Raw genomic sequence first — 56,517 nt, 5'->3', positions numbered from 1 at the left:
CAGTTCGGTGCCGAGCGTGCGGTACTTGTAGAAGCGGTGCACCCAGACGGTGTAGTTGCCCGCGCCGTTGGTGATGATCGCGTCGTCGGGCAGCACCTGGTTGAGGTGGGCCACCACGCCCGACATCTCGACGCCCTGCTGGCCTTCCGCGCGACCCACCGGCGTGCTGTGGCGAACATAGGCGGCGCGGGCGTCTTCGGTCCAGCGGGTCCATTCGCAACCCGAGGGCGCGGGCAGCGCAGCGAGCCGCCGCGCCATCGGCGTCACCGCGGCGTTGATCGGCAGGTCGGCCTGGTAGACGCGGCCCAGCTCCATCGGGTCGGCGTGCACATGGACCAGGCGCTGCACCGGCCGCGGGCTGGCGATGAGCTCGTAGCCGCCGGACGTCACTTCCGACAGCCGGCTGCCGATGACGAGCAGCAGGTCCGACTGGCGCAGACCCTCGCTCAGCGCCGGCGACACGCCCAGGCCCAGCTGGCCGACGTAGTGCGGGTCGCGGTTGTCGAGCACGTCCTGGCGGCGGAACGAGGCCGCCACCGGCAGGTTGAAGCGCGTGACGAAGGTCTGGAGGTCTTGCTGCGCGGCCTCGGTCCAGCCGGTGCCCCCGACGATCACGAGCGGGTGGCGCGCGGCCTGCAGCATCTGCGCGAGTTCGGGCAGGGCGCCGTCGTCGGGCGCCGCTTCCGAGACGCGCACGGGCGGCGCATCGGCCACATCGGCCAGGCCGAACAGCACGTCCTCGGGCAGCGCCACCACCACCGGCCCCTTGCGGCCGGACATGGCGCAGGCGAAGGCATGGCTGACGACTTCGGGGATGCGCTCGATCGAATCGATCTCGGTCGCCCACTTGGCCAGACCGCCGAAGACGCGCCGGTAGTCCACCTCCTGGAAGCCCTCGCGCTCCATCGTGTTCGTCGCCACCTGGCCGACGAACAGGATCATCGGCGTGGAGTCCTGCCGGGCCGTGTGCACGCCGTTGGCCGCGTGCGTGGCCCCCGGCCCGCGCGTGACGAAGGCGATGCCCGGTCGGCCGGAGAGCTTGCCGTGGGCGTCGGCCATGTTCGAGGCGGCACCTTCGTGCCGCGTGACGATGGTGCGGATGTCGGTGCGGCCCTGCAGCGCATCGAGCACCGGCAGGTAGCTTTCGCCGGGGACGCAGTACACGGTGTCAACGGCGTTGCGCAGCAGCGCCTCCACCAGGATCTGGCCGCCGTTTCGCAGGGATTTCTCGGTCATTTTCTAAAGGCTTGAACGCGTGGACGGGACGGGTGCATCGGTCGATCTGCACTTGAAGGGCGCCAGTATTGCGGTGGCGCGGTGCTTTCCGATGTGCGGCCCACGCACAGCTGATTTGTCGAAAGGGCAAACGCCGGCCTGCTGATCCATCGCGACGACGGGGTGGTCCCTGACAGGGGCGCCGATGGATGCCTTGCAGAATCGGCGCATGAAAAAGACCGCCGCCGCTGCCATGGCCTTGTTCGCCGCTGCGCTGCATGCGCAGGACGCTGCCCCCACGATCGAGAACCCGCCGGCCGGCGGCACGCCCAGCCTGCGTGCAGTCACCGTCTCCACGCCGCGCGGCGCCACCGTGCCCTTCGACCTGCCGGGCTCGGTCGACCTGGTCGACCGACAGCAGCTGCGCGACGGCAAGCTACAGGTCAACCTGTCGGAAAGCCTCGGTGGCGTGCCGGGCCTGCAGGTGCAGAACCGCCAGAACTACGCGCAGGACCTGCAGATCTCCGTCCGCGGCTTCGGCGCGCGCTCGACCTTCGGGCTGCGCGGCGTGCGGCTGTATGTCGACGGCATCCCCGCCACCTTGCCCGACGGGCAGGGCCAGAGCACCAACATCGACCTTGGCTCGGCCGACCGCGTCGAGGTGCTGCGCGGCCCGTTCTCGGCGCTGTACGGCAACTCGTCGGGCGGCGTGATCCAGGTCTTCACCGAAGACGGCGAGGCACCGCCGCGGCTCGGCTTCTCGGTGGCGGGCGGCAGCTTCGGTAGCACGCGCCTCGGCGCGAAGGCTTCGGGTGCGAGCGGCGGCATCGACTACGTGCTGAGCGCGAGCCGCTTTCGCACCGACGGTTATCGCGACCACAGCGCCGCCACGCGCGACATCGCCAACGGCAAGCTCGGCGTGCAGCTCGACGACGGCAGCCGGCTCACGCTCATCGCCAACAGCGTGCGCATCGATGCGCAGGACCCGCTGGGCCTCACGCAGGCGCAGCTGGAGGCCGACCCGCGCGCCGCGCCGCTCGCCACGCAGTACGACACGCGCAAGACGGTCGAGCAGACGCAGGTCGGCCTGCTCTACGAACGTCGCATCGACGCCGACCAGGACCTGCGGCTGATGCTGTACGCCGGCGACCGGCGGACCACGCAGTTCCAGTCGATCCCGCCCTCGGCGCAGGCGAGTGCCTTGAGCGCCGGCGGCGTGATCGACCTGCAGCGCCGCTACGCCGGCTTCGACGCGCGCTGGACGGTGCGCACCGCGCTGGCCGGCCGGCCCTTCGAACTGTCGACCGGCCTGGCCTACGACTCGCTGCACGAGCAGCGCCGCGGCTACGAGAACTTCATCGGCACCGGTGCGGCGCAGCAGCTGGGCGTGCAGGGCGCGCTGCGCCGCGATGAGCGCAACGAGGTCGGCAACGTCGACCCGTATGTGCAGGCGCGCTGGGACATCGCCGAGCGCTGGTCGCTCGAGGCCGGCCTGCGCCAGAGCACGGTGCGCTTCGACTCGGACGACCGCTACCAGCGCGGCATCAATGGGGACGACAGCGGCGACGCGCGCTACCGCCAGCTGCTGCCGGCGGCCGCGCTGCGCTTCGCGGCCACGCGCGACCTCAATCTTTATGTGACGGGCGGCCGCGGCTTCGAGACGCCGACGCTCAACGAACTCTCGTACCGGCCGGGCAACGTGGGCGGGCTCAATTTCGCGCTGCAACCCTCAGTGAATCGCAGTCTGGAAATCGGCGCGAAGGCGCGCGTGGCCGACGGCCTGTTCACCGCCGCGGTGTTCCAGACGCGCACCGACCACGAGATCGTGACCGCCACCAACAGCGGCGGCCGCGCCACTTTCCAGAATGCCGGCCGCACGCAGCGCGACGGCGTCGAGCTGTCGTGGCTGCACGAGACGCGCAACCACTGGCGCACGCAACTGGCCTACACCTGGCTCGACGCGCGCTACCGCGACGGCTTCTGCTCGCCGGCACCCTGCGCGGGCGGCAATGCGGTGGCGCCGGACAACCGCATCCCCGGCATCGCGAAGCAGTCCTTCTTCGCGTCCTTCGGCTACGCGCCGCCGCTCGGGTGGCGTGCCGGTGCCGAGCTGCGCGCGCTCAGTCGCATCGCGGCCAACGACACCAACACCGCGAGCGCGCCGGGCTACGTGGTGGCCGCTTTGCAGGCGGGCTATGTGCAGCGCTGGGCCGGCTGGGAATGGAACGCCTTCGCCCGCGTCGACAACCTGTTCGACCGCCGCACCGTCGGCTCGGTCATCGTCAACGAAAGCAACGCCCGCTACTTCGAGTCGGCCCCCGGCCGCAACTGGACGGTGGGGGCGGGGGCGACCTACGTTTTTTGAGGGCGGCGCGGCGCGATCAGAAGTCGATCTGCGCCGACAGCATGAGCGTGCGCGGGGCGCCCACGGTCACGTACGTGCTGGTCACCCAATAGGCCTTGTCGGCGACATTTTCCAGGTTGGCGCGAAGCACCACCGGCTTGCCCGCGATCTTGGTCGCGTAGCGAGCGCCCAGGTCCACGCGCGTCCAGCTCGGCATGCGCAGGAGGTTGGCCGCGTCGTAGTACGTCGACGACGTATTGATCACGCGGCCGTTCAGACTCAGGCCCGGCACCCAGGGCATGTCCCAGTCTAGGCCGACATTGAAGGTGCGGTCCGGCACACCGTTGGCGTCGTTGCCCTGGTTCACGCCGCCCGCCGTCCGGGTGAGCTTGGCGTCATTGAACGATGCGCTCGCCATGGCGCGCAGCCCGCGTTGGAGCTCGCCGTACATCGTCAGCTCCAGGCCGCGGTTGCGCTGCTCGCCGCCGAAGCTGTAGACCTGCGTGACGGGATCGGTCATCGAATTCGGCCGGGTGATCTGGTAGAGCGCTGCCTGGGTGGTCAGCGTGCCCCAGTCGGCCTTGACGCCGACTTCGTACTGCTTGGACTTCTGCGGCGCGAAGATCTCGCCCCGATTGGCCGCCGTCGCGCCAGCGATGCCGCCGGCCATCAGGCCCGCGGTGTAGTTGCCATACACCGAGATGTTCTGCACGGGCTTGAACACCAAACCGACCAGCGGCGTGATGGCGCTGGCGTCGTAAGCCGTGGACCCGTTCACGCTCTTCTGGTTGATGGTCTGATCGCGTAGGCCCAGCGTCACCAGGAAGCGATCGTTGAAGAACGACATCGTGTCGGCGACCGCGATGCTGTGCATCGCCAGATCACCCGTCTTGCTGGGCTCGCCGCGTGCGAAGTTGATCGCCGGCAGGGCCGAAGGGTTGTAGAGATTCGACGCGACGGGCGTCGTGGTCAGTTGGTAGAAGTAGCCGGTCTCCCGCTGCAGCGTGTTCGCCGCCAGGACCACCGAGTGGCCGATGCTGCCGGTCTTGAAGCGCGTGCGCACGCCGACCTCGGCAGACGTCGTCTTGTTGTACTCGTCGTAGTAGCCGTTGTTGACCGAGAAGTTTCCTTGCGTGTTGGGGCGCAGGTCGACGGGCCGCGTGACGGCCGTCGGGAAGTTCTGGTCGGTGGACACGTCGCTGTAGCCGACGCCGGCAAAGACCGTGGTGTTGTCGTTGACGTCGAATTCGAGGCGTGACATCACGGTCTTCGCCTTGTCCGTCATGTCCGCGCCGGGATAGAAGCTGGAGCGGTTGTCCGGCACGGCCGGGGCCTGCGTGATGCCGCTGCGGAAGGCGATCTGCGGACGGAACTCCGTCGTCTTGCCGCTGGTGGTGAGTGCATCCAGCGACCAGCGCAGGCGGCTGCCGGCGTAGTCGACCCCCAGCGACCCCAGGCCGAGGCGCTGGCGGCCGCCGTCGACGTTGCCTTCGCCGTTGCGCCACACCCCGTTGGCGCGCACGCCCCACTGGTTGTCCTCGCCGAAGCGGCGGCCCACGTCCAGGTGCGTGCCGAACTGGGCCTTGCCCATGTAGGTGGTGGTCAGGCGGGTCAGCGGCACATCGGCGGCGCGCTTGGTCACCACGTTGATGCTGCCGCCGATGCTGTTGTTGGGGCCCGTGCCGCTGGTGAAAGAGCCGGGGCCTTTGAGCACTTCCACGCGCTCGATCATTTCGAGCGGAATGCGGGTCGCAGGCGCCAGGCCGACCAGGCCGTTCATGCCGACGTCCCGTGAGTTGACGGTGAAGCCGCGGACTTGGAAGTCGTCGCCGTAGCCGCCCCGTGCCGCCAGGGTGCGCACGGAGGCATCGTTCATGACCACGTCGGCGATCGTCAGCGCCTGCTGGTTCTCGATCAACTCCGAGGTGTAGTTGGTGGTGCTGAACGGCACGTTCATCAGGTCGGTGATGCCCAGGATGCCCAGGCTCCCGCCGCGCGCGAACTGGCCGCCCGAGTAGGTCTTCTGCAAGCCGCCGATGGCTTCGGTCTGGTCGGAGACGACGACTTCCTGCAGGGTGGTGCTGGTGGTGGTCTGCGCTGTGGCACCCGCGGCGAGCAACGCGAGCGAGGCGCCGAGGCATTGGCGCATGCGCTGCGCGAGCGGCTTGGGCGCGAAGCGCGGGTGGGGTTGGGACGAACAGGCAGGCGAAGAATTCATTGTGGCGTGCGACAGAGGGAACGAAAAGGAAACCGGCGGTGCTGCCGGTCGGGGCGGAGAACCTATCGCCGGGCGGTCCGGCGGGGCCTCGTCCGCTCGATGACGACCAGCACCCCGAAGACGAGGCCGGCGCCCAGGCTGGTGTGGCCGCTGAAGCTCACCAGGCCCACGCCCCAGCCCTGGGCCCTGACGGTGACCCCGAGCGCCAGCAGCAGTGCGGCCACGCCGGCCAGGCGCAGCCAGCGGGTCGTCGTCGCCGCCAGCGCATGGCCGAACAGGTCTTCCTGATGGCGTTCCATGGCGAGCGCGAGCGCTGCGAAGCCCAGCGTGCTGAGCAGGAAGACGGCCAGATGCGTCATGCGCGTTCGCCGGCCGATGATGGCGTTGGGCGCAGCGGCGTGGCCCGGCGGGCGGGCCGCACCTTGGCGCTGTGCCGCGCCGTGCGGATCGCCAGCATCGCGTGCAGTGCAGCCAGGGCCCACAGCATCCCGTCGACACCGGCGAAGACCCAGTCGCCTTCGGCCAGGCTGCGCCACAGCGGACGCTGGGTCGTGAACACGTTGACGAGCGGCAGCAGCGCGAGCGCCGCGGTCGCCAGCCACAGCTGTTCCAGCCAGGCCCTCTTCGCGGGGCGCAGCACCGCGTGCACGCACATCAGGCCCCAGACGATGAAGAAGGTGTGGATCTCCCAGGCAGCGCGGTCGGGCAGGTCGGTCGGCAGCAGGCGGTTGGCCCAGAGCATGCCGGCCATGGCGATCGACAGGCCCGCGATGGCGGCGATGTTCAGGCGCTCCACCACGCGGAAGCCGAAGTAGGGTTTGTCGGGGTTTGGCAGTTTCTGCCGGCGCTTGACGGTCCACATGACGAGGCCGGTGCCGACCATCGCCGTGCCCGCGAGGCTGACGATGAAGTAGAGCCAGCGCGTCACGGTGTCGCCGAAGCGGCCCAGGTGCAGCGCGTACATCACGCCGCGCGTTTCGGCCGCGGGGCCGACGTGGTCCTTGGTCTCCAGCAGCTGGCCGGTGCTGCCCTCGAAGAGCATGTACTGCGGACTCACCGATGCGCGGCCCTGGTCGCCGCGCGACACGCTCACGCGTGCCGCGGCATCGCCGCCATGGGTGATCGTCACGCGGTTGATGTTGTCGTGGCCCCAGCGTGCCTGCGCCTGCCGCACCATGTCTTCCACCGGGGCCAGCGCGGCCTTCTGCCCGCTCGGTTTGCCCGGCTGGATGAAAGCGCTGAGTTCGGCTATGAGCTGCTGTCGCTCGGCCGGTGTCTTGAAGGCCGTCTGACTGCCCCAGGGCATGTACAGGGCCATCAGCGTGACCAGGCCGGTGTACGTGATCATGGCGTGGAAGGGCAGGCCGAACACCGACAGGGCGTTGTGCGCGTCGAGCCAGGAGCGCTGTCCCTTCCCCCACCGGAAGGTGAAGAAGTCGACGAAGATCTTCTTGTGCGTGATGACGCCGCTGACGATCGCGACCAGCATGAACATCGCGCAGAAGCCGGCCAGCCAGCGGCCCCACAGCACCGGCATGTAGTGGAACTGGAAGTGGAAGCGGTAGAAGAAGTCGCCGCCCGCCGTCTCGCGCGAACTCACCTTGTGGCCGGTGGTGGGGTCGAAGGTCGCGCTCTGGAAGGCACGCCGGCCCTCGGCGCCGGGCACGCGCCAGAAAGCGTTCGCGACGTTGTTGCGAGCGTCGGGCACGCCCACGCTCCACTGCGTGCTGCCGGGCGCGATCACCTGCAGCTCGTCGACGATGCGCCGGGCCACCCCGGCGGGGTCGGGCACCTCGGCCTGATGCTGCAGCTCGGGCCGCATCCACTGCGAGAGTTCGTCCTTGAAGTAGCTCACCGTGCCGGTGAGGAACATGGCATAGAGGAACCAGCCTGTCAGCAGACCCGCCCAGATGTGCAGGTCGGACATGGTCTGGCGGATGCCGCGGGGATGGGGTTCGGCGCCGATGCTCATGCGGCGGCGCCTCCGGACCACACGGACCAGGCCGCGAGCCCCAGCGGCACGGCCGCGATCAGCAGCCCGGCCCAGGCACGCCGCGCGCTGCGCACCGCGAAGACCCAGACCACCGCACCGGCGTAGATCGCGAAGCTCGCCAGTGCGCCGGTGATCACCGCCTGGGTCTTGTCCATCGGCAGCGCGAGCGCGGCGACGCTGCCCAGGGCGGCCAGCCCATAGCCGCCGAACACGGCGGCGGCGATGCGCGAGAGGAGCGGGCCCACGCTGCGGGCCCGGTCGAGCACGGCGGTCACTTGTTGGGCGTGGCGGCCGGTCCTGCGGGGATCGGGACCACCCCGTCGGCCTTGACGTAGGTGAGGGTGGTGACGTAGCTCACGCCGTCGTACTTGTCGGTGCCACGCTCGCCAGGCGTGCGGTCGGTGTGGCTGGCCTCGGCCACGTAGGTGCCCTGCCAGGGCATGTCGAACTTGACAACGCCTTGCGCGTCGGTGCGACCTTCCTTGGCCCAGCCCGATTGCGTGACCAGCGAGACCTTGGTCTTGGGCAGCGCCTGGCCCTTGAGGAAGAGCTTGAACTCGCCGGGCGTGCCGGTCGGCACGATGTCGAAAGCCAGTTTCGGCGCCTGCGCCGCGAAGCCGGTGATCAGCCGTGCGCCCGGGCGGTACCAGTTCTTCACTTCCTTCTCGCCCTGCTTCATGGAAAAGAGCGGATAGCTCGCGTCTTCGGCCACGATGGTCTCGCCCTGGCCGGCCTGGAAGGGCAGCGTGAAGCCGTCACCGGTCTTGGTGGCGTCGCCGACGGTTTCGCCCTTGGCCGACACCAGCGTGCCGGTCGGCTTGACGAACTTGTCCAGCAGGCCCGGCGATGCCTCGCGCAGGTTCTCGCCGAATTCACCAAAGCGGATCACGGCGCGCTGGCCGGCGGGCTGCTCGAGCCAGATCTGGTGGGCCTGCGCGGCGGTGGCGAAGCCTAGCAGGACGAGGGCGGCGGTGAGTGTGTGCTTCATGAAAGTGTGTTGTTCAGAGGTCGGTCGCTGCCGACGGCGCCTGCGTGCACCATGCGCCGGTGAGGCGTTCAGCGCCCTGGCTCAAAAAGAATGCGAACGGTTCGCATTCTAATTCCACAAAAAGTCACAGTCCGACAATGTCCGGCGAGCTGACCGGTCATTGCGCAGGCGACAGAGCCCGTGAAAGCGCCTTGTCAGGCGGCGCGTGCGCACCAGCGGGCGTAGAGCCGCTGCAGGTGACCGGTCATGCGCACAGTGCGCGCGGGCACGTCGCGTTGCGTCTCGACCATCGACGCGACCGCGGGGTTGCCGGCGGCGTGCTGGCGCAGCAACTGGGCGCCGTTGCGTTCGAGCGAGAGCGCCACGAGCGCCGGCGTCATCTCCAGGTGCGACTGCACCAGCAGGTGCCGGTCGTCCGCCACGTAGGCCTGCGCAGCGCAGTGCACGCCGGTGGCGATGCACACCGCGCCCGGCGGCGGCGTGAACGTGTCGCCATGCCACTGAAAGGTCTCAATGGCCTGGCCGGCCGCGTCGCCCCACCAGTCGCGGGCCAGCGCGTGGTCGTCGGTGACGATGTCGTTCCAGCCGATTTCCGGGCGCGCGTGCGTGTGCACGCTGCCGCCGAGGGCGCGCGCCACCAGCTGGCTGCCCAGGCAGTGGCCGGCGACGGGAATGCCCTGTGCGGCGGCGGCGCGGATGAGGGCGAGCTCCTGCGCGATCCACGGCAGCGGGTCGTTCGCGCTCATGTAGCCGCCCATGAACACCAGCCCGCCGAACGCCGACGCATCGTCGGGCACGGGTTCGCCGTCGACGATGCGCACCACCTGCACCTCACGGCCGAGCGATTGCAGGATCGGCACCACCGTGCCGGGCGCGCCGACCTCGGTGTGCTGGAAGACGGCGATGGGTTTCACCGTCACGCGGCGATGCCGACGCCCAGCAAGCCGTCGAGCAACACCGCATCGGCCGCCAGCGCGGCACTGGTGCCCGCGTGCACGACGGTGCCGCGTTCGAGCACGATGGCCTGGTGCGTCATCTCGAGCGCCAGCACCGGGTGTTGCTCGACCACGATCGACGCCAGGCCTTCGCCGTCGCACAGGCGGCGGATCGACGCGGCCAGCTCTTCCACGATGATCGGCGCGAGGCCTTCCATCGGCTCGTCGAGCAGCAGCAGCTTGGGGTTGGTCATGAGGGCGCGGCCGATGGCCAGCATCTGCTGCTCGCCGCCGGACAGCTGGTTGCCGTAGTTGCCGCGGCGTTCGCGCAGCCGCGGAAAGAAGCCGTAGACGCGCCGCAGGTCCCAGGGGCCGGGGCGGGCGACCACGGTGAGGTTTTCTTCCACCGTGAGCGACGGGAACACCTCGCGCTCCTGTGGCACCCAGCCCAAGCCGGTGCGCACGCGCCGGTGCGCGGGCCAGCGCGTGATGTCCTCGCCGCACCAGCGGATGGCGCCCTGCGTGACGCGGGTGTTGCCCATCAGCGTCTCGAGCAGCGTGGTCTTGCCCACGCCGTTGCGTCCGAGCACGGCCAGGCTCTGGCCCTCGGCCAGCGTGAAGCCCAGGCGATGCAGCACCACCGCGTTGCCGTAGCCGGCGACGATGTTGTCGAAGGCGAGCAGTTCAGCCATGGGCCACTCCCGCATGTATGCCTGCATGGGCGTGACCCAGGTACACCTCGCGCACGCGCGGGTCGGCGCCGATCTCGGCGGGGGTGCCCTCGGTCAGGATCTGCCCGGCCACCAGCACCGAGATGCGGCGCGAAAAACGGAAGACGAGTTTCATGTCGTGTTCGATGAACAGCACGCTGATGTCCTGCGGCAGTTCGGCAATCGCTTCGAAGAGTTCGCCGCTCTCGTCCTCGGGCACGCCGGCCGCGGGTTCGTCGAGCAGCAGGATGCGCGGTCGGGCCGCCATGGCGAGCGCGATCTCCAGCAGCCGCTGCTTGCCGTAGGCCAGCTCGCCCACCGGCACGTCGGCCAGCGCGTCGAGCTTCAGGCGGCCGAGCAGCGCGTGCGCTTCGTCGAACAGCGCCGTGTGCCGCGTGAGCGGCCGCCACCACACCGCGCCCAGGCCTTCGCGCTCGCTGATGGCGAGTACCACCGACAGCAGCGGCGTGAGGCTGGGGAACAGCGTGTTGATCTGGAAGGTGCGCGCCAGCCCCATGCGGGCGCGGCGGTCGGCGGTGAAGGCGGTGATGTCCTGGCCGTCCATCTCGATGCGGCCCGCGGTCGGCTTGATCACGCCGGTCAGCAGGTTGATGAGCGTGGTCTTGCCGGCGCCGTTGGGGCCGATCAACGCCTGGCGCGCGCCGGGCTCGAGCGACAGGTGCACGTCGTTCACCGCCTGGAAGGCGCCGAAGCGTACGCCCAGCCCGTGGGTCTGCAGTGCTGGCTTCATGACGCGCTCCGCTTCGCAAGACGCGACAGCGCGCCCATGATGCCGCCGCGGCCGACCATGACGGCCGCGATCAGGAAGATGCCGAGCCAGAACATCCAGTACTCCGGGTTGAGGTCGGCGAAGGCGTCGTGCACGAGCATGTAGACCAGCGCGCCGATCATCCCGCCGTAGAGCCGGCCGGTGCCGCCCAGCACCAGGATGATCAGCACCTCGGCCGAGCGGTTGAAGCCGATCGACTCGATGCCGACGAACTGCGTGGCCTGCGCCAGCAGCGCACCGGCCACGCCGGCCACCGCGGCCGACAGCGCGTAGGCCATGCGCAGGCGCGACTCGACCGGCGAGCCGATGGCCAGCATGCGCTTGCGGCTGTCGTGGATGCCGCGCAGCGCCAGGCCGAAGGGCGAACGCAGGATCAGCCGCACGCCGAGGAACATGAGCAACACCACGCCGAAGGCATAGAGAAAAGCGGTCTTGCCGTAGAGGTCGAACTCGAAGAGCCCCAGCACAGGCCACATCGCCATGCCCTGCAGGCCATCGGTGCCGCCGGTGATGCCCGACAGGCGGTTGGCCAGCTCGGCCAGCAGGACGCACACGCCGATGGTGATCATCAGCCGCGTGAGGTCGGCACCGCGCACCACCAGATAGCTCAGCAGGTAGCCCAGCGCGGCGCAGACGACCAGCGCCACCAGCAGGCCGGTGAAGGGTTCGCCCCAGCCGTGCTTGGCGAGCAGGCCCGCCGCATAGGCGCCCGCGCCGAAGAAGGCCGCGTGGCCGACGGTGAGGATGCCGGCGTAGCCCAGCGCCATGTCGAGCGAGACCGCGAACAGGCCGAAGATCAGGATCTGGCTCATCAGCGTGAGCTTGTCGGGCAGCAGGAAGAAGCAGGAGGCCAGCGCGAGCCAGAACACGATTTCCGCGCCGCGCAGGCGCGCGGGCGTCAGGGTGAAGGTCTTCATGCGATGCCTTTGCGCGGGACGATGCCGTTGGGCCGCAGCAGCAGCATCACGATCATCACGACGTAGATGAGGAAGGCGCCCGCTTCGGGCCAGTAGTACTTGCCGGCCATGTCGACGATGCCGACCAGCAGCGCGGCGATGAAGGGGCCGGTGACGGTGCCGGCACCGCCGACGCACACCACGATGAGGAAGTACACGAGGTACTTGAGCGGGAACGACGGCTCCAGCCCGAGCATGCCCAGGCTCAGCGCGCCGCCCAGGCCCGCCAGGCCGCAGCCCAGCGAGAAGGTCAGGAAGAACAGGCGCTGCACGTGGATGCCGGTGCCGGCGGCCACGCGCTGGTTGTCGACCGCCGCGCGAACCATGGCGCCGTAGCGCGTCTTGCCGATGCCCAGCAGCAGCACGGCCAGCACGAGCACACCGCAGACGATGAGGAAGAGCCGGTAGCGGCCCACTTCGAGCCCGCCCAGCGACACCCGCCCGTCGAGCAGCGGCGGCAGCTGGAAGGGCTGCATCGTCGGGCCGAAGAAGTAGGTGAAAACCGCGATCGAGACGAACACGATGCCGATCGACAGCAGCACCTGGTCGAGCGGATGCGCCTTGTAGAGCCGCCGGTAGAACACGAATTCCAGCACCGCGCCGATCAGCGCCGCGGCGACGAAGGCCGCGGCCAGCGCCGGGAAGAAGCCCACGCCGTAGCGGCTCATCAGCACGCTCGCGGCATAGCCGCCGACCATCGCGAAGCTGCCATGGGCGAGGTTGACGAAGTTCATCAGGCCCATCGTGATGGACAGGCCCACCGCGATGAGGAAGAGGAGCATGCCGTAGGCCACCCCGTCGAAAATCACAATGCCCATGGCGTGGTCCGGTTACTTCGCTGCTTCCTTGGCCGGGTCCTTGACCTTGTCGAACTTGTCGAACTCGACGTTCACCAGCTTGCCGTCGACCTTCTCGGTCTTGCGGATGTAGACGGTCTGCACGATGTCGCGCGTGACCGGGTCGATTTCGATCGGGCCGCGCGGGCTCTCGAAGCTCAGGCCCTTGAGCGCATCCATCACCTTGTCGCCCGACACGTCGCCCTTGGTCTTGGCGAGCGCCAGGTCGATGGCGGCCATGGCGTCGTAGGCGGTCACGGCGAAATAGCTCGGGCGCATCGAGGTGCCGAACTGCGCGACGAAGTCCTTCACGAACTTCTGGTTCTTCGGCGACGGGTGGGCGTACGAGTAGTGGTGGGCGGTGACCAGGCCCAGCGCCACGTCGCCGGTCGCGTCCAGGTAGCTATCGTCGGTAGCTTCGCCGGTCGCGAAGAGCTTGATGCCGGCTTCGTCCATGCCGCGTTCCTTCCAGACCTTCAGGAAGGCCGGCGGCATCACGCCCGAGGGGAAGAAGAAGAACACCGATTGCGGCTTCGCGTCCTTCAGGCGCTGCACGTAGGCCGAGAAGTCGGGGTTGTTCATCGGCGTGCGCAGCTCGCCGAGGATCTTGCCGCCGCCTTCTTCGAAGGCCTTTTTGAAGGCGGTGAACGAGTCAGTGCCCGACGCGTAGTCGGCCACGACCACGTACGACTCCTTGATGCCGTTCCTGATCATCCAGCGCGCCATCGGGTCGGACACCTGCTGCACGGTGAACGACAGGCGCGCCACGTACGGCGAGCTGCTCGTGATGGCCGACGACGAGGCGTTCATCACGATGGTCGGGATCTTCGCCTGCGTGGCGATGGCGCTCACCGCATAGGCGTTGGGGCTGAAGTCGAGGCCGGTGAGGATGTTCACCTTGTCGCGCACGACGAGTTCCTGCGCGATGCGCTTGGCGGCGTCGGGTGCGGGGCCCGCCGTGTCCTTCTTGATGACTTCGACGGTGCGGCCCGCGATCTTGCCGCCGTGTTCCTTCAGGTACAGCGCGACGCCGGCGTCGAACTGGCGGCCGTAGTCGGCGTACGGACCGGAGTAGGTGCCGATCAGGCCGATGCGCAGCGGCTCGTCGGCCGCGTGCGCGCCGAACGCGCCCAGGGTCGTGAGTGCGGCAAGCGCGAGGGTGGCGAGGGTGGTTCGCTTGGTCATCTTCATCGTGGAACTCCGAGGGTTGCGGAAAGGATCAGGGTGTCGCGGTGGGCACGGTCTTCAGGTCGAAGGAGGTGTCGGCCAGTTGCGCGGCCGTGGGCCGTGCGCGGGCGGCGATCAGCTTGCGGCTCTGCATGTGCTCGGCCGGCTTGTTGACCGAGTGCGCGCCGACCAGCACGCCGTCGCGCAGGTAGAACAGGCTGAACTTGTCGCTGGCGATGTCGCCGCGGGTGACGACCTCGTCGCCGTGCACCGGCAGGCCGGCCATCTGGAACTTGAGGTCGAACTGGTCGCTCCAGAACCACGGCACCGCGGTGTTGGGCTGTTCGCGCCCGACCACCACCGAGGCTGCGGCACGTGCACCGTCGTTGGCCGCTTGAATGGATTCGAGCCGCACCCGTGCCGGGCCCCCGGGCACCGGCGCGAGCGCCATCGACGCCACGTCGCCGGCCGACAGCACGCGCGGTGCCGAAGTGCGGCCGAACGCGTCGACCACGATGCCGTTGTCGACCGCCAGGCGCGCGGCCTGCGCCAGTTCGACGTTCGGCAGCACGCCGACGCCGAGCACCACCAGGTCGCAGTCCACGCGGTGGCCGTCCGTCAGTTCGACCGCGTAGACCTGCCCGTGGGTGCCGTGCAGGGCGCGCACGCCGCGGCCCGTCAGCAGTTCGATGCCGCGGCGCCGGTGGGCGTTCTCGACATAGGCCGACATGATCGGCGGGAAGCTGCGCGTCAACAGGTGCGGCTGGGCCTCGACTACCGTGACCTCGACGCCGCGCGTGCGCAGCGCCGATGCCACTTCGAGGCCGATGAAGCCGCCGCCGATCACGCAGGCGCGCTTCGTGCGGCCGGCCGCGTCGGCTACGCGCAGGGCGTCGTCGAGCGTGCGCAGTTCGACGACGCCGTCGAGTTCGGCGCCCGGCACCGTGAAGGGCCGGCAGCGCGCACCGGTCGTCAGCGCGAGCCAGCCGTAGTCGAGCGTGCGGCCATCGGCGAGCGTGACCGTGCGCGCACCGGCGTCGACCGCGGCGGCGCGCTGGCCGAGCTGCAGGTCGATGCGGTTCTGCGTGAAGAAGTCGGGGCCGCGCAGTTGCAGCTGGTCGACCGTCGTCTTGCCGGTGAGCAGCCCCTTCGACAGCGGCGGCCGCTGGTAGGGCAGGTGGCGTTCGTCGCCGAGGATCGTGATCGGCTCCTCGAAGCCGAGCTCCCGCGCGGTGGCGGCGAGCTGCACGCCGGCGTACGACGCGCCGACGATGACGAGGGTCTTGGTGCCGGGCATCAGATCTGCGTCTCGGGCACGCGCACGGTCAGGCCGTCGAGGTCGGCCGTCATCGTGATCTGGCAGCTCAGGCGGCTGCCGGGCTGGCGCTCGGAGGCGACGCCGTCGAGCAAGTCGTTCTCCATGTCGTCGGCCGGTGGCAGCAGGGCGACGAAGGCGTCGTCGACATAGACGTGACAGGTGGCGCAGGAGCAGGAGCCGCCGCATTCGGCGTCGATGCCGCGCACGTTGTTGCGCACGGCGTTCTCCATCACGCTGCTGCCGGGCTTGGCGTCGATGCTGCGGGTGCTGCCGTCTTTGAGGATGTAGTGGATCGTGGGCATCGTGGTCTGCTTAAAACATGTCGAAGTACTCGCGATGTTCCCATTCGCTGACGTCGAGGTTGAAGCGGGCGATCTCCGCTTCCTTGATGTGGCAGAGGTAGTCGACGAAGGTCTTGCCCATCTGCGCGTTGAGCATCTCGTCGGCGCGCAGGCAGGCCAGCGCGTCACCGAGCGAACGCGGCAGCTGCTGGGCAGGCGTTTCGTAGGGCGCATCGGCCGAGGGGCCGGGGTCGGTCTGGTGGCGGATGCCGTCGAGCCCCGAGAAGAGCTGCGACGCGAGGTAGAGGTAGGGATTGGCAGTCGGCTCGCCCACGCGGTTCTCGATGCGCGTCGCCTTCTGGCCCGGGCCGCCGAGCACGCGCAGCATCGCGCCGCGGTTGTCACGCGCCCAGATGGCGCGGTCGGGTGCCAGCGAGAAGGGGCGGTAGCGGCGGTAGCCGTTGATGGTCGGGCTCGCGAGTGCCGCGGCGCCGCAGGCGTGTTCCTTCAGGCCGCCGAGGTAGTGCAGGCCGAGGGGGCTCAGGTCCTGGCCGTCGGCCTCTGGCATGAAGGCGTTGACGCCGTCGCTCTTGCGGCGCAGCGACTGGTGCAGGTGCCAGCCGCTGGACATCACGTTCGGGATCTTCGGCCGGCACATGAAGGTGGCGTGGTAGCCGGCGCGCTGGCAGATCTGCTTGATGGCGCTGCGCAGCAGCACCATGGTGTCGGCGGGCAGAACGCCCGCGGTCGGGCCGAAGGTCAGCTCGAACTGGCTCGGGCCGTATTCGATTTCCAGCGAGCGCAGCGGCAGGCCGAGCGCGATCAGGTTGGATCGCAGCAGCTCCATCACCGGGTCGAGCCGGTCGTAGCGCAACTCCGTGAGGTACTGGTGGCCGTGCGACAGCAGCGACACGCGCGGCGGTTCGCCCGGCTGGCCCGAGTCGCCCAGGCCCAGGCGCGGGTCGTCGAGCTTGAAGACATGGAACTCGACCTCGAGCCCGGCGATGAAGTCCAGGCCGAGTTCGTCGAGCTGCTTGACCGCGCGCTGCAGGATCTGACGCGTGGCGAAGGGGCAGGGCTTGCCGTCGGCCATGTAGGCATCGCACAGGACCCAGCCGGTGCGCGGCGACCACGGCAGCACCTTGAAGGTGGCGGGGTCGGCCACCACGGTGAAGTCGGCGCCGCCCTGGAAGCCTTCCATGGCGAAGCCGCCGCCGGCGCTGAACACCGGGAACACGGTCTTGTGCGAGGTGTCCTTGGCGAGCAGGGTCGACGTGAGGTTCACGCCGTCCCACAGCGCGTCGCGCGCCTCGCTGGCCACCAGCGTCTTGCCGCGCAGGATGCCGTGCTGGTCGGGGAACGCGAAGCGCACCACGTCGACCTCGCCGCTGTCCAGCCGGCGCACCAGTTCCTTCGCCTGCTTCTCCTGGTCGCCGGACCACAGGCCGAAGCGATTCACGAAATTGCTCATGACGTGCAGTGCCTCAAGCGCCGAGCCGCGCGGCGGCCCAGGTGGAGTTCAGGCGGCGCTCGCGGTCGGCCTGCTGCCAGTACGCTTCCGGGCCCACGCCTTCGCCGGCCTTCTCGTTCACGCCGTCGATCGAGGGCGGGCCCGACATGGCGCTCGCCTGTTCCTGGCCGATAACCATCGGCGCGCCTTCGCCGGCCTGCGTGCTTTCGATGGCCTTCACCAGCATGCGGCGGTAGGCAATGATCCCCTTGTCGGTCGTGCCCAGGTGCTCGCGCGTGCGGTCCTGGATCGGGCCTTGCGACTCGACGGCCCACTGGTCGTGCACGTTGATGTCCTCGCCCATGCCGGTGTAGGTCTTGGTGAGCTGTTCGTTGACGTCGTAGCCGTAGTCGTTGCGCTTGTTCTTGCGCGAGGTGTAGTTCGGCAGTTCGTACAGTTCCAGGCGCTGGTCGCGCATCTGCTGCTTGTTCACCGGGCCGGTGAAGCTGGTGAAGATGGCATACCAGTAGCAGTGCGTGTCGTCGACCGGCACATGCCATTGCGAGATGGTCATCTCGGTGCTCATCGGGATCACGAAGGCCTGCGGGAACACGACGTTGGTGACGCGCACGTGCGTGTCGGTGTCCGACACCTTGCGCAGCGTGGTCAGGCGCATGCCGTAGTCGGTGCCGTCGACGTTGATCTCGGGCAGGTCGAATTCGCGCAGCACCTTGGTGATGGGCAGGTCGGAGTCCGCCGACGCGCCGCGGAACTGCTTGCCATAGCTCTCCGACGTGTCCTCGTCCTCGAAGAAGCGGTGCAGGTACGACGCGTGCGCCGGGTCGATGCCCACCTCGAGCGCCTGCAGCCAGTTGCATTCGAACAGGCCCTTGAAGGCGAAGGTGTGGGTGTCGGGCGCGACGAAGCAGTCGAAGTCGGGGAATGCGGGCGGCTCGCCTTCGCCGATGTACGCGAAGATGGTTCCGCTCTTCTCGACGACCGGGTAGGCCGCCTGCTTGATGCGCGTGCACAGCTTGCTGCCCACCGGCTCGGCGGGGGTTTCGAGGCAGGTGCCCTTGACGTCGAACAACCAGCCGTGGAACGGGCAACGCAGGCCGCCGCCCTCGAGCCGGCCGAAGGCCAGGTCGGCGCCGCGGTGGGGGCAGTCGCGGTCGAGCATGCCCAGTTGGCCGTTCTCGTCGCGGAACAGGACGAAGTGCTGGCCCATCAATTTCACAGGCTTCACAGGGCGCGGCCCGGCGAGCTCGTCCGAAATCGCCACCGGCTGCCAGTAGCGGCGCAGCAGCTGGCCGGCAGGCGTCCCGGGGCCGACCCGGGTGATGAGATCGTTCTGTTCGGCGCTGATCATGCGTGGAGCTCCATCGAGGGTTTGACGAACATGCATTGCATGCAATTGCATACATTGTCGAAGCTGTCTTTGTCGAAGGTCAACGTCTTTCGATGAATTTGGTGGGTTATTCGGTCGATATCGAGGGTTAACGCGGAGTTCTAGGTGCACCTTTGACGTGCGTCAACATCCCGATTTGGATCGCTTTCAACAATGTATGCAACAACCGGACCAATGTCTGTCCCTTGTGTGCATGTGGGGTGTCTCTCCTAGAATGGGCCTCCTTTGCTGCGCCTTGCGAATCCCATGGACTCCCAACAATCCCGCGTGCTGGTCCAGCTGCGCGACATGATCCTCAAGGGCGAATTCGTGCCCGGGGAGCGGCTCGCCGAGATCCCGCTGGCCGAAAAACTCGGTGCCTCGCGCACGCCGGTGCGGCTTGCGCTCACGAGCCTGGAGCACGAAGGGCTGATCGAGCAGTCACCCTCGGGCGGCTACCAGATGCGCCGCTTCACCTCGCGCGAAATCGCCGATGCGATCCGCGTGCGCGGGCTGATCGAAGGCTTCGCGGCGCGTTTGCTGGCCGAGGACGGTGCGCCGCGCCAGCTGATGCGCGAGCTGCACGAATGCCTCGACGACGGCGACAAGGCGGTCAACAAGCCGACGATGGAACTGGACGACTACGCCGCTTACGTCGAGATGAACGACCGCTTCCACAAACTCATCATGGACGGCTGCGGCAACTCGGCCTTGCGCCGTGTGATGGACATGCTCGACGGCCAGCCCTTCGCATCGCCGAGCGCGATGCTGCCGATGCAGTCGTCGATGGAAGAGGGCCAGCAGTGGATGCGGCAGGCGCACCGCACGCACCACGCGCTGGTGCAGGCGATCGAGCGGGGGCAGGGGTCGCGCGCGCAGGCGCTGGGCGAGGAGCATGTCGAGATTGCGCGGATGAACCTGGACTATGCGTTGGAGCGGCCGGAGCTGGCTGCGGAGCTGATGCCTGGGATGCGGCTGGTGGCTGGGAAGGTGCGGGGCTGACGCTTCTTCGTTGGCTTCGGTGAGAGCGCCCGGCCCGCACCGCCTGCCGGGCTTCGGGGTGGCGCAATCTCTGCGCTCGCCGGACAGAGATGCACAACGATCGCGTCCACGTCGGTGGGCGGTAGGGCTGTGGGCGGCTGTCCGGCTGCGGCGAGCACCGCAGCGAAAGGCGGATCAGGGCCGCGCGTGTTTGAGCGTAGCGAGTTTGCGCGGACCCCGCCTTTCGTGAGGAGCAGCAGCGAAGTCCGAAGGACCGCAGTCGTCTGCCGCCCACAGCCCTACCGCCCGTCGACGCCACTCGGACATCAACCAATCAAGCCTTCCCCGCACTCCGCCCCGCGTGCCGCTGCATCATTGCCACGAACGCTTCCGCAGCCGGTGACAGCGCCATCCCCCGCCGTTGGTAGACATAGAACTGCCGCCTGATCTCCGGCCCGCGCAAGGGCACGAAACGCACCTTGAAGTTGTCCGCGAACATGCGCGCGTAGTCGGGCACCGCGGCCAGCCCAGAGCCCACGCCAACCATGGCGAGCGCGGTCGTCAGGTAGCCGACCTCGACGGCCGTCTGCATCGACAGCGAGGCGTCGTGCGACTGCAGGATGCGTTCGAGTTGCCGGTTGAACTCGCTCGAATAGATGACCCAGCGCTCGTCGCGCAGCTCGTCCCACGAGACGCCGCGTCGCTGGGCCAGCGGGTGCTTCGCGGGGCACACCATGCGGATGGGCACGTCCATCAGGAAGGTTCGCGTGACGTCTTCGCCCACGGTGCGTTCGGGGCCGACGCCGATCTCGGCCTCACCGCGTCGCACCACGCCCACCACGTCGTCGGTCGTCGCGTCGGTCACGCGCAGGCCGATGTCCGGGTGCAGTGCCGCGAACTCGCCCAGCACCGTCGAGATCCAGGTGCAGCTCAGCATCTGTGGTGCGACCACGCGCAACAGGCCGGTGCGCAGCGAGCGCAGGTCCGATGCGCCCTCGACCACCTGGTTGACGTCATCAAGGATGCGGCGCGCCAGGGGCAGTAGTTGCCGGCCGGCTTCGGTCAGCGTGACGGCCGCGCCGCGGTCGAACAGCGTCACACCCAGCGCCTCTTCCAGCTGCTGCACCAGCATGCTGACGGCGGACTGCGTGAGGTTCACCTGCTTCGCCGCCGCAGTGAAGCTGCCGGCGCGCGCCACGGCGGAAAAGGCGCGCATCTGGCGCAAGCTGATGTTCATGGCTGCACCACGGTGGGACGGTCGAGGACGGGCATGGCGGTGGATTATCAGAAAGTCTGATGCACACATCAAAAGAATTGGCTTGATTGATGAGGATGGCGGTTCCCAGAATGCGCCGCATGCACATCGCCGTCATCGGAACCGGCATCGTGGGCGTCTGCACCGCAGCATGGTTGCAGCGCGACGGTCACCAGGTCACCTTCATCGATCCCCTTGAACCGGGCGAGGCCTGCTCGTTCGGCAATGCGGGCTCGCTGTCGCCCAGCGCCTGCCTGCCCGTCGGCATGCCCGGCATGTGGAGGCGCGTGCCGCGCTGGCTGCTCGACCCGCTGGGGCCGCTCACCGTGCGCTGGCGCTATGCGCCGGTCGTGCTGCCCTGGCTGGTGCGCATGCTGCAGCACTCGAACCGCGAGGAGGTCACGCGCATCGCCACCGCGTTGCGCACGCTGCTCGAACCCATCTTCGACTGCTACGACCCGCTGCTGGAACACGCCGAGGCGCAATCGCTGGTACGCCGCAGCGGTTGTCTCTACGTCTATTCGTCGCGGGAAGCGGCCGCGCAGTGGCAGTGGGGCATGAACCTGCGTCGCTCGCTCGGCGTGAAGCTGGTCGATGTCGAGCGCGACGAGCTCGAGGCGCTGGAGCCCGACCTGAAAGGCCGCTTCCGGTTCGGCCTGCTGGCACCCGACAACGGCTCGACATCCGATCCCTCCGCTCTGGTGAAAGCGCTGCACGCGCGCTGCGTCGCCGATGGCGCCCGGCGCAACGGGCACAGCGTCGTGGGCTTCGAGCGCCAGGGCGGCCGGGTGACCGGCGTGAAGCTCGATTCAGGCAACACGCTGGCGGTCGACGGCGTCGTCGTTGCCGCCGGGGCCTGGTCGGCACCGCTGGCGGCGGCGCTGGGCGAGCGCGTGCCGCTCGAAACCCAGCGCGGTTACCACGTCACCGTGCGCAGCTCGAACCTCGCCTTGCGCCACACGGTGATGGCGGTCGAACACAACCTGATGGTCAACCCGATGGCGATGGGTCTGCGCCTCGCCGGCACGGTGGAATTCGCCGGCTTGCAGGCGCCGCCGAATTACGAGCGCGCCGACGCGCTGCTGCAGCAAGGCCGCCACCTGTTCCCGCACCTCGACACCTCCGAGATCACGCGCTGGATGGGTCACCGCCCCTGCATGCCCGACAGCCTGCCTGTGGTCGGTCGCGCGCGCGGTGCGGACAACGCGTGGTTGGCCTTCGGCCACGGCCACATGGGCATGTGCATGGGCGCCAGCACCGGCCGCGAGATCGCGCACCTGGTGGCCGGCCGTGCGCCGCAGGTCGACCTGACGCCGTTCCGGCCCGATCGCTTCTGATGGTCGGGCCCGACACGTTACGCTGGGCCATCGGTGTCGACATGGGCGGCACCTTCATCGATGCCGTCGCGGTCGCCGACGACGGCCGGATGGCGAGCCTGAAGCATCCGCGCGAGGCGGGAAAATTGGCCGAGCCCGTGCTCGCGGCCATCGATCGCATCCGTGCCGAGAACGGCATCGCACCCCAGCAGGTGGCCCGCATCGTGCACGGGTCCACCGTGGTCACGAATCTGCTGCTCGAACAAAATGCCCCGCCGGTCGCGGTGCTGACGACCGCCGGCATGGGCGACGTGCTGGCGCTCGGCCGCCAGGAGCGGCGCGAGCTGTACCTGCCGGTCATCGCGAAGCCGACGCCGGACGAGCGCCTCTTCCCCGCGCACCTGCGCTTCGAGGTCGCGGGACGCATCGACGCGCAGGGCCGCGAGACAGCACCGCTCACGCTCGACGGCTTCGACTGCATCGCCGATGCCATCGCACAGTCGGGCGTGCGCGCCGTGGCCGTGTGCCTGCTGTTCGCGCACCGCAACCCAGCGCACGAGCAGCAACTGCGCGATGTACTGGCCGCGCGGCTGCCGCACCTGACGGTGTCGCTGTCGAGCGAGGTCGACCCGAAACCGCGCGAGTTCGAACGCTTTCTGACCACCGCGCTCGACGCCTATGCCAAGCCGATGGTCGCCGACTACCTGCGCGAACTGGCCAGCGCGCTCACCGCGCGTGGTTTGCCCGAACCGTTCCTGATGCGCTCCGAAGGCGGCACCGGTGCCTGGCGCGACGTGGCCGCGCGGCCTGTCGGCCTGGCGATGTCGGGGCCGTGCGCTGCGCTCGAAGGGGTCGCCGCGAGCCTGCGCGGACGCGCTGATGCGCCGGCCGTGGTCATGGCCATCGACGTCGGCGGCACCAGCACCGACATCGGCATCGTCGAGCACGGCCGCCCGGCCTTCGGCGAGGCGCTGCAGGTCGGCGATCTGAGCCTGCGACTGCGTTGCGCCAATGTCGAATCGCTCTCGGTCGGCGGTGGCAGCGTGGTGCGTGCGCTGCCGGGCGGCGCGCTGCGGCTGGGTCCGCGCTCGCAGGGCGCATGGCCCGGCCCGGCGGCCTACGGCCTGGGCGGCGACCGCGCGACGTTGACCGATGCGCTGTGCGTGCTGGGCCGTCTGCCGGCGCAGCTCGCGGGCGGCGTGTCGCTCGACCTCACGGCGGCCGAGGTGGCATTGCAGCGCGACGCCGCGTCGCCACTGGGCATCGATGTGCGCGACGCGGCCCAGGCCGTCGTCCGCACGGCCGCGTCGGCGATGGCCGAGGCGTTGAAGATGCGCAGCTTCCAGCGCGGGCTCGACCCGGCCGACAGCCTGCTCGTGGCCGCCGGTGGCGGTGGCGCGCAACATGCTGCCGAGGTTGCCGACCTGGCCGGCATGACGCAGGTGCGCGTGCTGCCTCAGGCCGGCGTGATCGCCGCGCTCGGCATGTTGTGCGCCGCACCGACGCGGACCGTCGAACAGGCCATGGACGTGCTGTTGGACGACAACCAGCTGCAGGCGCTGCACGCGCTCGCTGATGCACAGGGCCAGGCCACGCACTGGCACCTTGCGCTGTGCCACGCCGGCCAGGAATTCGCCATCGACGTGCCGTGGTCGCCCGACACCGACACGGTCGATGCGCTTGCCGAACGCTTCGAGCAACGCCACGCGCAACTGCGCGGCAACGTGCCAGCGCGACAGGCGCTGCAAGTGCGCCAGATGCGCACCGTGTTCGAAGCGGCGCTGCCGCAGCCCACGCCGTTCACCGTGCCCGCACCGGAAGCGGCCACAAGCGCGTGGACCGGCTTGCCGCCCTCGGGCAGCGGCCCGGCCTCGCTCTTCGCCGCGCTCACCACCGTGTGGGTGCCCGAAGGCTGGCGCTGGCAGCGCCTTCCCGATGACTCGTTGCTGCTCGAACGCAGCGAGGGGGCATCCGAATGACGGACGCGACCATCACCGCGCGCATGGAGCCGCTGCGCCTCGCGCTGCAGGGCGCCGTCGATCGGATGCAGACCGGCATGATGCGCGCCGCCTATTCGTCCATCGCCCGCGAGGGCGGCGATTGTGCGGCCGCGCTGTTCCTGCCCGACGGCCGGCTGCTGGCGCAGGCGCGCTCGCTGCCGCTGCTGCTGGGCTCGCTGATCCCCGCGGTCGGCGGCGTGCTCGCGCGCTTCCCCGCCGCGTCGATGCGCGACGGCGAGGGCTACCTGATGAACGACCCGTGGTCCGGCGGCACGCATTTGCCCGACCTCGTGGTGGTGCGCCCCGTGCTGCTCGGCGGCGAGGTGATCGCTGTGGCCGCGACCTGCATGCACCACCAGGACGTGGGCGGCATGACACCGGGCTCCATCCCGCCGAACGCCACCGAGATCTACCAAGAGGGACTGCGCCTGCCGCCGCTGCGCTGGCGCACGGTGGAGGGCATCGATGCCAACGTGCAGACCATCCTCGACGCCAACAGCCGCACGCCGGTCAACCTGCGCGGCGACCTGGCGGCGCAGTGGTCGGCGGTGAGCCTGGGTGCACGCGAACTGGCGGCGCTGGCCGAACGCACCGGTGATGTGTTCGGGCCGGTATGCAACGCGCTCATCGCGCAGGCCGAGCAGATGACGCGCGCCGCGCTGCGCGACGCACCCGACGGCGACTGGGCCTGGCACGACCAGCTCGACGGTGACGGCATCAGCGACCACCCGGTGCACATCGCGGTGCGCATCCGCAAGACCGGCGACGCCATCGACATCGACTTCGCCGGCAGCTCGCCGCAGGTGCGCGGACCGGTCAACGCCTCGCCTGGCAGCGTGCTGTCGGCGGCGCTCTTCTTCATGCGCACGCTGGCGCCCGACGCGCCGAACAACGCGGGCTGCCTGGCGCCGTTGACGTTGCACCTGCCGCCCGGCAGCGTGCTGAACCCCGACTTGCCCGCCGCGGTGAACGCGCGCACGGCCACCGTGAAGATGGCCTGCAACGCGATGCTCGGCGCCTGGTCGCAGGCGGCGGCCGGCGTGTCGGTGGCGCCGCACGCCGGCGTCGCGACCGTGATGTCGCTCAGCGGCACGCGCGACGACGGCCGGCGCTGGATGCTCACCGAGATCATCGCCAGCGGCGCCGGCGCGAGTGCGCAAGGCGCCGGCACGCCGGGCGTGTCGACCGACATCGGCAACGCGCGCAACACGCCGGTCGAGGTGATCGAGAGCGAGGCACCGCTGCAGGTCGAGTGCTACGCGATCCGCCACGGCTCGGGCGGCGCGGGCCTGCACGCGGGTGGCGACGGGGTGCGCCGCGTGTACCGGCTGCTCGAAGGCCGCGCGTCGCTGTCGTACCGCGGCGAGCGGCATGTGTCGCAGGCGCGCGGTGCGCAAGGCGGCGGCGCGGGTGCGTCGTCGGCCGCGCGCATCGAGCGCGCGAATGGAATCGTGGAGACGCTGGGCGCCCGCGCCCGGACCGAATGGCAGGCCGGCGACCGCCTCGTGATCGAGACGGCCGGCGGCGGCGGCTGGGGCGCGCTCGACGCTGCCACCGCGAACCACCCCCATGCAACGAAACCCCAGGAGTGAAACGATGACATCCACCACCCTTCTCCAACGCAGTCGGCACCTCGCACTTGGCGGCGTCATGGCACTGGCCGCCACCGCGCTGCTGCCATCGCTGGCCGCGGCGCAGAGTTTCCCGACCAAGCCCATTCACATCGTCGTGCCTTTTCCGCCGGGCGGCAGCACCGATCTGCTGGCGCGCCGCATCGGCGAGAAGCTGGCGGCGGCGTGGGGCCAGCCGGTGGTGGTCGACAACCGCGCCGGTGCCGGCGGCACGCTCGGCGCCGACTACGTCGCCAAGTCGGCACCCGACGGCTACACGCTGCTCATGGGCGTGACCGGCAGCAACGCCATCGCCAACGCGCTGTACCCCAAGCTGCCCTACGACGTGGTGAAGGACTTCGCGCCGGTGTCGCTCGTCGTCTCGTCACCGCTGGTGCTGGTGCGCAACCCCGGCTTCGCGGGCAAGACGGTCGCCGAGGTGGTGGCGATGGCCAAGGCCAAGCCAGGCTCGATCAGTTGCGGATCGCCCGGCAACGGCACCTCGATGCACCTCACCGGCGAGATGTTCAAGCTGTCGGCCAAGGTGTCGATGCTCCATATCCCCTACCGCGGCAGCGCGGGTGCGCTGAGCGACCTGATGGGCGGGCAGATCGACACGATGTTCGGCGACTTCCTCGTGGTCTGGCCGCAACTGGAAGCCGGCAAGCTGCAGCCGATCGCCGTGACCTCGAAGACGCGCCACAAAATGCTGCCTAACGTGCCGACCATCGCCGAGAGCGGCTACCCCGGCTTCGAGGCGCTGTCGTGGCAGGGCTTGTTCGCGCCGGCTGCCACGCCGCCGGCCGTCGTCGAGCAGCTCAATCGCGAAGTGAACAAGGCGCTGGCCAGCGCCGACATCCAGGAGTACTTCGGCTCGCGCGGCTTCACGCTGGGCGGCAGCAGCGCCACGGAGTTCAAGGCCTTCGTGAAGGTCGAGGCCGACAAGTGGGCCAAGATCGTCCAGGCCTCCGGCGCCAAGCCCGATTGAGCGATGGACGCCATCACGCACATCGGGCCGCCGGTGGTCCGGGCGGGAAAGACGCAACCGATCTCACCGGCGGTGGTGGCCGAGGGCGCGTTGGTCTTCGTGTCGGGGCAAGTGCCGATGCGCGACGGGAAGCCTGCGGCGCCCGACATTGCGGGTCAGACGCATGTGGCGCTCGACATGATCGAAGCCATCCTTGTGCGTGCCGGCTGCACGCTGGCCGACGTGGTCAAGGCGACCGTGTGGCTGGTCGACGGGGACGACTACCCGGCCTTCAATGCGGCCTGGGGCGAGCGCTTTGCGCCGGAAACGGCACCGGCGCGATCCACCGTCATTTCGGGGTTGATCGCGCCGGTGCGGGTGGAGATCGAGGCCGTCGCGGTGCGACGGTGAAGCCGGAGAATGGTCAGAGGCCGGCAGCCGCGCGCAGGTCGGCGGCCTTGGTCGTCGCTTCCCAGGTGAACTCCGGCTCTTCGCGGCCGAAGTGGCCGTAGGCGGCGGTCTTCTGGTAGATCGGTCGCAGCAGGTCGAGCATCTGGATGATGCCCTTCGGACGCAGGTCGAAATGCTCGCGCACCAACTCGGCGATCTTGTCGTCGGGAATCAGGCCGGTGCCTTCGGTGTAGACCGTGATGTTCATCGGCTGGGCCACGCCGATCGCGTAGGCGACCTGGATCTGGCACTGGCGCGCGATGCCGGCGGCCACGATGTTCTTGGCCACGTAGCGCGCGGCGTAGGCGGCCGAGCGGTCGACCTTGGACGGGTCCTTGCCCGAGAACGCGCCGCCACCGTGCGGGCAGGCGCCGCCGTAGGTGTCGACGATGATCTTGCGGCCGGTCAGGCCGCAGTCGCCTTGCGGGCCGCCGATGACGAAGCGGCCCGTCGGGTTGATCAGGTAGCGCGTGTTCTGAAGCCATTCCTTGGGCAGCACCGGCTTGATGATCTCTTCGATGATCGCTTCGTTGAACGAGGCCTTCATCTTGGTGGCCGTCTCGCTCTGATCCGGGTGGTGCTGCGTGGAAAGGACCACGGTGTCGATGCTGTGCGGCTTGCCGTCGACATAGCGCATCGTGACCTGGCTCTTGGCGTCGGGGCGCAGGAAGGGCAGTCGGCCGTCCTTGCGCAGCTGCGCCTGGCGTTCCACGAGGCGGTGCGCGTAGTAGATCGGCGCGGGCATCAGCTCGGGCGTCTCGTCGCAGGCGTAGCCGAACATCAGGCCCTGGTCGCCGGCGCCAATGTTGAGGTGGTCGTCGCTTGCGTGGTCGACGCCCTGGGCGATGTCGTTCGACTGCTTGTCGTAGCAGACCATCACGGCGCAACCCTTGTAGTCGATGCCGTAGTCGGTGTTGTCGTAGCCGATGCGCTTGATGGTGTCGCGCGCGACCTGGATGTAGTCGACGTGCGCGTTGGTCGTGATCTCGCCGGCGAGCACCACGAGGCCGGTGTTGGTCAGCGTCTCGGCGGCCACGCGGCTGCGCGGATCCTGTTCGAAGATCGCGTCGAGGATCGCGTCGGAGATCTGGTCGGCCACCTTGTCGGGGTGGCCTTCGGAGACGGATTCGGACGTGAAGAGGAAATCGTTCGCCATGTGCTTTAAATACTCCATCAGGTTGAAAGGCGCGTTGCCGATTCCGTGGGGAGCTCTGGCGAACGCTTTAGCAGACGGCCGTTTCGGCCAAGGCACAATCGCTCGGCGCTTGTGCGTGTCGCCCTGCAAGTAGTTCCGTAACTCAGCGACAATTTCATTGTATTCCAGCCCGGCCGCCCTTGCATTCGGGCATCAAGCGAGTAACCGCCTCCCACTTCCCCGAATGATCTTTCTCTTCCGATTGCTCGCCCGCGTACCGCTGCCCTGGATGCAGCGGCTCGGCGTGGTGTTCGGTTGGCTGGTGTGGTGGATGGCGCCCGACTACCGGCGCCGCTTCCGCGCCAACGCCGCGGCCGCGGGCTTCACGCCCGCGCAGTACCGCCCGGCCATCGGTGCGGCCGGCGCGATGGCGGCCGAACTGCCCTGGCTGTGGTCGCGCCCGCGCGGCGAGAGCGTGCTGCCGCGCATCGTGCGCTGGGAGGGCGCCGAGGGCTTCGAGGCGGCGATGAACGAACGCAAGGGCGTCATCTTCATCACGCCGCACCTGGGCAGTTGGGAACTGTGCGGCCAGGCCGTCGCCGAGCGCTACGAGTGCACTTACGGACCACTCACCGCCCTGTACCGGCCCCCCCGCAAGGCCTGGATGGCCGAACTGGTCAAGGGCTCGCGCGACCGGGCCGGCCTGCAGATGCTGCCGACCAGCGTGGCGGGCGTTCGCGGGTTGATCCGCTCGCTGCGCGCGGGCGGCTACACCGGCATGCTCCCCGACCAGGTGCCGCCGCTCGGGCAGGGCGTCTGGGCGCCATTCTTCGGCCGGCCGGCCTACACGATGACCTTGCTGCAGCGCCTCGCGCAACAGACCGGTGCGCACGTGTTTCTGTGCGTGTGCGAGCGCCTGCGCGGTGCGCGCTATGCGATTCGTTTCGAAGCCTTCGACGGCACCGCGATGAGCGACCCGCGCTCGACGCCCGAGCAGGCCGCGACGGCGCTCAATGCCGGCGTCGAGGCGTTGATCCGGCGCTTGCCCGGGCAGTACGTCTGGGACTACGCCCGCTTCAAGCAACCCAAGGCCGAAGCGCCCGAAAGCGCGGCAGCATGAGCGTTGGCAGCCGCCTGGGCATCGTCTTCATGCGGGCGATGGCCCATGTTCCGCTGCGGGTGTCGCGCGGGTTCGGCATGGTGCTGGGTCGCCTGCTGCATACGGTGGCCGTGCCGCGCCGGTATGTGGTCGACACCAACCTGGCCCTGTGCTTTCCGGAGAAATCGGCGGCCGAGCGGCGGCGCATCGCGCGCGAGACCTTCGTGTTCGTCGCGCAGTCCTGGCTCGACCGCAGCTGGCTGTGGCATGCGCCGGAATCGGTGGTGCGGCAGCGCCTGCGCGTGGTCGGGGCGCCGCTCGAGATCGAGGAGATGGCGCACGGCAGCGCCCCGATGATCCTGTTCGCGCCGCATTTCTACGGGCTCGACGCGGCGGCCACGGCGCTGACCATGCACACGGCGCGGCCGTCCACCACCATCTACACGACGCAGCGCGATCCGCTGATCGACGACTGGATTCGCGAAGGCCGCCAGCGCTTCGGCAACGTGATCACGCTCAACCGGTCCGAGGGCATCAAGCCGATCGTGGCCGGGCTGCGCAAGGGCGGGCTGCTGTATCTGCTGCCCGACATGGACTTCGGGCGCGACCAGACGGTCTTCGTGCCTTTCTACGGCATCCAGGCCTCGACCATCCCGTCGCTGTCGCGCTTCGCGCGTCTGGGCAAGGCCAAGGTGGTGCCGATCGTCTCGCGCCTGACTCCCACCGGCTACGACATCGAGGTGCTGCCGGCCTGGCAGGATTTCCCGAGCGACGACGTGGTGGCGGACACCGCGCTGATGAACCAGCGGCTGCAGGGCTACATCGACGCGATGCCATCGCAGTACTACTGGGTGCACCGGCGCTTCAAGACGCGCCCCGAGGGCGAACAGCCGGTCTACTGATCGCGCCGGACGAAAGCAGCGATCTCGGCGATCACCCGCTGCGGCTGCTCATGGACGATCCAGTGGGTTGCGTCGGGAACCTTCACCACCTCGAGCGCGGGCACGTAGTCGTCGAGCCCGTCGAGCAGGGCCGGCAGCAGGGCGCTGTCGTCGAGTGCCCAGAGCACCAGCGTCGGCACGTCGACGGTGAGCCGCTCGCGCGGCAGCATCGGGATCGCATCGGGCGATTGGCCTTGCAGCGGCGGTTTCAGGGGCGTCACCGCATAGAGGTTGCAGGCGCCGCGCAGGCCCGCATCCCACAACGCCCGGTACTGGTCCTTGACCGTCTCGGTCAGCCAGCCGAAGCGCTCGGCGCCCGCACCCATCGCCGTGAAGAAGGGCCACATGCGGCGGTAGTCGTTTTCGGCGAGCAACGCCGGGGCGTCCGGGCGGGCCAGGAAGTGCATGTAGGCACTGGCCTTCTGCTGCGCCGGGTTCTCGCGCAGCTCGCGCGCGAAGGTGCCGGGGTGGGGTGAATTCAGGATGACCAGGCGCCGAAGCTGCTGCGGAAAGGCGTTGGCGAAGCCCCAGCCGAAGGCGCCGCCCCAGTCGTGCGCCACCAGCGTGTCGATGATGCCGTCGGCGCTTTCCGTGGCAGCGAGCTGGCGGATGTCCTGCACCAGCAGGTGGGGGCGGTAGTCCTCGACGGCGGGCGGTGCGCTGGACTGCTCGAAGCCGCGCAGGTTGGGCGCGATGCAGCGGAAGCCGCCATGGGCCGGCTGCGCAAAGTGCTCCAGCAGTTCGTCCCAGATGAAGGCGCCTTCGGGGAAGCCGTGCAGGAACACCATGAGCGGGCGCCCGGGTGTGCCGCTGGCGCGGCAGCTGAGCGTGATGCCGTTGGGCAGCGTGCGCTGGAAGGTCTCGATCATGCGGTGGACTCCGGTGGCTCAGGGGCCGGCCGACCGGTGCCACCGGCGTCAGGGCTCGGGATGCGCCCAGCGCCAGAGCAGTTCGGCAGCCTCGTCGACGCCTTGCTTCTTCAGCGCCGAAAACAGTTTGACCTCGCCGCCGCCGGCCTGCAGTCGCATGATGGACAGCGCCTTGGCGCCGTCGGAGCGCGTGAGCTTGTCCGACTTGGTCAGCAGGATCAGGAACTTGAGGCCTTGCTCGACGCGCGGGCGGATGACCTCCAGCAGGATCTCATCGAGCTCGGTCATGCCGTGGCGCGGGTCGCACATCAACACCACGCCGCGCAGGTTTTCGCGGGTGATGAGGTAGTTGCCCATCACCCGCTGCCAGCGCAGCTTGGCCTCGCGCGGCACCGCGGCATAGCCGTAGCCGGGCAGGTCGGCCAGCACGGCGTCGTCGACCTTCTGCTTGCCCAGGCCGAACAGGTTGATGTGCTGGGTGCGGCCGGGGGTCTTGGAGGCGAAGGCCAGGCGGGTCTGCTGCGTCAGCGTGTTGATGGCGGTCGACTTGCCGGCATTGGAGCGGCCGACGAAGGCGATCTCGGGCAGATCGAAGGCCGGCAGGTGCTCCAGCTGGGGGGCGCTGGTGAGGAAATGGGCAGTGTGCAGCCAGCCCAGGGCCGCGCGGATCCGGTCGGGTGCAGGCGCCGCCGGCGGCGTTGCGGTGGCCGGTGAGGGCGCAGGGGAGGTCATGAGAAGGCTTTCGGAACGATGCACCATTGTAGAATCGCGGGGTTTTGCGCCACAAAAACGAGCCCCCGACATGAAGTTGTTTGCCTCTCACCTGCTTGCAGCCATCATCTTGGGCGCCGCCGTCGGCGGTGCCTTCGCTCAGGAGCCCGCCGCCGCGGGGGCTGCAGCGGCGGCCAAGCCGGCCAAGCCCGATCCGGCCAAGGGCGACACGATCTTCAACGCCACGCCGGCCAACAGCCAGAGCTGCGCGTCGTGCCACAACGCCGACGGCAACTCGGCCATCGCGGCCAACCCCAAGCTGGCGCAGCAGCATCCCGAGTACATCCTCAAGCAGCTGCAGGAGTTCAAGTCCGGAAAGCGCAAGAGCGCCATCATGAAACCCTATGCCTCGGCCCTGTCGGACGAGGACATGCGCAACGTCGCCTGGTTCGTGGGTTCGAAGACGGTCAAGCCCGGCTTCGCCAAGGAGAAGGACCTCGTCTCGCTCGGCGAGAAGATCTACCGCGGCGGCATTGCCGACCGCACCATCCCGGCCTGCGCCAGCTGCCACAGCCCCAACGGCGCCGGCCTGCCCGCGCAGTACCCGCGCCTGGGTGGACAGCACGCCGACTACACCACCGCCCAGCTCGTGGCCTTCCGCGACGGCGTGCGCGCCAACAGCCCCCAGATGACCGGCGTCGCGGCCAAGCTGAACGACCGCGAGATCAAGGCGGTGTCGGATTACATCGCCGGCCTGCGTTGATCGCCCCGTCGATCGCGGTGTTCTGCGCGTGAACTAAGCGCCGGCAAACCGACCCAACCAGGCGGGCCGATCCAGACGGATGGCCCGCCTTCTTGCTTTTGAGAGCGCCTCTTTTCCCCTCCTGCACCTCGCATGTCAGTCTCCACCCACGGTCTCCGCGTCCGCCGCGGCCCCCAGGCACTTCGCGCCGGGGTGGAGCTGTTCTCGTCGATGCGCTTCGCGATCGCGCTGCTGACGATCATCTGCATCGCCTCGATCATCGGCACGGTGCTCAAGCAGCACGAGCCCTTCGGCAACTACGTCAACCAGTTCGGACCCTTCTGGGCCGAGCTGTTCCGTGCCGCACGGCTCGATGCGATCTACAGCGCCTGGTGGTTCCTGCTGATCCTGCTGTTCCTGGTGATCAGTACCTCGCTGTGCATCGCGCGCAACACGCCGCACATCCTGAAGGACCTCAAGACCTTCAAGGAAGACATCCGCGCCCAGAGCCTCAAGGCCTTCGGCCAGCGCGCCGCGGCCACGCTCGGCGAGGCGCCCGAGGCGGCGGCGCAACGCATCGGCCAGCTCCTGGCCGGCGGCGGCTGGAAGGTCAAGCTGCAGCATCGCGAAGGCGCCGGCTGGATGGTGGCGGCGCGTGCCGGCGGTGCCCACAAGCTGGGCTACATCGCCGCGCACAGCGCCATCGTGCTGATCTGCATCGGCGGCCTGTTCGACGGCGACCTGGTGGTGCGCGCGCAGACCTGGTTCAACGGCAAGAGCGTGTTCACCGGTGGCGGCATGATCGCCGACGTGCCGGCCGAGCACCGGCTGTCGCCCTCCAACCCGACCTTCCGCGGCAACATCCTGGTGCCCGAAGGCGGCCGCTCGAGCGTGGCCATCCTGAACCAGTCCGACGGCGTGTTGCTGCAGGAGCTACCTTTCGCCATCGAACTGAAGAAGTTCATCGTCGACTACTACTCGACCGGCATGCCCAAGCTCTTCGCGAGCGAGGTGGTGCTGCACGACCGCGAGACCGGCGCCGAGGTGCCCGCGCGCATCGAGGTCAACCACCCGGCCAGCTACAAGGGCGTGGAGATCTACCAGTCGAGCTTCGACGACGGCGGTTCGACCGTGAAGCTCAAGGCGGTGCCGATGGCCGCGGCGGCCAAGCCCTTCGAACTCGAAGGCACGATCGGCGGCAGTTCCGACATCACCAACGGCAGCGACAAGCTCACGCTCGAATACGTCGCGCTGCGCGTCATCAACGTCGAGAACTTCGGCGACGAGGCGAACGGTCCGATGACCAGTGGCGCCGATGTCCGCAAGGTCGACCTGCAGCACAGCCTCGAGTCCCGCCTGGGTGCCGCCAACAAGACCAACAAGCCGAAGGTGCTGCGCAACATCGGCCCGAGCATCGGCTACAAGCTGCGCGACGCGGCCGGCCAGGCGCGCGAATACCAGAACTACATGGTGCCGGTCGACACCGGCGACGGCCAGCCGGTGTTCCTGCTGGGCATGCGCGAGCGGCCCGAAGACCCGTTCCGCTACCTGCGCGTGCCGGCGGACGAGAACGGTTCGATGGACGGCTTCACGCGCATGCGCGATGCGCTGGCGGACGACGCGCTGCGCGCCCGTGCGGTGGAGCGCTACGTTGCGCGCGCCAGCGATCCGCAGCGGCCCGAACTGGCCGAGCAGCTGCGCGCCTCCACCACGCGTGCGCTGGCGCTCTTCGCCGGCATCGAACGCGTCAAGGTCGATGCGACCAGCAAGGGCGGTTGGCAGGCCATCGCCGAATTCATGGAGCTGAACGTGCCGGAGGCCGAGCGCGCGCGCGCCGGCGCGGTGCTGGTGCGCATCCTCAACGAGGTGCTGTTCGAAGTGCTCAACCTGAGCCGCGAGCGCGCCGGCCTGGCAGCGCTGCCGGGTGACGACAAGTCGCAGGCCTTCCTCACCCAGGCGGTGCTGGCCATGAGCGACGCGCATTTCTACCCGGCACCGTTCGCGATGATGATGACCGACTTCAAGCAGGTGCAGGCCAGCGTGTTCCAGGTGGCGCGCGCCCCTGGGAAGAGCGTTGTCTATCTCGGGTGCCTGTTGCTGATCGTCGGCATTTTCGCCATGCTGTACGTGCGCGAACGCAGGCTGTGGATCTGGCTGGTGCCCGAGGGCACCGGCGGCAGCGGCGCCACGATGGCCTTCTCGGTGAACCGCCGCACGATGGACAGCGACCGCGAATTCGACAATCTCAAGAACAAGCTGCTCGATCTCCACAAGGAACCGGCGCCATGACGACCACGACACTGACCCTCAACGACAGCTGGCTGACGCGGCGCAACGCCTTCGACTGGGTGTTCGCAGCGCTGGTTGTGGCCGGGGGGCTTTTCGCCTTCTCGCGCTACGGCGGCTCGATGGACTACTACGAGAAGCCGATCCTCTTGGCAGCACTGGCCGCAGTGATCTGGCTTGGCTGGTTCTGGCGCCCCTTGCGGGTGCTGGCGGTGGTGGTCACTGCCGCGTCGTTGCTCGCGGTGAGCTCCTACCAAGGCGATCTCGCGCGTGCCGATACGGTGTTCTGGCTCAAGTATTTCCTGTCGAGCCAATCGGCCATCCTCTGGATGAGCGTGCTGTTCTTCATGAGCACGCTCTTCTATTGGCTGGGCCTGTTCGGTGAGAAGCAGGGCGACGCCATGGAGATGATCGGCTCGCGCATCGCCTGGGCCGGCGTCACGATGGCGCTGATCGGCACCATGGTCCGCTGGTACGAAAGCCACCAGCTCGGCCCGGACATCGGCCATATCCCGGTGAGCAACCTGTATGAGGTCTTCGTGCTGTTCTGCTGGCTGACGGCGACCTTCTACCTGTACTTCGAGGAGCGCTACGCCACGCGCGCCGTCGGTGCCTTCGTGATGCTCGTGGTGAGCGCGGCCGTCGGCTTCCTGCTCTGGTACACGCTGGTGCGCGAGGCCCACGAGATCCAGCCGCTGGTGCCGGCCTTGCAGAGCTGGTGGATGAAGCTGCACGTGCCGGCCAACTTCATCGGCTATGGCACCTTCGCGCTGGCCGCGATGGTGGCCTTCGCCTACCTCATCAAGGAACAGGCCCAGGAGACGCGCTGGTACAAGCTCACGCCGATCTGGTTGCTGGGCGTGGCGCTGTGCTTCGTGCCTGTGGCCTTCCGTCAGCGGGTGCAGGAGGCGGGCGGCAGCTACTGGGTCGTCTATGCGGGCATCTCGGCGCTGATCGCCGCCGGCATCCTGCTCGGGCGCAAGCGCATCGCGGCACGCCTGCCGGCCAACGAGGTGCTGGACGACGTCATGTACAAGTCCATCACCGTCGGCTTCGCCTTCTTCACCATCGCCACGGTGCTCGGCGCGCTGTGGGCGGCGGATGCCTGGGGCGGCTACTGGAGCTGGGACCCGAAGGAAACCTGGGCGCTGATCGTCTGGCTCAACTATGCAGCCTGGCTGCACATGCGGCTGGTCAAGGGCCTGCGCGGCACCGTGGCGGCCTGGTGGGCGCTGGGCGGCCTGGCGGTGACGACCTTCGCCTTCCTCGGCGTGAACATGTTCCTGAGCGGTTTGCACAGCTACGGCACGCTTTGATCCAAACGCGCCGGTGCTGCGTAACCAAATCGGGTTCTGCAACGAATTGAGGGTGAACCACCCCCTCATCATTGAAAGGCGCGTCATGTCCCATCGTTCCCGTCAAGACCTCATCGACCGCGGTTTCATCCACGCGGCTTCCAGCGACATCACGCCCCGCGCGGCCTACGAAGGCCGCCGCGACATGCTCAAGCTCCTGGCCGGCGGCGCGGCCGGTGCCGCCCTGGCGTCGTGGGCGGCGCGCGATGCGCTGGCGCAGGCCACGGCGCCCGGCAAGCTGGCGGCGCTGAAGGGTGCCAAGTCCAACGTGCCCGGCGCGCAGACGATGGAGAAGCTCACCGACTACAAGGATGCGTCGAGCTACAACAATTTCTACGAGTTCGGCACCGACAAGGCAGACCCTGCCAAGAACGCCGGCACGCTCAAGACACGGCCGTGGACGGTCGAGGTCGAGGGCCTGGTAAACAAGCCCGGCAAGTACGGCATCGAAGACCTCCTCAAGCTCAGCGCGCAGGAAGAACGCATCTACCGCCTGCGCTGTGTCGAAGGCTGGTCGATGGTGATCCCGTGGGTCGGTTATTCGCTGGCCGAACTCATCAAGAAGGTCGAGCCGCAGGGCGGCGCGAAGTACGTCGAGTTCGTGACGCTGGCCGACCCGAAGACCATGCCCTTCGTCGGCTCACGCGTACTCGACTGGCCCTATGCCGAAGGCCTGCGCATGGACGAGGCGATGCATCCGCTCACGCTGCTCACCTTCGGCATGTACGGCGAGGTGCTGCCTAACCAGAACGGCGCGCCGGTGCGCCTGGTGGTGCCATGGAAGTACGGTTTCAAGAGCGCTAAGTCGATCGTGAAGATCCGCTTCGTCGAGAAGGAGCCGGGCACCGCGTGGAACAAGGCCGCGGCCAACGAGTACGGCTTCTATTCCAACGTGAACCCGAACGTCGATCACCCGCGCTGGAGCCAGGCGACCGAACGCCGCATCGGCGACGGCAGCGGCCTCTTCGCCAAACGCACCAAGACGCAGCTCTTCAATGGTTACGAGGCGCAGGTCGGGCAGCTCTATGCGGGCATGGACCTGAAGACGTTCTATTGAGAGCCAGCCCGTGTCGATTGCCGCGACCGTGAACAAGCTGCTGCTGCATCCGGCGGCCAAGCCGATCGTCTTCCTCGCGTGCCTGGCGCCCTTCGCATGGCTCGTCTACGGCGCGTTCACCGACGGGCTGGGCGCCAATCCGGCCGAGTACCTGATCCGTTCGGCCGGCGACTGGACCTTGCGCTTCCTGTGCATCGTGCTGGCCGTGACGCCGCTGCGCGTGATGTTCAAGCTCAACGGGCTGGCGCGCTACCGGCGGATGCTCGGGCTGTTCGCGTACTTCTACGTCGTCATCCACCTGCTGAGCTACGGCTGGTTCGACATGGGATTCGACGTGCCCGAGATCGCGAAGGACATCGCCAAGCGGCCGTTCATCCTGGTCGGTTTCGCGGCGTTCGTGCTGCTCACGCCGCTGGCCGCGACTTCGTTCAACCGCGCGATCAAGGCCCTGGGCGCCAAGCGCTGGCAGCGGCTGCACAAGCTGGTCTACCTGATCGCAGGGCTGGGCCTGCTGCATTTCTTCTGGCTGCGTGCGGGCAAGAACAACTTCAACGAAGTGTTCGTCTATGCCGGCATCGTGGCCGTGCTGCTGGCCTGGCGCGTGGGGCACTTCGTGCGCCAGAAGAAGGGCGTGGCGTCACGCCCCGCCGCCGTGTCGCGCGCGCAGCCCTCGAAGTAAGGGGCTGCGCTGCGGCTGTGCTCAGTCGAAGTGCTCGGCGCGCAGCTGGTCGTCGACGCTTTCGCGCCGGCGGATCAGCGTGGCGCGGTCGCCGCTCACCAGCACCTCGGCGGCGCGGCCACGGCTGTTGTAGTTGCTGGCCATCGACATGCAATAGGCGCCGGCCGAGAGCACGGCCAGCAGGTCGCCTTCAACCACATTCAGTGCCCGGTCGCGGCCGATCCAGTCACCGCTCTCGCAGATCGGGCCGACCACGTCGTAGGTCGTCGAAGTACCCGCCGAACGTTCGGCCAGCGGCACGATCTGGTGGAAGGCCTGGTACATCGCCGGACGCGGCAGGTCGTTCATGGCCGCGTCGATGATGCAGAAGTTCTTGTCCTCGCCCGGCTTGGTGTAGAGCACCTCGGTCACGCAGACGCCGGCGTTGCCGATCAGCGAGCGGCCGGGTTCCACGATCAGCTGGCGATCGCCGAAGCCGCGCGCGTCCAGGCGCGCGAGCAACTGCTTCCACAGCACGTCGGCGGCCGGTGGCGTGTCGTGGTTGTAGTCGATCCCCAGGCCACCGCCGAAGTCGAGGTGGTGCAGCGGGATGCCGGCCTGCTCGATGGTCTCGACCAGGTCGAGCACGCGCTCCAGCGCATCGAGATAGGGCGAGGCTTCGGTGATCTGCGAGCCGATGTGGCAGTCGATGCCCACCACCTCGATACCCGGCAGAGAGGCCGCATGGCGATAGGCATGCAGCGCACGGTCGTGCGCCACGCCGAACTTGTTGCCCTTGAGGCCGGTCGAGATGTAGGGGTGTGTCTTCGGGTCGACGTTCGGGTTGATGCGAATGCTGATGCGGGCGCGCTGCTTCTGCGCAAGGGCCACCGCATTGAGCACGTCGAGCTCGGCTTCGCTCTCCACATTGAAGCAGGCGATGCCCGCGGCCAGCGCCTGGCGCATCTCGTCGCGCGTCTTGCCGACGCCCGAGAAAATCACCTTGGCCGGGTCGGCACCTGCGGCCAACACCCGTGCCAGTTCGCCGCCCGACACGATGTCGAATCCGCAGCCCGCTTCGGCGAAGACGCGCAGCACGCCGAGCGATGAGTTCGCCTTCATCGCGTAGCAGACCAGGGCGTCGCGGCCCTCGAAGCCGCGGCGGTAGGCCGCCAGCGCGTCGAGCATCCACTGCTTCGAATAGACAAACAGCGGCGTGCCGTGCTCGCGGGCCAGCGCGTCGAGCGACAACGCCTCCACGTGCAGCATGCCGTCGCGTACGGCCACATGAGGATGGCCAGGGAGAAGAGGGGGTGTCACTTGGCGCCCCCCGTGCTCGCGGGTGCACTGCTGGCCGCGGCGGGCGGTGTCACGGCGGCATCGGCCGGCGCCGCTGTCGCTGCCTCACTGCGCGTGGACGGGAGGATCAGGCTCGGCAACGTGGCGCGGTTGGCAGCCTCCGGCACCGTGGGCATATACAGCGGGCCCTTGAGACCGCAGCCGGCCAAGCCGACCCCGATGGCAGCGAGGCCGACGGCGCTCATTAGAATTTGACGGACGTTCAACATCGCGAAATTGTAATGACCGACCTCGAGTACATGGATCGTGCGGAATCTGCCCTGGCCGCCATCGAGTGCGCCTGCGACCGCCTGAACGACGCCACGGAGGCCGACATCGACAATCAGCGGGTCGGCGGGATGATCACCTTGAGCTTCCCCAACGGGAGCCAGTTGATCGTCAACCTGCAAAAGCCGCTGCAGGAGATCTGGTTGGCCGCACGCTCCGGCGGCTACCACTACCGGCACGACGGCACGGCATGGGTCGACACCAAGACCGGCGAAGAATTCTTCTCGAACCTGTCGCGCGAGGCATCGCTCCAGGCCGGGCTCCGACTCGATTTCTCGGCCTGAGCGACCCACTCAATTGCGGAACAGGTCGAGGATGCGGTTGCGCTCCTCGGGCGGGGGCGGGGCGCCGATGGGTGCCCCCGTGATCGGTTCGCCGCTGGTCGATGCGGCATCGACCCCCAGGCTGGTCACGCCTCGGCCCGGTCCGTAGTCGTCGTAATACAACTCCCCGCCGACATTGACCACGCCCGCCGGTGCGGTGGGCTCGGTCACCGGCACGCCCTTGAGGGCGGTTTCCATGAAGCTGATCCAGATCGGCAGGCTCAGGCCGCCGCCGGTTTCGCGGTCGCCCAGCTTGCGCGGGGTGTCGTAGCCGATCCAGGCGATGGCGGTCATGGTGGGCTGGAAGCCGGCGAACCAGGCGTCCAGCGAATCGTTGGTCGTGCCGGTCTTGCCGTAGATGTCGGGGCGCTTGAGCGTGGCCTGCGCCTTCGCGGCCGTCCCGCCGCTCGCCACCGATTGCAGGAGGCTGTCCATGATGAAGGCGTTGCGCTGCGGGATGGCGCGCATGCTCTCGTTGAGCAGCGGCGGCTGGGTCTCGACCAGGACCTTGTCCTTGTGGTCGGTCACGCGCGTGATCAGGTAGGGGTTCACGCGGTAGCCGCCGTTGGCGAACACCGAATAGGCCGTCGCCATCTGCATCGGCGTGACCGAGCCGGCGCCCAGCGCCATGGGCAGGTAGGCCGGGTGCTTTTCCTTCTCGAAACCGAAGTTGCCGATCCAGTCCTGCGCGTAGCGCGTGCCGATCGACTGCAGGATCCGGATCGACACCATGTTCTTGGACTTCATCAGCGCCCGGCGCATCGACATCGGGCCTTCGAAACCGCCGTCGTAGTTCTTGGGCTCCCAGGGCTGGCCGCCGGTGGTGCCGGCGTCGAAGAAGAGGGGGCCGTCGTTGATCACCGTCGAGGGCGAGAAGCCTTTCTCGAGCGCCGCGGAGTAGATGAAGGGCTTGAAGCTCGACCCTGGCTGACGCCAGGCCTGCGTCACATGGTTGAACTTGTTCTTGCTGAAGTCGAAGCCACCGACCATCGCTTTGACCGCGCCGTCGCGCGGGTCGAGCGCGACGAATGCGCCCTCGACCTCGGGGAGCTGGGTGATCTCGAAGGTGTTCTTGGGGGTCCGGGCGACGCGGATCACCGCACCACGGCGCACCTTGATGTTCGGCGGTGCCTTGTCCGACAGCCCGGACTGCGCCGGCTTGAGCCCATCGCCGGTGATCTGCAATACGTCGCCATTGGCGCGCACGGCCGTGATCTCCTTCGCATTCGCCTTCAGCACCACGGCGGACATCACGTCCCCGTTGTCCGGGTGTTCGGCCAGGGCATCGTCGACCGCTTCGTCCAATTCCTTCGGGTCATCGGGCAGGTCGACGAACTTCTCGGGTCCGCGGTAGATCTGCCGACGCTCGTAGTCCATGATCCCCTTGCGCAACGCCCGGTAAGCGGCGGCCTGGTCGGCGGCGACCAGCGAGGTGTAGACCTTCAGCCCCCGCGTGTAGGTGCTGTCGCCGTACTGGCTGTACATCAGTTGGCGAACCGTTTCGGCCACGTATTCGGCGTGCAGGCGCGTGGGGTCGGCCCCATCCCGCAGGTGCAGTTCTTCCTTCTTGGCGTCGGCTGCCTGCTCGGCAGTGATGAAGCCGGCATCGCGCATGCGGTCGATCACATACAACTGGCGGCCGCGTGCGCGCGACGGGTTGCTCACAGGATTGTTGGCGCCCGGCGCCTTCGGCAGGCCCGCGAGCATCGCGGCCTGGGCGATCGTGATGTCTGTCAGCGGTTTGCCGAAGTAGGCCTCCGAAGCGGCGGCGAAGCCGTAGGCCCGGTTGCCGAGGTAGATCTGGTTGAGGTAGATCTCGAAGATCTGGTCCTTGCTGAGCAGATGCTCCAGCTTGAAGGTCAGGAGCACTTCGTAGATCTTGCGCGTCAGCGTCTTCTCCGAGCTCAGGTAGACATTGCGCGCCACCTGCATGGTGATGGTGGATGCGCCCTGGCTCTTCACGCGGTTCATGTTCGCCAGGCCCGCGCGCACCAGCCCCTTGTAGTCAACGCCGCCGTGGTCGTAGAAGCGCGCATCCTCGGCGGCCAGAACGGCGTCCTTCATGACCTTCGGGATGGTGGAGATGGGTGTGAGATTGCGGCGCTCTTCACCGAATTCGCCGATGAGGACACCTTCGGACGAAAACACCCGCAGGGGGAGCTTCGGCCGGTAGTCGGCGAGTTCGGAAATATCGGGTAGGTTGGGATACGCCACCGCGAGCGCGACGGCGATGATGCAGACGATCGCGACGACACCGGCGACGGCGATACCGACGCCCCAGGCCAACAGGCGCAGCAGCCATGTCAGCCACAGGGGGCGCGCCGGAGCGGTTTTTTTCGGGCGCGCGGGGCGGGGAGAATCGGGCATGGAGGGGGACTGAGTCACCGCGCATTATAAAAACGCCGATTCCGTAAGCGGGGACTCGCTGGCGCCGAATGCACCGAAATACGTGCCGCGTCACGTAAGTTGCAGAAGCGAACGTCTGCGTGAACTTTTGACAACGCCTCAGCGGCGGGCCGTTCGTGATTCTTGGAGGTCGCGTGATCTTGCTGCTAGCATGCAACCATACGCAAATTTTTCCAATCGTTACAAACGGATGGGATAGACCTTGACCGCCTTCGGATCGTTGTTTCGTCGTCAGCCCTCGCCGTTGGTCGGGCTGGACGTGAGTTCGTCCAGCGTCAAGCTGGTCGAACTGGGCCGCGATGCCGGCGGAAAACTGGTGCTGGAGCGTTGCGCCATCGAGCCACTCGAGCGCGGCTGGATCACGGACGGTAACGTCGAGAAGTTCGATGAGGTGGCCGAGGCCGTGCGCCGCGTGGTTCGCAAGAGTGGCACGAAAACCCGCAATGTGGCCCTCGCGCTGCCGCCTTCTGCCGTCATCACCAAGAAAATCATCCTTCCCGGGGGCATGAGCGAGCAGGAACTCGAACTTCAGGTCGAATCGGAGGCGAACCAATACATCCCCTTTTCGCTGGACGAAGTCAGCCTTGACTTCTGTGTCATGGGCCCGAGCGCCGGTTCGGCGGGCGACGTCGAAGTCCTCATCGCCGCGTCGCGCAAGGAGAAGGTGCAGGACCGACAGGGCTTGGCCGAAGCAGCCGGTCTCAAGGCCATGATTCTGGATGTGGAGTCCTACGCCTCGCGGCTTGCCACGGCGCGGCTGATCGAGCAGCTTCCTGGCCAAGGGCGTGACGCCGTCGTGGCGCTCTTCGAAGTCGGCGCTTACACGACCAGCATGCAGGTCTTGCGCAATCAGGAAGTGCTGTACGACCGTGATCAGGCCTTCGGGGGCGCGCAGCTGACGCAACTCATCGTTCGTCAGTACGGGTTTTCTGTCGAAGAAGCCGAGGGCAAGAAGCGAAGCGGCGACCTGCCCGACGACTACAACGCGGGTGTGCTCAAGCCCTTCGTGGCCAGCATCGCCCAGGAAATCGCGCGCGCCTTGCAGTTCTTCTTCACGAGCACGCCGCACAACCGGGTGGACTACGTTCTGCTCGCCGGCGGCTCTGCGGCACTTCCGGGACTGACCAGCGCGGTGACACGGCAGACCTCCTTCGCCTGCTCCCTGGTGAATCCTTTCGAGGGAATGGAGATCAGCGCTGGCATTCGGGAGAAGAAAGTCAAGCGTGAGGCACCCTCTTATCTGACGTCGTGCGGTTTGGCGATGCGGAGGTTTCTGCAGTGATCCTGATCAACCTACTGCCGCACCGCGAGGCGGCGCGCAAGCGTCGCCGCGAGAGCTTCTATGCCACGCTGGGCGCCGCCGCGCTGCTCGGTGGTCTGATCGCGGGCGCTGGTTACGTCTGGTTTCAGGCGCAGATCTCCAGCCAGCAGGCGAAGAACAATTATCTGCAGACCGAGATCAAGAAGCTCGAGTCCGAGATCAAGGAAATTGCGACGCTGCAGGCCGAGATCGCCGCCTTGAAGGCGCGTCAACAGGCCGTGGAAGATCTGCAGGGCGACCGCAACATGCCCGTGCATCTGCTGAATGAACTGGTGCGGCAACTGCCGGATGGCGTCTACCTCGCCAGCATGAAACAAGACGATCGGGCCGTCACATTGCAGGGCATGGCGCAGTCGAACGAGCGCGTTTCCGAATTGCTGCGCAATCTCGGCAACAGCAGCCCGTGGCTGGTCAAACCCGAGCTTGTGGAGATCACGGCGGGCACCGTCGCGTTGAGCCCGCGTGACCAGCGCCGGGTCGCGAACTTTACGATGCGCATCGGCCTGAAACGTCCGACCGACGTTCAGAAGCCAGCCGCCGGTGCGGCTTCTGCGCCGGCCAAAGGTGCTGTCGCAGCACCTGCCAAAGGCTAAGGGGACCTGTCCATGGCGACCAGAAAATCCGCTCCGAAAGTCGACGTTGGCGACGCACTGCGGCGCTTCTCCGAGCAGTTCAAAGGGCTCAATCCGAACGACCCGTCGGTCTGGCCTGCTGTTCCGCGCTATCTCCTCTCCGTTGCCGTCACGGCCCTCGTGCTGGTCGCACTGTGGTTCGCGTGGCTGACCAACTCCAATGACGAGTTGGAGGCCGAGCGTGCCAAGGAAGTGACCCTTCGCGCGGACTACCAGAAGAAGGTGGCGCAGGCAGCCAACCTCGACCTCCTGAAGAAGCAGCGCGAGCAGGCCCAGCAGTACGTGACTCTGCTCGAGAAGCAATTGCCCAGCAAGGCGGAAATGGACGCCTTGCTGTCCGACATCAACCAGGCCGGCCTGGGCCGCAGCCTGCAGTTCGAGCTGTTCCGACCGGGCCAGGTGGCCGTTCGGGATTACTACGCCGAGTTGCCGATCGCGGTTCGCGTCAGCGGGAAATACCACGACATGGGTGCTTTCGTGGCCGACGTCGCCAACCTTTCGCGCATCGTCACCCTGAACAACCTGTCGATCACGCCGCAGAAGGATGGCGCGTTGACCATGGACGCCACCGCGCGCACCTACCGCTACCTCGACGAAGAAGAGCAGGCCACCCAGCGGCGTACAGCGGCATCCGGAGCGAAGAAAAAATGAGAAGCGCCAAAGCGTTGGGACTCTGCGCCGTGGTGATGCTCCTCAGTGGATGCTGGGGGGCTGAACAGAAGGACCTGCAGCAGTGGATGGTCGAAGAGCGCACGAAGGTGCGGCCGACGGTTCCCCCCCTGACGGAACCCAAGAAATTCACGCCGCAGGCGTATACCGAGGGCGCGGCGTTCGAGCCGTTCAACAGCCAGAAACTGACGCAGGCGTTGCGCCGGGACTCCGCCCAGCCCTCGACCTCGGGGCTCATCGGTCCGGAACTGACGCGGCGCAAGGAGGCGCTCGAGTCCTTTCCGCTGGACGCGATGGCGATGGTCGGCAGCATGAGCCGCAACGGCCAGCCGATCGCCTTGGTGCGCGTGGACAAGTTGCTCTACCAGGTGCGTGTCGGCAACTACCTGGGACTGAATTACGGGCGCATTACCCGTATCAACGAAACCGAACTCGGCTTGCGTGAAATCGTGCAGGACGCCGCCGGTGAATGGATCGAACGCGTGGCGACGCTGGAACTGCAAGAGAGGTCGAAATGAGTCAACAAAAAACGATGGTTGTACGGTGGCTCCGCGGTGCCGGCCTCACGCTCGGCATGTTCGCCGCCATGGCGGCGGCGCAGGCGCAGAACGCGATCGAGTCGGTGACCACCTCGATGCAGTCCGGCGCGGAGGTCGTGCGCATCGACCTCACGCAGCCGCTGAGCACGGTGCCCGCCGGCTTCGCCATCCAGACGCCGGCGCGGATCGCGCTTGATTTTCCGGGCGTCAGCAACGCGATCGGCCGCTCGGCCGTCGAGGTGAACCAGGGCAACCTGCGTTCCATCAACGTGGTCCAGGCCGGGGAGCGCACGCGCCTGGTCTTGAACCTGAAACAGGCCACCGCCTACAAGACCGAGATCCAGGGCCGCTCGCTGCTCGTCTCGCTCGAGCCCGTGGCGGGTGCCGCCCTGGCGGCCCCGGCGTCGGCGTCCGCCAGCTTCGCCGAGAACCGCAACCGCGACACCTTGCCGCTGCGCGATGTCGACTTCCGCCTGGGTGCCGACAACACCGGCCGGGTGATCGTCGACCTGGCCAACAACCAGGTGGGCGTCGACATCCGCCAGCAAGGCAAGAACCTGGTCGTCGAGTTCACCAAGTCGACCTTGCCCGAAGGGCTGCGCCGTCGCCTCGATGTGGCCGATTTCGGAACGCCGGTGCAACTGATCACGGCGCAGCAGTCCGGCGACCGCGTGCGCATGACCATCGAGCCCAAGGGCGACTGGGAGCACAGCGCCTACCAGAGCGAGAACCAGTTCGTCGTGGAAGTGCGTCCTCGCAAGGTCGACCCGACCAAGCTGACGCAGGGTGTCGGCTACAGCGGCGAAAAGCTGTCCCTGAACTTCCAGAACATCGAAATCCGTTCACTGCTGCAGGTCATTGCCGATTTCACGAACTTCAACATCGTCACATCCGATTCGGTGACGGGTGCGCTGACGCTCCGGCTGAAGGACGTGCCCTGGGACCAGGCGCTGGACATCATCATGCAGGCGAAGAACCTGGGCATGCGCAAGAACGGCAGCGTGTTGTGGATCGCGCCGAAGGACGAGATCAATGCCAAGGAAAAGATGGAGTTCGAGGCCAAGGCGGCCATCGAAACCCTCGAGCCCCTGCGCACGCAGTCGTTCCAGCTCAACTACACCAAGGCGTTGACGATCGCGCAGGGCCTGACCGGCACCGGTGCCAGCGCGGGCGGGGGCGGTGGTGGTTCCAACGCGTCTCGTATCCTGAGTCCGCGCGGCAGCGTGATCGCGGAGTCACGCACCAACCAGCTCTTCGTGTCCGACGTGCCCACGCGCCTGGCGCAGGTCGCCGAACTGATCCAGAAGCTCGACGTTCCCGTGCGCCAGGTGCTGATCGAGGCGCGCATCGTCGAGGCATCGGACACCTTCGGTCGGTCGCTGGGCGTCAAGCTCGGTGGCGGCGCCATCAACAGCCGCACGGCGATCGGCACCTATCCCAACGTGACCGGCGGTGGCACCACCACCACGGTGACGAACGGCGTGGCCACCAGCACGTCGACCAGCCCCACCGTCGCCTTCCCGCAGTTCACCCAGAGCAATTTCGTGAACCTGCCCTCCCAGGGCGTGGGGGGCAATGGCATCGATCCCGGCACCTTCGCGATTTCGCTGTTCAACTCCAGTCTGTCGCGCATGCTCAACCTGGAAATCTCGGCCCTCGAGGCCGACGGCAAGGGCAAGGTGGTGTCGAGCCCCCGCGTCGTCACGGCCGACCAGACCAAGGCGTTGATCGAACAAGGTACCGAACTGCCTTACCAGGTGGCCACCTCCAGCGGTGCGACCTCCATCGCTTTCCGCAAGGCCAACCTCAAGCTGGAAGTGACACCGCAGATCACACCGGAAGGCAACATCATCCTGACGCTGGACGTCAACAAGGACACGGTGGGGCAGGCGACCACGGCCGGTTTCGCGATCAACACCAAGCATGTGCAGACCGAGGTGCTGGTGGAGAACGGCGGCACGGTGGTGATCGGTGGTATCTTCGAAATGACCGAAAGCAACAACGAGTCGCGTATTCCGGTGCTGGGTGAAGTGCCTTACCTGGGCGCCCTTTTCCGGACGCGCGAGCGCACCTACAACAAGACCGAAATGCTGGTATTCATCACGCCGAAGATGATCACCGACCGCAACGCCGCACGTTGATGAAGCGTGGAGATTGCTAGCGTCGTCGGAGAACCGACGATCGCTCTCGTCGGATTGCCGGGCTCGGGGAAGTCCGCCATCGGACGGCGGCTCGGGCAGCAGTTGGGGTGGCGCTTCGTCGACACCGACCATTGCATCGAAGACCGCATCGGTTGCACGATCCGGGAGTTCTTCGAGCGCGAAGGCGAGGACGCGTTCCGCGAGGTCGAAGAGCAGGTGCTGGCCGATCTGACGTCCTCGCTGCGGCAGAGCGTGATGGCGACGGGTGGCGGTTCGGTGCTGCGGGCGTCGAATCGACAGCACCTGCGCGAGCGGACCCACGTTGTCTACCTTCGTTCCTCGCCGGAAGAGTTGCTCAGGCGGCTGCGCCACGACACCAAGCGACCGCTCCTGCAGGTGGCGGATCCGCTCCAGCGACTGAAGGACCTGCATGCGGTGCGCGATCCGCTCTATCGAGAGATCGCGCACACCACCGTCGACACCGGCCGGCCGTCGATCGCGATGCTGGTGAGCACCATCGTCCAGCAGCTCGAAGACGCCGGCGTGGTTCGCCAGGACCCCGGCCGGGACGCGGGCCCGACGGGCTGAAACGGCGCTGCGCCCAGCGCCTAAACTCGCGGGATGCTCACACCGGTTTCTCTCGCGGCGCCTCAGCGTGTCGACATCGCGCTCGGCGAGCGCAGCTACCCGATCCTGATCGGTGCCGGCCTGCTCGACCATCCCGCCAGCTTCGAGGCCGTGCCGAAGGCCGCGAGCGCCTTAATCGTCACCAACACCACCGTCGGGCCGCTCTACACGGCGGCGCTTCAGAAGGCGCTGACGGGCCGATTCGCCGCCATCCACGTGCTCGAACTGCCGGACGGTGAGGCCCACAAGGACTGGACCACGCTCAACCGGATCTTCGATGCCTTGCTGGGCCACGGCTGCGACCGCAAGACGGTGCTGTTCGCCCTCGGCGGCGGCGTGGTCGGTGACATGACGGGCTTCGCCGCCGCGAGCTACATGCGCGGCGTGCCTTTCGTGCAGGTGCCGACCACGCTGCTGGCGCAGGTGGATTCGTCGGTGGGCGGCAAGACCGCCATCAACCACCCGCTCGGCAAGAACATGATCGGGGCCTTCTACCAGCCGCAAATGGTCCTGTGCGACCTCGCGACGCTGAAGACGCTCCCGCCGCGCGAACTCAGCGCGGGCCTGGCGGAGGTCATCAAGTACGGGCCGATCTACGACATGGCCTTCTTCGAATGGATCGAGGCGAACCTGCCGGCGCTGCGCGCGCAGGAGCCCGCCGCATTGGCGCATGCCGTGCGGCGCAGCTGCGAGATCAAGGCAGAGGTGGTGGGTCAGGACGAGCGCGAGAACGGGCTGCGGGCCATCCTGAACTTCGGCCACACCTTCGGCCACGCCATCGAATCGGCACTCGGCTACGGCGAGTGGCTGCATGGCGAGGCTGTCGGTTGCGGCATGGTGATGGCGGCGCAGCTGTCGCAGCGGCTCGGTGGCGTCGACAGCGCCTTCGTGCAGCGGTTGACGACCCTGATCGAGAAGGCCGGCCTGCCGGTCGTCGCGCCGCGCTTCGGCGCCGAGCGCTACCTCGAGCTGATGCGCATCGACAAGAAGTCCGAAGGCGGCGAGATCCGTTTCGTGGTGATCGACAAGCCCGGTTCTGCGGTGATGCGCCCGGCGCCCGACGCGATGGTGCGCGAGGTCCTGGCGGCATGCGGCGCGGCGTAAAGGCTGTGTGTTCCAGCGGCCGACCATGACCGAACTCGCGCCGTACGCCAGCCATCCGGCGCGCTCGCGCGGCCGCCGCCATCCGGAGCCGGCCGCGCCCACGCGCGACGACTTCCAGCGCGACCGCGACCGCATCGTCCACTCCACCGCCTTTCGCCGTCTGGTCTACAAGACGCAGGTCTTCCTGAACCACGAAGGCGACCTGTTCCGCACCCGGCTGACGCATTCGCTGGAGGTCGCGCAGCTCGCGCGCTCCATCGCGCGTGCGTTGAAGCTGAACGAGGACCTGGTCGAGGCCATCGCGCTCGCGCATGACCTGGGGCACACGCCCTTCGGCCATGCGGGGCAAGACGCACTCGACGAATGCATGCGCGAGCACGGCGGCTTCGAGCACAACCTGCAGAGCCTGCGCGTGGTCGACACGCTGGAGCACCGCTACCCGCAGTACGACGGCCTCAACCTGAGCTTCGAGACGCGTGAAGGCATCCTGAAGCACTGCTCGCGCACCAACGCCGAGCAGATCGAGGCGGCCGAGCCGAACGGCGTTGCCCACCGCTTCCTCGACCGGACCCAGCCCAGCCTCGAAGCCCAGTTGTGCAACCTCGCCGACGAGATCGCCTACAACGCGCACGACATCGACGACGGCGTGCGCTCGGGGTTGATCGGCATCGAGCAACTGGCCGATGTCGAACTCTTCGAGCGCTACCGTCGCGAGGCGCTGGCCGAGCACCCCGGGCTCACCGGTCGCCGCGTTCTGTACGAAACCATCCGCCGCATGCTGAGTGCCCAGGTCTACGACGTGATCGATGCAACCCGCGCGGCCATCGCCGCCGCGGCGCCCGTCGATGCCGATGCGGCGCGACAGGCCGGGCCGCTGGTGCTCTTCGGCGACGCGATGCGCACGCAATCGGCGGCGCTCAAGCGCTTTCTCTTTCGCGGGCTCTACCGGCATCCGCAGGTGGTGCAGACCACCGTACAGGCCCGAGCGGTCGTGCAGGAGCTGTTCGCCGCGTACATCGACAAGCCCTCGGACATGCCCGAGTCCTTTGCGGTCCGCGGCGACGGCCCGCGTGCCGTCGCCGACTACATCGCGGGGATGACCGACCGGTTCGCCATGCGCGAGCACGAGCGCCTCACGGGGCGCACGTGGGCCGCATGACCGGTGGCCGTTCGAGCCTGCCGCCCGCGACGCTGGCCGCGCTGTTCGCCGGCGTGAGCGCTGCGCTGCACCTCGGCAAGCTGCCTCCGGCGGTGAGCGCGCTGCAGGTATCGCTGGGCATCGGCCTGGTCGAGGCAGGCTTTCTGCTGGCGCTGGTACAGGTGGCCGGCATGACGCTCGGGCTGCTGGCGGGGCTGGCGGCCGACGCGATCGGTTTGCGACGGAGCATGCTGATCGGATTGGTCACGCTGACCGTCGCGAGCGTTCTCGGTGGTGCGATCGGCGTCGCGGGCCTGGGCGCCGCCGATGCCGTGCATGCGCTGCTCGGCCTGCGCGCGCTCGAAGGGTTGGGTTTCCTGATGGTCGTGATGCCGGCCCCGGCGCTGATCCGCATCACCGCGCCGCCGGATCGCGAGAAGTCGGCCCTGGGGTGGTGGGGCGCCTACATGCCGCTCGGCGTGGCCGCGGCGCTGCTCATCGGCCCGTTCCTGATCGGCACGGCCGGTTGGCCGGCATGGTGGTGGACGATCGCGGCCGTCTCCGGTGCCGCGGCGCTGAGCGTCGCGCTCTGCGTGCCGGGCGACGATGCGCATGGGTCGCGGTCGACTGCAGCGCGGGCCGCGTCATGGTCCGAGCGATCGCGCAGCACGCTGTGCTCGACCGGGCCGTGGCTGGTCGCTGCGGCCTTCGCCGTGTATTCTTCGCAATGGATCGCGGTGATCGGCTTCCTGCCGGCGATCTACGCCGGTGCCGGCGTTCCCGCACAGTGGAGTGCGGTGCTCACGGCCCTGGCGGCAGCGATGAACATCGGCGGCAACGTGCTGGCCGGGCGTTGGCTGCAACGGGGCGTGCCAGCGGGTCGCCTGTTGCGCTGGGGTTATACATCGATGGCGATCGGCGCCGTGGTGGCCTTCGCCCAGGTCGGTGCCGGTGGCGACGCCGTGGGTCTGCCGCCGCTGCTGCGCTATCTGGCGATCTGCGGGTTCTCCCTCGCCGGCGGCATGGTGCCGGCCACGCTCTTCGTGCTCGCCGTGCGCGTGGCGCCCGGCGCGTCGACCGTGGCGACCACGGTGGGGTTGATGCAGCAGGCGTCGGCGTTCGGGCAGTTCGCGGCGCCGCCGCTGGTCGCCTGGCTGGCTCATCGCGCCGGTGGCTGGCAGTGGACCTGGGTGGTGACCGGCGCCTGCGCATCGGTCGGCATCCTGCTGGCCGGGCGGCTGGCGCGCCGCGGTGTGGTGGTCGGAGTGCCCGCATGACGCGCGAGGTTCATTCCGGCGGCGGCGAGCCGGCGCCCCCCGCGGCTGAGACAATCACCGCTGCGCAAGCCGAAGCCGACACGCGCCACTGGCTCGAAGCGGCGGTGATCGGTCTCAACCTGTGCCCGTTCGCCAAGGCCGTGCACGTGAAGCGGCAGGTCCACTACGCGGTGCACCTGGCGGCCGATGACGACGCCGGCCTGCTCGACCGGCTGCTGGCCGAGGCGGATGCCCTGGCCGGCCTCGACGCGAGCGAGCGCGACACCACCCTCCTGATGGCACCGAACACCTTGGCCGATTTCCTGGACTTCAACGATTTCACCGCCCGCGCCGAGCGCCGGCTGGCACGCGCCGGCTTCGAGGGCACGCTGCAGCTGGCGAGCTTCCACCCGCGCTTCCAGTTCGCGGGCACCGAGGCGGACGACATCGGCAACGCCACCAACCGTGCGCCGTACCCGACGCTGCACCTGCTGCGCGAAGAGAGCATCGACCGTGCGGTGGAAGCGTTCCCGGAGGCCGAAGCGATCTTCGAGCGCAATATCGAGACGCTCGAGGCCCTGGGTGACGACGGCTGGGCCGCGCTGCACGTCGGCCCGGGCGGAGCCGCGCGATGAGCAAGCTCGACAAGGCCGCGAAGGCCGAAGCCGACGTGCTGCAGGAGCTGCGCCCCGGCCAGTCGATCGAACTGCTGAAGGAACTGCACATCCTCACGCGCGAAGGACGGCTGAACCAGGATTCGCGCCGCAAGCTCAAGCAGGTCTACCACCTGTTCCAGTTCATCGAGAAGCTGCTGCGCGAACTGCCGGGGGAGGGCGCCGGCGCCACGCTGGCCGACCACGGTGCGGGCAAGTCGTACCTCGGCTTCATCATCTACGACCTGTTCTTCAAGGCGCTCGGCGGGGGGCATGTCTACGGCATCGAAACGCGCGGCGAACTGATCGAGAAATCGCGCTCGCTCGCGGCGCGGCTGGGCTTCGACCGGATGGCCTTCCTCAACCTGACGGTGGCCGAATCGACCCATGCCAGCGAGCTGCCGGCGCAGATCGACGTGGTCACCGCCCTGCATGCCTGCGACACCGCGACCGATGACGCCATTGCCTTCGGCCTGGCCAAGCAGGCGAAGTTCATGGTGTTGGTGCCCTGCTGCCAGGCCGAAGTCGCCGCCTGCTTGCGCCAGACCAAGGCGCTGGCCCTGTCGCGCACGCCGCTGGCCGAACTGTGGCGGCATCCGCTGCACACCCGCGAGATCGGCAGCCAGCTGACCAACGTGCTGCGTTGCCTGTACCTCGAGGCGCAGGGCTACCAGGTCACGGTGACCGAGCTGGTGGGCTGGGAACACAGCATGAAGAACGAGCTCATCATCGCGCGCCGCACCGGACATGCGAAGGCCAGCGCCGCCGAGCGTCTGCGCAGCCTGCTGGCGGAGTTCGGCCTGGCGTCGCTGCTGGAAACGCGCTTCCGCCTGCCCTGACCCCTGCGCCGCCATGGCTCGCCTGCCCCGACTCACGCTGCCCGGCCAGCCGCATCACGTGATCCAGCGCGGCAACAACCGCCAGGCGATTTTCATCGACAACGCCGACCGGGAGCGCTTGCTGACGCTCTGGGCCGAGCAGGCGCCGCGCTTCGACGTGGCGCTGCACGCCTATGTGCTGATGGACAACCACTTTCACCTGCTGGCCACGCCGGCGACGGCGGATGGGCTGCCGAAGTTCATGCAGGCGGTCGGGCGCAGCTACGTCCGCGCGTTCAACGACCGCCATGGCCGCAGCGGCACCTTGTGGGAAGGGCGCTACCGCGCGACGGTGCTGCAGGCCGAGCGCTATCTGCTGCCCTGCATGGTCTACCTGGACCTCAACCCGGTGCGCGCCGGTCTGGTGGCGGAGGCACGTGACTTCGCCTGGTCGAGCCATCACCACTACGTCGGTCTCCGGACGGATCGCTTCCTGTCGCCGCATCCACTCTACTGGACGCTGGGCAACACGCCGTTCGCCCGCGAGGCCGCCTACGTCGACCGGGTGCGCACCGGGATAAGCACGCGTGATCAGCAGGTGCTGACCGAGTCCACCCTGCAGGGGTGGGCGGCAGGCGACGACCACTTCGTCGCTCAACTCCAGGCGGTGACCGGACGGCGTCTGGTCAAGAGCCGAGCCGGTCGACGGCCTTTGGCGCAAGGCTGAGCCATCCTCTGCAGCGGGAATCGCGGCCCGCTTCGATATGTCCCCAATTAATACTTGAATGGAATAATCAGAATTTAAATGGTATCCGACCCCAATTAAAGTGCTTGGCATTATTTGTGCAACGCCATATTCTTCGTTCCCCTGCGAAATTTCCCGCGATAAATGAAGGAGTGCGTCCCATGACGACGGAAGCCGAAATCCAACACCTGGAGCAACACGGTCTGTACTCGGCCAGCAACGAGCATGACGCTTGCGGCCTGGGCTTCGTGGCGCACATCAAGGGCGAGAAGCGGCACGACATCGTGACGCAGGCCCTGAAGATCCTCGAGAACATCGACCATCGCGGCGCAGTGGGCGCTGACAAGCTGATGGGTGACGGCGCCGGCATCCTGATCCAGATCCCGGACGCGCTGTACCGCGAAGAGATGGGTAAGCAGGGCATCGAGCTTCCTCCTTACGGCGAATACGGCGTGGGCATGATCTTCCTGCCGAAGGAACACGCCTCGCGCATGGCCTGCGAGCAGGAGATGGAGCGAGCGATCAAGGCCGAAGGCCAGGTGCTGCTGGGCTGGCGCGACGTGCCGGTCAACCGCGAGATGCCGATGTCGCCGGCCGTCAAGAAGACCGAGCCGATCCTGCGCCAGGTCTTCATCGGCCGCGGCAACGACGTCATCGTGCAGGACGCCCTGGAGCGCAAGCTGTACGTGATCCGCAAAACCGCCAGTGCCAACATCCAGAACCTGGAGCTCAAGCACAGCAAGGAATACTACGTTCCGAGCATGTCGAGCCGCACCGTGGTCTACAAGGGCCTGCTGCTGGCCGACCAGGTGGGCGTGTACTACCTCGACCTGTCCGACGAGCGTTGCGTGTCGGCCATCGGCCTGGTGCACCAGCGCTTCTCGACCAACACCTTCCCCAAGTGGCCGCTGGCCCACCCGTACCGCTATGTCGCCCACAACGGCGAAATCAACACGGTGCGTGGCAACTACAACTGGATGAAGGCGCGCGAAGGCGTGATGTCGTCGCCGGTGCTCGCAGCGGACCTGAAGAAGCTGTACCCGATCAGCTTCGCGGGCCAGTCCGACACCGCCACCTTCGACAACTGCCTCGAACTCATGACGATGGCCGGCTACCCGATCAGCCAGGCCGTGATGATGATGATCCCCGAGCCGTGGGAGCAGCACGACACGATGGACGAGCGCCGCCGCGCGTTCTACGAGTACCACGCCGCCATGATGGAGCCGTGGGACGGCCCGGCCTCGATCGTCTTCACCGACGGCCGCCAGATCGGCGCCACGCTCGACCGCAACGGCCTGCGTCCGTCGCGCTACTGCGTGACCGACGACGACCTGGTCATCATGGCGTCGGAGTCCGGCGTGCTGCCGGTGCCTGAGCACAAGATCATCAAGAAGTGGCGCCTGCAGCCCGGCAAGATGTTCCTGATCGACCTGGAGCAGGGCCGCATGATCGACGACGACGAGCTCAAGGCCTACGTCGTCAACACCAAGCCGTACAAGCAGTGGATCGAGAACCTGCGCATCAAGCTCGACAGCGTCGAGGCGCCGCCGGTCGTGATGCCCGAGAGCGCGGTGTCGCTGCTCGATCGACAGCAGGCCTTCGGCTACACGCAGGAGGACATCAAGTTCCTGATGTCGCCCATGGCGCAAGCCGGCGAGGAAGGCATCGGCTCGATGGGCAACGACAGCCCGCTGGCCGTCCTGTCGAGCAAGAACAAGGCGCTCTACAACTACTTCCGGCAGATGTTCGCCCAGGTGACGAACCCGCCGATCGACCCGATCCGCGAAGCGATCGTGATGTCGTTGAACAGCTTCATCGGCCCGAAGCCGAACCTGCTGGACATCAACCAGGTCAACCCGCCGATGCGGCTCGAGGTGGCCCAGCCGATCCTCGACTTCGCCGACATGGCCAAGCTGCGCAACATCGAGCAGCACACGCAGGGCAAGTTCCGCTCGAGCACGCTCGACATCACCTACCCGGCTGACTGGGGCCGTGAGGGCGTCGAGGCCAAGCTGGCGTCGCTGTGTGCCGAAGCCGTGGACGCGATCAAGGGCGGCAGCAACATCCTGATCGTGAGCGACCGTGCCGTGAGCGCCACGCAAGTGGCCATCCCCGCGCTGCTCGCCTCCAGTGCGATCCACCAGCACCTGGTGCGCGAGGGCCTGCGCACCACGGCGGGCCTGGTCGTCGAGACCGGCAGCGCCCGCGAAGTGCATCACTTCGGCGTGCTGGCCGGCTACGGTGCCGAAGCCGTGCACCCCTACCTGGCCATGGAAACGCTGGCCGCGATCCACAAGGACCTGCCGGGCGACCTGTCGGCCGAGAAGGCGATCTACAACTACGTCAAGGCGATCGGCAAGGGCCTGTCGAAGATCATGTCCAAGATGGGCGTGAGCACCTACATGAGCTACTGCGGCGCGCAGCTGTTCGAGGCCATCGGCCTGAACAACGACACGATCGGCAAGTACTTCTCGGGCACCGCCAGCCGCGTCGAAGGCA

The 56,517-nt window shown here is 67.9% G+C and carries 51 protein-coding genes (2 of these 51 cut by a window edge); 28 read left to right on the top strand and 23 right to left on the bottom strand.

What is annotated here, in order from left to right:
* Positions 1-1,236: the 5' portion of a thiamine pyrophosphate-binding protein gene (locus QTH86_RS12520; protein WP_286644368.1), read on the bottom strand. Its footprint begins 426 nt before the window's first position; the window shows 1,236 of its 1,662 coding nt (coding positions 1-1,236); the start codon lies at positions 1,234-1,236; the stop codon falls past the left edge of the window.
* Between the two features lie 232 nt (positions 1,237-1,468).
* Between QTH86_RS12520 and QTH86_RS12515 the strand changes: the two genes are divergently transcribed.
* Positions 1,469-3,580, top strand: coding sequence for a TonB-dependent receptor family protein (locus tag QTH86_RS12515; protein WP_444813809.1), 2,112 nt, complete (start codon positions 1,469-1,471; stop codon positions 3,578-3,580).
* Between the two features lie 16 nt (positions 3,581-3,596).
* Here the strand turns inward: QTH86_RS12515 and QTH86_RS12510 are convergent, their stop codons facing one another.
* From QTH86_RS12510 to QTH86_RS12440, 15 genes are all read right to left on the bottom strand, one after another.
* Complete coding sequence (locus QTH86_RS12510) at positions 3,597-5,777, bottom strand: TonB-dependent receptor (RefSeq protein WP_286644370.1); 2,181 nt, start codon at positions 5,775-5,777, stop codon at positions 3,597-3,599.
* 62 nt (positions 5,778-5,839) lie between these two features.
* A complete protein-coding gene (locus tag QTH86_RS12505) occupies positions 5,840-6,136 on the bottom strand; it encodes a DUF3325 domain-containing protein (protein ID WP_286644371.1) in 297 nt (98 codons plus the stop codon).
* Entirely contained in the window at positions 6,133-7,749 is a 1,617-nt protein-coding gene (locus tag QTH86_RS12500; protein ID WP_286644372.1) for a PepSY-associated TM helix domain-containing protein, read from the bottom strand. Before QTH86_RS12500 ends, QTH86_RS12505 begins: the two co-directional genes overlap by 4 nt.
* A complete protein-coding gene (locus QTH86_RS12495; protein ID WP_286644373.1) occupies positions 7,746-8,045 on the bottom strand; it encodes a DUF3649 domain-containing protein in 300 nt (99 codons plus the stop codon). The genes QTH86_RS12500 and QTH86_RS12495 overlap by 4 nt, the downstream gene beginning before the upstream one ends.
* Positions 8,042-8,758 carry a DUF4198 domain-containing protein gene (locus QTH86_RS12490; RefSeq protein ID WP_286644374.1) on the bottom strand — a complete coding sequence of 239 codons (717 nt, stop codon included), beginning with the start codon at positions 8,756-8,758 and terminating at the stop codon, positions 8,042-8,044. Before QTH86_RS12490 ends, QTH86_RS12495 begins: the two co-directional genes overlap by 4 nt.
* A gap of 194 nt (positions 8,759-8,952) precedes the next feature.
* Positions 8,953-9,678 (bottom strand): type 1 glutamine amidotransferase, encoded by a 726-nt coding sequence (locus tag QTH86_RS12485; protein WP_286644375.1) that lies wholly within the window; start codon positions 9,676-9,678, stop codon positions 8,953-8,955.
* The gene (locus QTH86_RS12480; protein WP_286644376.1) at positions 9,675-10,385 is read right to left on the bottom strand and encodes an ABC transporter ATP-binding protein; all 711 of its coding nucleotides are present in this window, start codon (positions 10,383-10,385) and stop codon (positions 9,675-9,677) included. The genes QTH86_RS12485 and QTH86_RS12480 overlap by 4 nt, the downstream gene beginning before the upstream one ends.
* Positions 10,378-11,154: an ABC transporter ATP-binding protein gene (locus tag QTH86_RS12475; protein ID WP_286644377.1), complete on the bottom strand. Its 777-nt coding sequence runs from the start codon at positions 11,152-11,154 to the stop codon at positions 10,378-10,380. Before QTH86_RS12475 ends, QTH86_RS12480 begins: the two co-directional genes overlap by 8 nt.
* On the bottom strand, positions 11,151-12,110 hold the full coding sequence (locus tag QTH86_RS12470) for a branched-chain amino acid ABC transporter permease (RefSeq protein WP_286644378.1): 960 nt from the start codon (positions 12,108-12,110) through the stop codon (positions 11,151-11,153). The genes QTH86_RS12475 and QTH86_RS12470 overlap by 4 nt, the downstream gene beginning before the upstream one ends.
* Complete coding sequence (locus QTH86_RS12465) at positions 12,107-12,967, bottom strand: branched-chain amino acid ABC transporter permease (RefSeq protein WP_286644379.1); 861 nt, start codon at positions 12,965-12,967, stop codon at positions 12,107-12,109. Before QTH86_RS12465 ends, QTH86_RS12470 begins: the two co-directional genes overlap by 4 nt.
* 12 nt (positions 12,968-12,979) lie before the next feature.
* Positions 12,980-14,176, bottom strand: coding sequence for an ABC transporter substrate-binding protein (locus tag QTH86_RS12460; RefSeq protein WP_286644380.1), 1,197 nt, complete (start codon positions 14,174-14,176; stop codon positions 12,980-12,982).
* A gap of 28 nt (positions 14,177-14,204) precedes the next feature.
* Positions 14,205-15,449, bottom strand: coding sequence for an NAD(P)/FAD-dependent oxidoreductase (locus tag QTH86_RS12455; protein WP_286644381.1), 1,245 nt, complete (start codon positions 15,447-15,449; stop codon positions 14,205-14,207).
* Positions 15,449-15,772: a 2Fe-2S iron-sulfur cluster-binding protein gene (locus tag QTH86_RS12450; protein ID WP_286644382.1), complete on the bottom strand. Its 324-nt coding sequence runs from the start codon at positions 15,770-15,772 to the stop codon at positions 15,449-15,451. The genes QTH86_RS12455 and QTH86_RS12450 overlap by 1 nt, the downstream gene beginning before the upstream one ends.
* A 10-nt stretch (positions 15,773-15,782) precedes the next feature.
* Positions 15,783-17,222 (bottom strand): glutamine synthetase family protein, encoded by a 1,440-nt coding sequence (locus QTH86_RS12445; RefSeq protein ID WP_286644383.1) that lies wholly within the window; start codon positions 17,220-17,222, stop codon positions 15,783-15,785.
* Between the two features lie 13 nt (positions 17,223-17,235).
* Positions 17,236-18,570: an aromatic ring-hydroxylating dioxygenase subunit alpha gene (locus tag QTH86_RS12440; protein WP_286644384.1), complete on the bottom strand. Its 1,335-nt coding sequence runs from the start codon at positions 18,568-18,570 to the stop codon at positions 17,236-17,238.
* A gap of 285 nt (positions 18,571-18,855) precedes the next feature.
* On the opposite strand from QTH86_RS12440, the gene QTH86_RS12435 reads away from it, so the two are divergent.
* The gene (locus QTH86_RS12435) at positions 18,856-19,590 is read left to right on the top strand and encodes a GntR family transcriptional regulator (RefSeq protein WP_286644385.1); all 735 of its coding nucleotides are present in this window, start codon (positions 18,856-18,858) and stop codon (positions 19,588-19,590) included.
* A gap of 313 nt (positions 19,591-19,903) precedes the next feature.
* On the opposite strand, the gene QTH86_RS12430 is transcribed toward QTH86_RS12435, so the two are convergent.
* The gene (locus QTH86_RS12430; protein WP_286644386.1) at positions 19,904-20,806 is read right to left on the bottom strand and encodes a LysR family transcriptional regulator; all 903 of its coding nucleotides are present in this window, start codon (positions 20,804-20,806) and stop codon (positions 19,904-19,906) included.
* A 119-nt stretch (positions 20,807-20,925) separates the two neighbouring features.
* Between QTH86_RS12430 and QTH86_RS12425 the strand changes: the two genes are divergently transcribed.
* Genes QTH86_RS12425 through QTH86_RS12405 form a run of 5 tightly spaced genes read left to right on the top strand, consistent with a single transcriptional unit; the run spans position 20,926 to position 27,128 of the window.
* Positions 20,926-22,161 carry an NAD(P)/FAD-dependent oxidoreductase gene (locus QTH86_RS12425; protein WP_286644387.1) on the top strand — a complete coding sequence of 412 codons (1,236 nt, stop codon included), beginning with the start codon at positions 20,926-20,928 and terminating at the stop codon, positions 22,159-22,161.
* Complete coding sequence (locus QTH86_RS12420) at positions 22,161-24,119, top strand: hydantoinase/oxoprolinase family protein (RefSeq protein ID WP_286644388.1); 1,959 nt, start codon at positions 22,161-22,163, stop codon at positions 24,117-24,119. The genes QTH86_RS12425 and QTH86_RS12420 overlap by 1 nt, the downstream gene beginning before the upstream one ends.
* Positions 24,116-25,732, top strand: coding sequence for a hydantoinase B/oxoprolinase family protein (locus QTH86_RS12415; RefSeq protein ID WP_286644389.1), 1,617 nt, complete (start codon positions 24,116-24,118; stop codon positions 25,730-25,732). Before QTH86_RS12420 ends, QTH86_RS12415 begins: the two co-directional genes overlap by 4 nt.
* Positions 25,733-25,736: 4 nt before the next feature.
* Positions 25,737-26,738, top strand: a complete 1,002-nt coding sequence (locus tag QTH86_RS12410; RefSeq protein ID WP_286644390.1) for a Bug family tripartite tricarboxylate transporter substrate binding protein — start codon at positions 25,737-25,739, stop codon at positions 26,736-26,738.
* Positions 26,739-26,741: 3 nt separating this feature from the next.
* Entirely contained in the window at positions 26,742-27,128 is a 387-nt protein-coding gene (locus tag QTH86_RS12405; RefSeq protein ID WP_286644391.1) for a RidA family protein, read from the top strand.
* A 13-nt stretch (positions 27,129-27,141) separates the two neighbouring features.
* Here QTH86_RS12405 and metK read toward each other — a convergent pair whose 3' ends face one another.
* Positions 27,142-28,323: a methionine adenosyltransferase gene (gene metK / locus QTH86_RS12400; RefSeq protein WP_286644392.1), complete on the bottom strand. Its 1,182-nt coding sequence runs from the start codon at positions 28,321-28,323 to the stop codon at positions 27,142-27,144.
* A 223-nt stretch (positions 28,324-28,546) separates the two neighbouring features.
* On the opposite strand from metK, the gene QTH86_RS12395 reads away from it, so the two are divergent.
* Together QTH86_RS12395 and QTH86_RS12390 are read left to right on the top strand one after the other, a co-directional pair.
* A complete protein-coding gene (locus tag QTH86_RS12395) occupies positions 28,547-29,422 on the top strand; it encodes a lysophospholipid acyltransferase family protein (RefSeq protein WP_286644393.1) in 876 nt (291 codons plus the stop codon).
* Positions 29,419-30,303, top strand: coding sequence for a lysophospholipid acyltransferase family protein (locus tag QTH86_RS12390; RefSeq protein ID WP_286644394.1), 885 nt, complete (start codon positions 29,419-29,421; stop codon positions 30,301-30,303). Before QTH86_RS12395 ends, QTH86_RS12390 begins: the two co-directional genes overlap by 4 nt.
* Here QTH86_RS12390 and QTH86_RS12385 read toward each other — a convergent pair.
* Both QTH86_RS12385 and yihA read right to left on the bottom strand, forming a co-directional pair.
* On the bottom strand, positions 30,297-31,211 hold the full coding sequence (locus tag QTH86_RS12385) for an alpha/beta fold hydrolase (protein ID WP_286644395.1): 915 nt from the start codon (positions 31,209-31,211) through the stop codon (positions 30,297-30,299). The genes QTH86_RS12390 and QTH86_RS12385 overlap by 7 nt on opposite strands.
* A 48-nt stretch (positions 31,212-31,259) precedes the next feature.
* Positions 31,260-31,943 carry a ribosome biogenesis GTP-binding protein YihA/YsxC gene (yihA, locus tag QTH86_RS12380; protein ID WP_286644396.1) on the bottom strand — a complete coding sequence of 228 codons (684 nt, stop codon included), beginning with the start codon at positions 31,941-31,943 and terminating at the stop codon, positions 31,260-31,262.
* A gap of 70 nt (positions 31,944-32,013) precedes the next feature.
* On the opposite strand from yihA, the gene QTH86_RS12375 reads away from it, so the two are divergent.
* The 5 genes from QTH86_RS12375 (at position 32,014) to msrQ (ending at position 38,041) form a co-directional block, all read left to right on the top strand.
* Positions 32,014-32,685, top strand: coding sequence for a c-type cytochrome (locus tag QTH86_RS12375; RefSeq protein WP_286644397.1), 672 nt, complete (start codon positions 32,014-32,016; stop codon positions 32,683-32,685).
* 132 nt (positions 32,686-32,817) lie between these two features.
* Positions 32,818-34,953, top strand: a complete 2,136-nt coding sequence (locus QTH86_RS12370) for a cytochrome c biogenesis protein ResB (protein WP_286644398.1) — start codon at positions 32,818-32,820, stop codon at positions 34,951-34,953.
* Complete coding sequence (gene ccsB, locus QTH86_RS12365) at positions 34,950-36,266, top strand: c-type cytochrome biogenesis protein CcsB (protein WP_286644399.1); 1,317 nt, start codon at positions 34,950-34,952, stop codon at positions 36,264-36,266. The genes QTH86_RS12370 and ccsB overlap by 4 nt, the downstream gene beginning before the upstream one ends.
* An 85-nt stretch (positions 36,267-36,351) precedes the next feature.
* On the top strand, positions 36,352-37,362 hold the full coding sequence (gene msrP, locus QTH86_RS12360; RefSeq protein WP_286644400.1) for a protein-methionine-sulfoxide reductase catalytic subunit MsrP: 1,011 nt from the start codon (positions 36,352-36,354) through the stop codon (positions 37,360-37,362).
* Positions 37,363-37,390: 28 nt separating this feature from the next.
* Positions 37,391-38,041 carry a protein-methionine-sulfoxide reductase heme-binding subunit MsrQ gene (gene msrQ, locus QTH86_RS12355; protein ID WP_286646708.1) on the top strand — a complete coding sequence of 217 codons (651 nt, stop codon included), beginning with the start codon at positions 37,391-37,393 and terminating at the stop codon, positions 38,039-38,041.
* 21 nt (positions 38,042-38,062) lie between these two features.
* Here msrQ and lysA read toward each other — a convergent pair whose 3' ends face one another.
* Both lysA and lptM read right to left on the bottom strand, forming a co-directional pair.
* On the bottom strand, positions 38,063-39,289 hold the full coding sequence (lysA, locus tag QTH86_RS12350) for a diaminopimelate decarboxylase (RefSeq protein ID WP_286646709.1): 1,227 nt from the start codon (positions 39,287-39,289) through the stop codon (positions 38,063-38,065).
* 47 nt (positions 39,290-39,336) lie between these two features.
* A complete protein-coding gene (lptM, locus tag QTH86_RS12345; RefSeq protein WP_286644401.1) occupies positions 39,337-39,588 on the bottom strand; it encodes an LPS translocon maturation chaperone LptM in 252 nt (83 codons plus the stop codon).
* Between the two features lie 12 nt (positions 39,589-39,600).
* Here lptM and cyaY point away from each other — a divergent pair, with 12 nt between their 5' ends.
* On the top strand, positions 39,601-39,930 hold the full coding sequence (gene cyaY, locus QTH86_RS12340) for an iron donor protein CyaY (RefSeq protein WP_286644402.1): 330 nt from the start codon (positions 39,601-39,603) through the stop codon (positions 39,928-39,930).
* Between the two features lie 9 nt (positions 39,931-39,939).
* On the opposite strand, the gene QTH86_RS12335 is transcribed toward cyaY, so the two are convergent.
* A complete protein-coding gene (locus tag QTH86_RS12335) occupies positions 39,940-42,336 on the bottom strand; it encodes a penicillin-binding protein 1A (RefSeq protein ID WP_286644403.1) in 2,397 nt (798 codons plus the stop codon).
* Between the two features lie 241 nt (positions 42,337-42,577).
* Between QTH86_RS12335 and QTH86_RS12330 the strand changes: the two genes are divergently transcribed.
* The 13 genes from QTH86_RS12330 to QTH86_RS12270 form a co-directional block, all read left to right on the top strand.
* On the top strand, positions 42,578-43,657 hold the full coding sequence (locus tag QTH86_RS12330; protein ID WP_286644404.1) for a pilus assembly protein PilM: 1,080 nt from the start codon (positions 42,578-42,580) through the stop codon (positions 43,655-43,657).
* Positions 43,654-44,289 carry a PilN domain-containing protein gene (locus tag QTH86_RS12325; RefSeq protein WP_286644405.1) on the top strand — a complete coding sequence of 212 codons (636 nt, stop codon included), beginning with the start codon at positions 43,654-43,656 and terminating at the stop codon, positions 44,287-44,289. The genes QTH86_RS12330 and QTH86_RS12325 overlap by 4 nt, the downstream gene beginning before the upstream one ends.
* A gap of 12 nt (positions 44,290-44,301) precedes the next feature.
* Positions 44,302-44,979: a type IV pilus inner membrane component PilO gene (locus tag QTH86_RS12320; protein ID WP_286644406.1), complete on the top strand. Its 678-nt coding sequence runs from the start codon at positions 44,302-44,304 to the stop codon at positions 44,977-44,979.
* Positions 44,976-45,515: a pilus assembly protein PilP gene (locus QTH86_RS12315; protein WP_444813756.1), complete on the top strand. Its 540-nt coding sequence runs from the start codon at positions 44,976-44,978 to the stop codon at positions 45,513-45,515. The genes QTH86_RS12320 and QTH86_RS12315 overlap by 4 nt, the downstream gene beginning before the upstream one ends.
* Entirely contained in the window at positions 45,512-47,677 is a 2,166-nt protein-coding gene (locus QTH86_RS12310) for a type IV pilus secretin PilQ (RefSeq protein ID WP_286644407.1), read from the top strand. Before QTH86_RS12315 ends, QTH86_RS12310 begins: the two co-directional genes overlap by 4 nt.
* Positions 47,678-47,683: 6 nt before the next feature.
* Entirely contained in the window at positions 47,684-48,265 is a 582-nt protein-coding gene (locus QTH86_RS12305; protein ID WP_286644408.1) for a shikimate kinase, read from the top strand.
* A gap of 33 nt (positions 48,266-48,298) precedes the next feature.
* Positions 48,299-49,408: a 3-dehydroquinate synthase gene (aroB, locus tag QTH86_RS12300; protein WP_286644409.1), complete on the top strand. Its 1,110-nt coding sequence runs from the start codon at positions 48,299-48,301 to the stop codon at positions 49,406-49,408.
* Positions 49,409-49,433: 25 nt separating this feature from the next.
* Positions 49,434-50,567, top strand: coding sequence for a deoxyguanosinetriphosphate triphosphohydrolase (locus QTH86_RS12295; protein ID WP_286644410.1), 1,134 nt, complete (start codon positions 49,434-49,436; stop codon positions 50,565-50,567).
* Positions 50,564-51,823, top strand: a complete 1,260-nt coding sequence (locus QTH86_RS12290; RefSeq protein WP_286644411.1) for an MFS transporter — start codon at positions 50,564-50,566, stop codon at positions 51,821-51,823. The genes QTH86_RS12295 and QTH86_RS12290 overlap by 4 nt, the downstream gene beginning before the upstream one ends.
* Positions 51,820-52,437, top strand: coding sequence for a DUF1415 domain-containing protein (locus QTH86_RS12285; protein ID WP_286644412.1), 618 nt, complete (start codon positions 51,820-51,822; stop codon positions 52,435-52,437). Before QTH86_RS12290 ends, QTH86_RS12285 begins: the two co-directional genes overlap by 4 nt.
* Entirely contained in the window at positions 52,434-53,294 is an 861-nt protein-coding gene (locus QTH86_RS12280; RefSeq protein ID WP_286644413.1) for a class I SAM-dependent methyltransferase, read from the top strand. The genes QTH86_RS12285 and QTH86_RS12280 overlap by 4 nt, the downstream gene beginning before the upstream one ends.
* A gap of 13 nt (positions 53,295-53,307) precedes the next feature.
* Complete coding sequence (locus tag QTH86_RS12275; protein WP_286644414.1) at positions 53,308-54,000, top strand: transposase; 693 nt, start codon at positions 53,308-53,310, stop codon at positions 53,998-54,000.
* A 179-nt stretch (positions 54,001-54,179) separates the two neighbouring features.
* On the top strand, positions 54,180-56,517 hold the beginning of the coding sequence (locus tag QTH86_RS12270) for a glutamate synthase-related protein (protein ID WP_286644415.1). It continues 2,402 nt past the right edge of the window; 2,338 of the gene's 4,740 nt are visible here — the first part of the coding sequence; it begins with the start codon at positions 54,180-54,182; the stop codon falls past the right edge of the window.

Source organism: Variovorax sp. J2L1-78 (assembly GCF_030317205.1).
GTDB classification, from domain to species: domain Bacteria; phylum Pseudomonadota; class Gammaproteobacteria; order Burkholderiales; family Burkholderiaceae_C; genus Variovorax; species Variovorax arabinosiphilus.
The sequence above is the reverse complement of the archived record's forward strand: the minus strand, read 5'-3'. Positions and strand labels throughout refer to the sequence as shown.

Excerpts from the sequence above, each read along its gene's own strand:
- QTH86_RS12515 (WP_444813809.1), top strand. The coding sequence starts at position 1,469 with ATGGCCTTGTTCGCCGCTGCGCTGCATGCGCAGGACGCTGCCCCCACG.
- QTH86_RS12510 (WP_286644370.1), bottom strand. The coding sequence starts at position 5,777 with ATGAATTCTTCGCCTGCCTGTTCGTCCCAACCCCACCCGCGCTTCGCG.
- QTH86_RS12505 (WP_286644371.1), bottom strand. The coding sequence starts at position 6,136 with ATGACGCATCTGGCCGTCTTCCTGCTCAGCACGCTGGGCTTCGCAGCG.
- QTH86_RS12500 (WP_286644372.1), bottom strand. The coding sequence starts at position 7,749 with ATGAGCATCGGCGCCGAACCCCATCCCCGCGGCATCCGCCAGACCATG.
- QTH86_RS12490 (WP_286644374.1), bottom strand. The coding sequence starts at position 8,758 with ATGAAGCACACACTCACCGCCGCCCTCGTCCTGCTAGGCTTCGCCACC.
- QTH86_RS12480 (WP_286644376.1), bottom strand. The coding sequence starts at position 10,385 with ATGGCTGAACTGCTCGCCTTCGACAACATCGTCGCCGGCTACGGCAAC.
- QTH86_RS12475 (WP_286644377.1), bottom strand. The coding sequence starts at position 11,154 with ATGAAGCCAGCACTGCAGACCCACGGGCTGGGCGTACGCTTCGGCGCC.
- QTH86_RS12470 (WP_286644378.1), bottom strand. The coding sequence starts at position 12,110 with ATGAAGACCTTCACCCTGACGCCCGCGCGCCTGCGCGGCGCGGAAATC.
- QTH86_RS12465 (WP_286644379.1), bottom strand. The coding sequence starts at position 12,967 with ATGGGCATTGTGATTTTCGACGGGGTGGCCTACGGCATGCTCCTCTTC.
- QTH86_RS12460 (WP_286644380.1), bottom strand. The coding sequence starts at position 14,176 with ATGAAGATGACCAAGCGAACCACCCTCGCCACCCTCGCGCTTGCCGCA.
- QTH86_RS12455 (WP_286644381.1), bottom strand. The coding sequence starts at position 15,449 with ATGCCCGGCACCAAGACCCTCGTCATCGTCGGCGCGTCGTACGCCGGC.
- QTH86_RS12450 (WP_286644382.1), bottom strand. The coding sequence starts at position 15,772 with ATGCCCACGATCCACTACATCCTCAAAGACGGCAGCACCCGCAGCATC.
- QTH86_RS12445 (WP_286644383.1), bottom strand. The coding sequence starts at position 17,222 with ATGAGCAATTTCGTGAATCGCTTCGGCCTGTGGTCCGGCGACCAGGAG.
- QTH86_RS12440 (WP_286644384.1), bottom strand. The coding sequence starts at position 18,570 with ATGATCAGCGCCGAACAGAACGATCTCATCACCCGGGTCGGCCCCGGG.
- QTH86_RS12435 (WP_286644385.1), top strand. The coding sequence starts at position 18,856 with ATGGACTCCCAACAATCCCGCGTGCTGGTCCAGCTGCGCGACATGATC.
- QTH86_RS12430 (WP_286644386.1), bottom strand. The coding sequence starts at position 20,806 with ATGAACATCAGCTTGCGCCAGATGCGCGCCTTTTCCGCCGTGGCGCGC.
- QTH86_RS12425 (WP_286644387.1), top strand. The coding sequence starts at position 20,926 with ATGCACATCGCCGTCATCGGAACCGGCATCGTGGGCGTCTGCACCGCA.
- QTH86_RS12420 (WP_286644388.1), top strand. The coding sequence starts at position 22,161 with ATGGTCGGGCCCGACACGTTACGCTGGGCCATCGGTGTCGACATGGGC.
- QTH86_RS12415 (WP_286644389.1), top strand. The coding sequence starts at position 24,116 with ATGACGGACGCGACCATCACCGCGCGCATGGAGCCGCTGCGCCTCGCG.
- QTH86_RS12410 (WP_286644390.1), top strand. The coding sequence starts at position 25,737 with ATGACATCCACCACCCTTCTCCAACGCAGTCGGCACCTCGCACTTGGC.
- QTH86_RS12405 (WP_286644391.1), top strand. The coding sequence starts at position 26,742 with ATGGACGCCATCACGCACATCGGGCCGCCGGTGGTCCGGGCGGGAAAG.
- metK (WP_286644392.1), bottom strand. The coding sequence starts at position 28,323 with ATGGCGAACGATTTCCTCTTCACGTCCGAATCCGTCTCCGAAGGCCAC.
- QTH86_RS12395 (WP_286644393.1), top strand. The coding sequence starts at position 28,547 with ATGATCTTTCTCTTCCGATTGCTCGCCCGCGTACCGCTGCCCTGGATG.
- QTH86_RS12390 (WP_286644394.1), top strand. The coding sequence starts at position 29,419 with ATGAGCGTTGGCAGCCGCCTGGGCATCGTCTTCATGCGGGCGATGGCC.
- QTH86_RS12385 (WP_286644395.1), bottom strand. The coding sequence starts at position 31,211 with ATGATCGAGACCTTCCAGCGCACGCTGCCCAACGGCATCACGCTCAGC.
- yihA (WP_286644396.1), bottom strand. The coding sequence starts at position 31,943 with ATGACCTCCCCTGCGCCCTCACCGGCCACCGCAACGCCGCCGGCGGCG.
- QTH86_RS12375 (WP_286644397.1), top strand. The coding sequence starts at position 32,014 with ATGAAGTTGTTTGCCTCTCACCTGCTTGCAGCCATCATCTTGGGCGCC.
- QTH86_RS12370 (WP_286644398.1), top strand. The coding sequence starts at position 32,818 with ATGTCAGTCTCCACCCACGGTCTCCGCGTCCGCCGCGGCCCCCAGGCA.
- ccsB (WP_286644399.1), top strand. The coding sequence starts at position 34,950 with ATGACGACCACGACACTGACCCTCAACGACAGCTGGCTGACGCGGCGC.
- msrP (WP_286644400.1), top strand. The coding sequence starts at position 36,352 with ATGTCCCATCGTTCCCGTCAAGACCTCATCGACCGCGGTTTCATCCAC.
- lysA (WP_286646709.1), bottom strand. The coding sequence starts at position 39,289 with ATGCTGCACGTGGAGGCGTTGTCGCTCGACGCGCTGGCCCGCGAGCAC.
- lptM (WP_286644401.1), bottom strand. The coding sequence starts at position 39,588 with ATGTTGAACGTCCGTCAAATTCTAATGAGCGCCGTCGGCCTCGCTGCC.
- cyaY (WP_286644402.1), top strand. The coding sequence starts at position 39,601 with ATGACCGACCTCGAGTACATGGATCGTGCGGAATCTGCCCTGGCCGCC.
- QTH86_RS12335 (WP_286644403.1), bottom strand. The coding sequence starts at position 42,336 with ATGCCCGATTCTCCCCGCCCCGCGCGCCCGAAAAAAACCGCTCCGGCG.
- QTH86_RS12320 (WP_286644406.1), top strand. The coding sequence starts at position 44,302 with ATGGCGACCAGAAAATCCGCTCCGAAAGTCGACGTTGGCGACGCACTG.
- QTH86_RS12315 (WP_444813756.1), top strand. The coding sequence starts at position 44,976 with ATGAGAAGCGCCAAAGCGTTGGGACTCTGCGCCGTGGTGATGCTCCTC.
- QTH86_RS12310 (WP_286644407.1), top strand. The coding sequence starts at position 45,512 with ATGAGTCAACAAAAAACGATGGTTGTACGGTGGCTCCGCGGTGCCGGC.
- aroB (WP_286644409.1), top strand. The coding sequence starts at position 48,299 with ATGCTCACACCGGTTTCTCTCGCGGCGCCTCAGCGTGTCGACATCGCG.
- QTH86_RS12295 (WP_286644410.1), top strand. The coding sequence starts at position 49,434 with ATGACCGAACTCGCGCCGTACGCCAGCCATCCGGCGCGCTCGCGCGGC.
- QTH86_RS12290 (WP_286644411.1), top strand. The coding sequence starts at position 50,564 with ATGACCGGTGGCCGTTCGAGCCTGCCGCCCGCGACGCTGGCCGCGCTG.
- QTH86_RS12285 (WP_286644412.1), top strand. The coding sequence starts at position 51,820 with ATGACGCGCGAGGTTCATTCCGGCGGCGGCGAGCCGGCGCCCCCCGCG.
- QTH86_RS12280 (WP_286644413.1), top strand. The coding sequence starts at position 52,434 with ATGAGCAAGCTCGACAAGGCCGCGAAGGCCGAAGCCGACGTGCTGCAG.
- QTH86_RS12275 (WP_286644414.1), top strand. The coding sequence starts at position 53,308 with ATGGCTCGCCTGCCCCGACTCACGCTGCCCGGCCAGCCGCATCACGTG.